This is a genomic window from Collinsella sp. SGI.180 (genome assembly GCF_050313455.1).
Lineage (GTDB): Bacteria > Actinomycetota > Coriobacteriia > Coriobacteriales > Coriobacteriaceae > Collinsella.
Genome location: NZ_JBNPLL010000017.1, coordinates 1 through 49,683 on the forward strand (window position 1 = coordinate 1; position 49,683 = coordinate 49,683).

General features: G+C 60.8%; 41 protein-coding genes. 19 read left to right on the top strand and 22 right to left on the bottom strand.

The window, feature by feature from the left end:
* Positions 1 to 975: hypothetical protein (locus tag ACQRAP_RS07005; RefSeq protein ID WP_427795235.1), on the bottom strand; the 975-nt coding region annotated here is incomplete at its 3' end.
* Positions 976 to 1,217: 242 nt separating this feature from the next.
* Here ACQRAP_RS07005 and ACQRAP_RS07010 point away from each other — a divergent pair.
* Together ACQRAP_RS07010 and ACQRAP_RS07015 are read left to right on the top strand one after the other, a co-directional pair.
* Complete coding sequence (locus tag ACQRAP_RS07010) at positions 1,218 to 1,940, top strand: LytR/AlgR family response regulator transcription factor (RefSeq protein ID WP_427727330.1); 723 nt, start codon at positions 1,218 to 1,220, stop codon at positions 1,938 to 1,940.
* Entirely contained in the window at positions 1,940 to 3,217 is a 1,278-nt protein-coding gene (locus ACQRAP_RS07015) for a sensor histidine kinase (protein ID WP_427727327.1), read from the top strand. Before ACQRAP_RS07010 ends, ACQRAP_RS07015 begins: the two co-directional genes overlap by 1 nt.
* A 60-nt stretch (positions 3,218 to 3,277) precedes the next feature.
* Here the strand turns inward: ACQRAP_RS07015 and ACQRAP_RS07020 are convergent, their stop codons facing one another.
* Positions 3,278 to 3,853 carry a hypothetical protein gene (locus tag ACQRAP_RS07020; protein WP_427719297.1) on the bottom strand — a complete coding sequence of 192 codons (576 nt, stop codon included), beginning with the start codon at positions 3,851 to 3,853 and terminating at the stop codon, positions 3,278 to 3,280.
* Positions 3,854 to 3,989: 136 nt separating this feature from the next.
* Here ACQRAP_RS07020 and trxA point away from each other — a divergent pair, with 136 nt between their 5' ends.
* The 8 genes from trxA (at position 3,990) to ACQRAP_RS07060 (ending at position 11,613) form a co-directional block, all read left to right on the top strand.
* On the top strand, positions 3,990 to 4,310 hold the full coding sequence (trxA, locus tag ACQRAP_RS07025; protein ID WP_154518161.1) for a thioredoxin: 321 nt from the start codon (positions 3,990 to 3,992) through the stop codon (positions 4,308 to 4,310).
* Between the two features lie 220 nt (positions 4,311 to 4,530).
* Complete coding sequence (locus ACQRAP_RS07030; protein ID WP_006235225.1) at positions 4,531 to 4,779, top strand: hypothetical protein; 249 nt, start codon at positions 4,531 to 4,533, stop codon at positions 4,777 to 4,779.
* Position 4,780: 1 nt separating this feature from the next.
* Positions 4,781 to 5,287 carry a nickel-responsive transcriptional regulator NikR gene (gene nikR, locus ACQRAP_RS07035; protein WP_427795236.1) on the top strand — a complete coding sequence of 169 codons (507 nt, stop codon included), beginning with the start codon at positions 4,781 to 4,783 and terminating at the stop codon, positions 5,285 to 5,287.
* Positions 5,288 to 5,404: 117 nt separating this feature from the next.
* Positions 5,405 to 8,062, top strand: coding sequence for a carbamoyltransferase HypF (gene hypF, locus ACQRAP_RS07040; protein WP_427795237.1), 2,658 nt, complete (start codon positions 5,405 to 5,407; stop codon positions 8,060 to 8,062).
* A 134-nt stretch (positions 8,063 to 8,196) separates the two neighbouring features.
* The gene (locus ACQRAP_RS07045; RefSeq protein WP_427727316.1) at positions 8,197 to 8,457 is read left to right on the top strand and encodes a HypC/HybG/HupF family hydrogenase formation chaperone; all 261 of its coding nucleotides are present in this window, start codon (positions 8,197 to 8,199) and stop codon (positions 8,455 to 8,457) included.
* A complete protein-coding gene (gene hypD / locus ACQRAP_RS07050) occupies positions 8,457 to 9,572 on the top strand; it encodes a hydrogenase formation protein HypD (RefSeq protein ID WP_427795238.1) in 1,116 nt (371 codons plus the stop codon). The genes ACQRAP_RS07045 and hypD overlap by 1 nt, the downstream gene beginning before the upstream one ends.
* Positions 9,573 to 9,785: 213 nt before the next feature.
* Positions 9,786 to 10,820, top strand: a complete 1,035-nt coding sequence (gene hypE / locus ACQRAP_RS07055; RefSeq protein ID WP_427795239.1) for a hydrogenase expression/formation protein HypE — start codon at positions 9,786 to 9,788, stop codon at positions 10,818 to 10,820.
* Positions 10,821 to 10,944: 124 nt separating this feature from the next.
* Positions 10,945 to 11,613: an HAD family hydrolase gene (locus tag ACQRAP_RS07060; RefSeq protein WP_427795240.1), complete on the top strand. Its 669-nt coding sequence runs from the start codon at positions 10,945 to 10,947 to the stop codon at positions 11,611 to 11,613.
* Positions 11,614 to 11,760: 147 nt separating this feature from the next.
* On the opposite strand, the gene ACQRAP_RS07065 is transcribed toward ACQRAP_RS07060, so the two are convergent.
* From ACQRAP_RS07065 to ACQRAP_RS07080, 4 genes are all read right to left on the bottom strand, one after another.
* Positions 11,761 to 12,318 carry a hypothetical protein gene (locus ACQRAP_RS07065; RefSeq protein ID WP_427795241.1) on the bottom strand — a complete coding sequence of 186 codons (558 nt, stop codon included), beginning with the start codon at positions 12,316 to 12,318 and terminating at the stop codon, positions 11,761 to 11,763.
* Positions 12,319 to 12,551: 233 nt separating this feature from the next.
* A complete protein-coding gene (locus ACQRAP_RS07070) occupies positions 12,552 to 13,088 on the bottom strand; it encodes a PTS sugar transporter subunit IIA (RefSeq protein WP_427719835.1) in 537 nt (178 codons plus the stop codon).
* Between the two features lie 263 nt (positions 13,089 to 13,351).
* Positions 13,352 to 14,800: a glycoside hydrolase family 1 protein gene (locus ACQRAP_RS07075; protein ID WP_427747645.1), complete on the bottom strand. Its 1,449-nt coding sequence runs from the start codon at positions 14,798 to 14,800 to the stop codon at positions 13,352 to 13,354.
* Positions 14,801 to 14,972: 172 nt separating this feature from the next.
* Positions 14,973 to 15,980 (bottom strand): AraC family transcriptional regulator, encoded by a 1,008-nt coding sequence (locus ACQRAP_RS07080; protein WP_427795242.1) that lies wholly within the window; start codon positions 15,978 to 15,980, stop codon positions 14,973 to 14,975.
* Positions 15,981 to 16,096: 116 nt separating this feature from the next.
* Here ACQRAP_RS07080 and ACQRAP_RS07085 point away from each other — a divergent pair, with 116 nt between their 5' ends.
* Complete coding sequence (locus tag ACQRAP_RS07085; RefSeq protein ID WP_427795243.1) at positions 16,097 to 18,667, top strand: hypothetical protein; 2,571 nt, start codon at positions 16,097 to 16,099, stop codon at positions 18,665 to 18,667.
* Positions 18,668 to 18,709: 42 nt separating this feature from the next.
* Positions 18,710 to 19,564 carry a MurR/RpiR family transcriptional regulator gene (locus ACQRAP_RS07090; protein ID WP_427719831.1) on the top strand — a complete coding sequence of 285 codons (855 nt, stop codon included), beginning with the start codon at positions 18,710 to 18,712 and terminating at the stop codon, positions 19,562 to 19,564.
* Between the two features lie 264 nt (positions 19,565 to 19,828).
* On the opposite strand, the gene pyrE is transcribed toward ACQRAP_RS07090, so the two are convergent.
* The 4 genes from pyrE to ACQRAP_RS07110 all read right to left on the bottom strand — a co-directional run bounded on the left by pyrE (position 19,829) and on the right by ACQRAP_RS07110 (position 25,446).
* Positions 19,829 to 20,512: an orotate phosphoribosyltransferase gene (gene pyrE / locus ACQRAP_RS07095; protein WP_006236284.1), complete on the bottom strand. Its 684-nt coding sequence runs from the start codon at positions 20,510 to 20,512 to the stop codon at positions 19,829 to 19,831.
* 121 nt (positions 20,513 to 20,633) lie between these two features.
* Positions 20,634 to 22,178, bottom strand: coding sequence for a LuxR C-terminal-related transcriptional regulator (locus ACQRAP_RS07100; RefSeq protein ID WP_427795244.1), 1,545 nt, complete (start codon positions 22,176 to 22,178; stop codon positions 20,634 to 20,636).
* Positions 22,179 to 22,493: 315 nt separating this feature from the next.
* Positions 22,494 to 23,807, bottom strand: a complete 1,314-nt coding sequence (locus ACQRAP_RS07105; protein WP_427795245.1) for a DUF4038 domain-containing protein — start codon at positions 23,805 to 23,807, stop codon at positions 22,494 to 22,496.
* A 211-nt stretch (positions 23,808 to 24,018) separates the two neighbouring features.
* A complete protein-coding gene (locus ACQRAP_RS07110) occupies positions 24,019 to 25,446 on the bottom strand; it encodes a PTS transporter subunit EIIC (protein WP_418825681.1) in 1,428 nt (475 codons plus the stop codon).
* Positions 25,447 to 25,936: 490 nt separating this feature from the next.
* Here ACQRAP_RS07110 and ACQRAP_RS07115 point away from each other — a divergent pair, with 490 nt between their 5' ends.
* The 6 genes from ACQRAP_RS07115 to ACQRAP_RS07140 all read left to right on the top strand — a co-directional run bounded on the left by ACQRAP_RS07115 (position 25,937) and on the right by ACQRAP_RS07140 (position 33,355).
* Positions 25,937 to 27,274, top strand: coding sequence for a prolyl oligopeptidase family serine peptidase (locus ACQRAP_RS07115; protein ID WP_427747640.1), 1,338 nt, complete (start codon positions 25,937 to 25,939; stop codon positions 27,272 to 27,274).
* A gap of 78 nt (positions 27,275 to 27,352) precedes the next feature.
* Positions 27,353 to 28,864: a nucleoside hydrolase-like domain-containing protein gene (locus ACQRAP_RS07120; RefSeq protein WP_427795246.1), complete on the top strand. Its 1,512-nt coding sequence runs from the start codon at positions 27,353 to 27,355 to the stop codon at positions 28,862 to 28,864.
* A gap of 192 nt (positions 28,865 to 29,056) precedes the next feature.
* Positions 29,057 to 29,794, top strand: coding sequence for a DUF4428 domain-containing protein (locus tag ACQRAP_RS07125; RefSeq protein WP_427747638.1), 738 nt, complete (start codon positions 29,057 to 29,059; stop codon positions 29,792 to 29,794).
* Positions 29,795 to 29,818: 24 nt separating this feature from the next.
* Positions 29,819 to 31,141 (top strand): hypothetical protein, encoded by a 1,323-nt coding sequence (locus tag ACQRAP_RS07130; RefSeq protein WP_427747637.1) that lies wholly within the window; start codon positions 29,819 to 29,821, stop codon positions 31,139 to 31,141.
* Between the two features lie 48 nt (positions 31,142 to 31,189).
* Positions 31,190 to 32,431: an SPFH domain-containing protein gene (locus ACQRAP_RS07135; protein WP_427795247.1), complete on the top strand. Its 1,242-nt coding sequence runs from the start codon at positions 31,190 to 31,192 to the stop codon at positions 32,429 to 32,431.
* 81 nt (positions 32,432 to 32,512) lie between these two features.
* Positions 32,513 to 33,355 carry a hypothetical protein gene (locus ACQRAP_RS07140; RefSeq protein ID WP_427795248.1) on the top strand — a complete coding sequence of 281 codons (843 nt, stop codon included), beginning with the start codon at positions 32,513 to 32,515 and terminating at the stop codon, positions 33,353 to 33,355.
* Positions 33,356 to 33,547: 192 nt separating this feature from the next.
* Here the strand turns inward: ACQRAP_RS07140 and ACQRAP_RS07145 are convergent, their stop codons facing one another.
* From ACQRAP_RS07145 to ACQRAP_RS07160, 4 genes are all read right to left on the bottom strand, one after another.
* A complete protein-coding gene (locus ACQRAP_RS07145) occupies positions 33,548 to 34,171 on the bottom strand; it encodes a response regulator transcription factor (protein WP_418825693.1) in 624 nt (207 codons plus the stop codon).
* On the bottom strand, positions 34,168 to 35,667 hold the full coding sequence (locus tag ACQRAP_RS07150) for a sensor histidine kinase (protein ID WP_427727288.1): 1,500 nt from the start codon (positions 35,665 to 35,667) through the stop codon (positions 34,168 to 34,170). Before ACQRAP_RS07150 ends, ACQRAP_RS07145 begins: the two co-directional genes overlap by 4 nt.
* Positions 35,664 to 37,547 (bottom strand): histidine kinase N-terminal 7TM domain-containing protein, encoded by a 1,884-nt coding sequence (locus ACQRAP_RS07155; RefSeq protein WP_427795249.1) that lies wholly within the window; start codon positions 37,545 to 37,547, stop codon positions 35,664 to 35,666. The genes ACQRAP_RS07150 and ACQRAP_RS07155 overlap by 4 nt, the downstream gene beginning before the upstream one ends.
* Before the next feature lie 141 nt (positions 37,548 to 37,688).
* On the bottom strand, positions 37,689 to 39,119 hold the full coding sequence (locus ACQRAP_RS07160; RefSeq protein ID WP_427727282.1) for a 6-phospho-beta-glucosidase: 1,431 nt from the start codon (positions 39,117 to 39,119) through the stop codon (positions 37,689 to 37,691).
* 406 nt (positions 39,120 to 39,525) lie between these two features.
* Between ACQRAP_RS07160 and ACQRAP_RS07165 the strand changes: the two genes are divergently transcribed.
* Positions 39,526 to 40,632, top strand: coding sequence for an ATP-binding protein (locus ACQRAP_RS07165; protein ID WP_427795250.1), 1,107 nt, complete (start codon positions 39,526 to 39,528; stop codon positions 40,630 to 40,632).
* 195 nt (positions 40,633 to 40,827) lie between these two features.
* On the opposite strand, the gene ACQRAP_RS07170 is transcribed toward ACQRAP_RS07165, so the two are convergent.
* The 8 genes from ACQRAP_RS07170 to ACQRAP_RS07205 form a co-directional block, all read right to left on the bottom strand.
* Complete coding sequence (locus tag ACQRAP_RS07170; RefSeq protein WP_427747629.1) at positions 40,828 to 41,472, bottom strand: DUF4867 family protein; 645 nt, start codon at positions 41,470 to 41,472, stop codon at positions 40,828 to 40,830.
* Positions 41,473 to 41,616: 144 nt separating this feature from the next.
* Entirely contained in the window at positions 41,617 to 42,105 is a 489-nt protein-coding gene (locus ACQRAP_RS07175) for an S-ribosylhomocysteine lyase (protein WP_118652431.1), read from the bottom strand.
* A gap of 150 nt (positions 42,106 to 42,255) precedes the next feature.
* Positions 42,256 to 43,746 carry an FGGY family carbohydrate kinase gene (locus ACQRAP_RS07180; protein WP_427747628.1) on the bottom strand — a complete coding sequence of 497 codons (1,491 nt, stop codon included), beginning with the start codon at positions 43,744 to 43,746 and terminating at the stop codon, positions 42,256 to 42,258.
* Positions 43,747 to 43,916: 170 nt separating this feature from the next.
* Positions 43,917 to 44,855 (bottom strand): transketolase family protein, encoded by a 939-nt coding sequence (locus tag ACQRAP_RS07185; RefSeq protein WP_427747627.1) that lies wholly within the window; start codon positions 44,853 to 44,855, stop codon positions 43,917 to 43,919.
* Positions 44,848 to 45,684: a transketolase gene (locus ACQRAP_RS07190; RefSeq protein WP_427718096.1), complete on the bottom strand. Its 837-nt coding sequence runs from the start codon at positions 45,682 to 45,684 to the stop codon at positions 44,848 to 44,850. Before ACQRAP_RS07190 ends, ACQRAP_RS07185 begins: the two co-directional genes overlap by 8 nt.
* A 2-nt stretch (positions 45,685 to 45,686) precedes the next feature.
* Positions 45,687 to 47,087, bottom strand: a complete 1,401-nt coding sequence (locus tag ACQRAP_RS07195; protein ID WP_427747626.1) for an L-fucose/L-arabinose isomerase family protein — start codon at positions 47,085 to 47,087, stop codon at positions 45,687 to 45,689.
* A 255-nt stretch (positions 47,088 to 47,342) separates the two neighbouring features.
* Positions 47,343 to 48,353: a LacI family DNA-binding transcriptional regulator gene (locus ACQRAP_RS07200; protein ID WP_055252157.1), complete on the bottom strand. Its 1,011-nt coding sequence runs from the start codon at positions 48,351 to 48,353 to the stop codon at positions 47,343 to 47,345.
* Between the two features lie 167 nt (positions 48,354 to 48,520).
* On the bottom strand, positions 48,521 to 49,435 hold the full coding sequence (locus tag ACQRAP_RS07205; protein WP_427747625.1) for an ROK family protein: 915 nt from the start codon (positions 49,433 to 49,435) through the stop codon (positions 48,521 to 48,523).
* Positions 49,436 to 49,683: the final 248 nt, after the last annotated feature.

Consider the following 49,683-nt stretch of genomic DNA (forward strand, 5'->3'; position numbering starts at 1 on the left):
GTTATTTGTTGAACGGATACTGCAGTTATTCAGGGCGACTATGGCATTTTTGACGCCAATATTGCCCGCATGCACATGACCGCTCTCAACCTTCATCTCGTCGCATGCAATCATTCCCTGACTGTTGTTTTCGAACGTGCAGCCGTTCAACGTAACTTTTGGAGTCTTCGACCGCCCGACCACGCTCAAGGCGCCGACGCAGTCATCACTATTATTCTTAAACGTGCAGTTGACAAACGTTGCATCCACCGCGACCTGGCTGCCTCTGATAGTTACAGGCGCCGGCGAGGCTTCGTAAATTTCATTACCCTGGTCAACCTTGAATGCGCTGTTCTTGCAGCATTTCCAACCGCTGACACTCACGTTCGTGAAGCTGGCCGTCTCCCCCGCACCCATGGTTCCATAGAGCGTGATTGCCCGATCGGTATCTTTGTTCTCGGTCCTTGAAACAAGCTTGAGGTTTTTCACGGAAAGGTTGAGGCTCTTGCCCGTATTCGGTTTATCGACACCTCCACGCGCTTCGTAATCATTGCTATCGCTCAAAAACGTTTTTCCATCGCAGCGTACCTCGGTCGAGACATCCGAATCACCGATGAACTCGACATAACCGCCCTTGAGCACAAAGAGCGGGTGTTGCGAATATGTAAGGTCACGCTCGACGGTCAGCGGACCGCCCAGAGACGAGCTGTCGGTGAAATATAGGCGGGTCGGATTCTCCTTGGTGCCGCCCTCGACCTCATAGTGGTCGATATCAACCGTGCCGGCAAACCAATAGTCTTTGCCGCCGGAAAGTTGGATTACATCACTTTCGCCATACGAAAGCTCGCTTTTCAGGTGTTTCGGTTTGATCGCGGCGGACGGATACGCCTCGGCTACCGTAGGCGTGGCGAGCGTCGTCACCGCGCCCCCAAGCGCCAGCGCTGCAGCCAGCACGCAAGCAGCAAGTCTGCGCATCCCCATCTTCTTCTCCCTCATCACGGCTCCCCTTACCCCTATGCTTTCGCAATGTTCGCTATCGCTTGGCGCCGGCGGTCGGCCTGACTCCCCGTCCGACCGCCGGCATCGATTGACATGTGTATCCATGAAGTATTGTGCGGCCGTCAAAACTGACGCCCCGCCGCTCGGCGCGAGTTGCGCACCGTGGGGCGCAAACGGGGTGTTCCTCCGCGGGCGGCGCGCACCCAATGTGGCAAAATCGAACTACTAAGGGGGCCCGAATGCTCAAGATCATCGCCTGCGACGACGACGTCGCTTTTCTAGATAGACTGCACCGGATGATCGACCGCTGGTCGACCGAGACGGGCACGGCGGTCGACGTTGCACTCGTCACGCGCGGCGAGGACCTGCTGGCCCGCCATGCCGCATCGCGCGCCGACATCATTCTGCTCGACATGATCATGCCGCTCGTCAACGGCATGGACACCGCGCGGGAGTTGCGCCAATCCGATACAGCCGTGCGACTGGTGTTCCTCACCTCATCGCCCGAGTTCGCGCTGGAGTCCTATGAGGTCCGCGCCTTCGACTACCTGCTCAAGCCCGTAACGTACGAACGTCTGGCGCAACTGCTCGACGAGCTTTCGAGCATGCGACCTGACGCGACCGATGAGCTCGTGACCAAAACGTCCTTTGGATACCATGCCCTGCGCCTGTCCGATATCGAATACGCCGAGGCCCGCAACAAGCACGTGGTATTCCACCTGCGCGACGGGCGCGACATCGAAGCGCTCGAGCCGTTCCGCAACATCGAGGACCAGCTGGCCAAAAACGCGAACTTCTTTAAATGTCACCGTAGCTACCAGGTCAACCTGCGCAATATCGACCACTTCAACCGCACGGATATCGTCATGCGCTCGGGCGCTTGCATCCCGCTGGCGCGCAGTTGCAAGCAGGGTTTCCAGGATGCCTACTTTGCGGCACGGTTCGAGAGCGGGAGGCGCTAATGCTCCCCGCGGCCGAGATGGTACTTTGGGCAATCCATCACGCAACGACCCTGCTTTTTGGCGTTTTTGCCTCGGCGGCGCTCTGCGGTATCGAGATCAACCGGCGTCATGCGCTTGAGCTGGTGATGGTCGGCGCCGTAACCGGATGCGCATTCGGCCTCGCCAATGCCGTCGGCGGCGAGCTTTTCGCCCGTCAGGTATATCCGCTCGTCGTGCATCTGCCGCTCGTCATCTACCTGTGCGCGCGCTATCGCCTGAGCCCGCTGCTCGTTATGCTGGGCGTCACCAGTGCTTATCTGAGCTGCCAGTTCAGCAACTGGATGGGCATCGCCGCGCTCGCCGCCACCGACTCGCAAATCGCGTACTACGCGGCACGCATTATCACCACGGCCGTCGTCTTTGCAATCCTGCTGCATTGGGCCAGCGACATCGGTCCGCGCCTGGCGGTTAAAACCCCCACCGAGCTCGAGATTCTGCTCATCCTGCCGCTCGTCTATTACATCTTTGACTACGCCACCAACGTCTACACCACGCTCTTCCACTCGGGCTCCGTGGTGACGGTTGAGTTTTTGGCGTTTGCGCTTTGCGCGTTCTACCTCATGTTTCTTACTGTGTATCTGCGCGAATACGAGGCAAAGGAAATCGCCGAGCGCGAGCGCTGGATGCTCGCGACCCGCGATAGCGCAGCCATCAAGGAGCTCGAGGCCTGGCGCCAATCTGGACGGGAGCTTTCGGTTCTCCGCCACGACATGCGGCACTTCCTGCGCGGCCTTGCAGCTTTGATCGAGGAGGGCCGCATCGACGAGGCGCTCGAGCGCATCGACGAGCTCTGCGAGACAAACGACCGCACCGCTGTGCGCCGCTACTGCGCCAACGACACGGTCAATATCGTGCTTTCGTCATTTAGCTCCGATATCAACCGAAACGGCATCAGCGCCGATTTGCGCGCCGCCGTGCCCGAGAGCGTCCATGTAGCCGACGTCGATCTGTTTAGCGTACTCTCAAACGCCCTGGACAACGCCATCGTCGCCGCAAGCGCCGCTCCCCAGGGCAAGCGATTTATCGATCTGGACCTGCGTTGCGAGGACGGACAACTGCTACTTTTGGTCTCCAACACGTTTGGGCGCCCGCCGCGCATGGTCGACGGCATGCCCGTGGCCGAGCACACCGGACACGGCTTTGGAACCAGGAGCATTAAGCTTGCCGTCGAGCGCATGAACGGCAACTGCCAGTTTCGCATTCACGGCGATCGATTTGAGTTTCGCGCAGTGATGTAAGGGCGCGACAAGTCGGCGCCGCGCTCGACCCATCAGGACCGCCTTGCCGGCGCCAGTCCGCTACAGCGGCGCGGCGGCCGGGGTCAGCTGCTTGATGTAGGCCCACATGCGCTGCTTGGCGGCCTTGTCGGTCAGCGCGGCCTCAAAGCCGTCGAGCGCGAGTACGCGACGACCCTGCACGTGGGCGACCAAGCCGGGCTTGAGCATGGCGGTATCAAAGTCGTCGATCGCCACGAGCATGTCTGCGTAGGTCTCGCGCATGGTATCGGCCGCGCGATCGTCCAACAGCAGGACCGCCTCGGGGTCCAAGGCCTCGAGCGCCTCGCGGAACAGCTCGCACGGCAGGTCCTCGCCTGCCGCAACCGCCCCGTCGCCCGCGCCGGCAACACTTGCCAGCACGCAGAAATCCTCGGGCGCGTAACCGATGGCGCCGAGCGCCTTACGCAACGCGGCGCCGTCTGGACCGGCAGCCAGCTCGCCACCCGCACGCTCGGCATCGTCTAAATCACCTTTTACCAGCACAATCGGCGAGCACGCGTTACCCGCGATACGCACGCCGCGACCCGCGAGCGATGCGAGCTCCTGCTCGGCCGCCTGGGCGATGGCTTCTTTTTTCTGGCTTTGTGACGTGGGCATGCGCTCTCCAATCGTTTGCATGCCCACCATTATATAAAAGAGCCGCCCGCGAGTGGTTGCATTGCGGGCCGTTGGGTATAAGCACGGTCGTACTGAGTTTTACGCGGCCGAGCCGCGTCGCACTATGGAGGTCACTATGGCTGACATTAAGCAGATTACCCCCGAGAATTTCGATTCCGTCGTTAACGGCAGCCTTCCCGTGCTGGTTGATTTTTGGGCACCGTGGTGCGGTCCCTGCCGTTCGCTCTCGCCCATTGTTGACGAAGTGGCCGACGAGCTGGCCGGCAAGATTACCGTCGCCAAATGCAACGTCGACGACAATCAGGACCTGGCCATGAAGTTTGGCGTTATGAGCATCCCCACGCTGGTTGTCTTTAAGAACGGCGAGGAAATCGACCGCTCCGTCGGTGCGCTGCCCAAGGCCAGGCTGCAGGCGCTGCTTGAGAAGCACCTGTAATACGCCGGTCATGTGTTGCCGTCCATGAGTGGTTTTGTGCCGCTCGCCGGAGAGCCGGGTGTTGCGCCCGCGACCACGGATAGTATGGTAATCACAAACAGCCCCCAGTGAACGGGTGCGGGTCAGACGGACTCGCACCCGTTTTCTTATGCGGCGATGCGTAAAGCGGGCGTAGTAGAATCTGAACCACTGATTAGACCCGTACAAAAGGAGATTTCCCATGCATGACGTCGGAATGAACATGAGCCAGCTTGCCATGAGCGTCAAGCAGGTCGACGACACCATTGAGCTCGCCCACGAGTGGAGCCATCAGCTGCTGCATGCGACCGAGAACTTTGACATGGAGCGCATTGGCGCCAAGCTCGAGGCCGCCATGGCGGCGCTCCACGAGGCGCACGACGCACTCGAGGGCTACGAGGAGGCCATCGAGGCCGACCATAACTCCGTTGGCTCCGTAAAGCTGGTGTAGCGTGGCCGAGCACGAGCACGCCTGCGAGCACGAGCATCCGCACGGGCCGACCGGCGACGTGGGCTGCCGTTGCAGCGGCTCCGCCTCCGAGCTGGTCCGTTTTTCGGTCACCGCGCCCGACGACCTGTTGCGCCGCTTTGACGAGCAAATCGCGCGCCGCGGCGACGTTGCCAACCGCTCCGAGGCCGTGCGCGACCTGATTCGCGCCTCCATTGCCAAGGAGCAGATGCGAACGCCCGACGAGCAGGTCATCGGGTCGCTCACCATGATCTATGACCACCATACCGGCGATCTGACGCGCCGTCTGGACGAGGTGCAGCACGACTACACCGACGAGATTGTCTCGACCATGCACGTGCATCTGGACCACCACAACTGCCTGGAAATTCTGGCGCTTAAGGGTCGCGGCGAGCGTGTCTACGAGCTGGCTGACCGTCTGCTGGGCCTGCGCGGCGTTAAGCACGGCGAGCTCACCTGCGCCGCCACCGAGCAGAGCCTGGGGCTGTAGCGGGATTTCCCGCAGCGCACCTGCCAAAAAGGGACAGGTTTGTTTTGGCAGGTTTAACGTTTTACCGACCAAAATAAACCTGTCCCTTTTTGGCAGGTCTCGATGAAGGAAGGTCGCATGCGGCATGTGCATATTCATGTGACGGGCATTGTGCAGGGCGTTGGCATGCGGCCATTTGTGTATCGCGAGGCCATGGCGCACGGCATTTGCGGCTGGGTGCTTAACGCGGGCGATGGCGTGCATATCGAGGCGCACGCCCTAAGCGAGGCGCTCGACGAATTTGTCGCCGCGCTTTCCGAGCATGCGCCTGCGGCAGCTCGTGTGGAGCATGTCGAGGTTATGGACCTAGCGCCCGGCGACTGGGACGCCGCCAACGAGCGGGGCTTTCGCATTGTGGCATCGCAGGATCAAACCGCCCACACGACGCTCGTCTCGCCCGACATCGCCACGTGCGACGACTGCCTACACGAGCTGTTCGACCCCGCCGACCGACGCTTTCACTATCCCTTTATCAACTGCACCAACTGCGGACCGCGCTTTACCATCATCCGGTCGCTGCCCTATGACCGAGCGGCCACCTCGATGGATTGCTTTCCCATGTGCCCCACCTGTGCCGCAGAGTATGGCGACCCGCTTGACCGGCGGTTTCACGCGCAGCCCGATGCCTGCTTTGATTGCGGGCCGCACATTACGTGGCGCGAGGCCGGCGACGCCGCCGCGTCGCTGACCGTCGGCACTACGCGCAAGACCAGCGACGCCATTATCGACCGCTGTGTTGAGCTGCTGGCCAACGGCGGTATCGTCGCCATCAAGGGTCTGGGCGGATTTCACTTGGCATGCGACGCCTCCAACGAGAAGACGGTAGCCGAGCTTCGCCGCCGCAAACGCCGCAGCAACAAGCCGCTTGCCGTTATGGTGCGCGGCCTTGCCGATACTGAACGCCTGTGCCATGTCAACGACGTTGAGCGCGGCCTGCTGGCCGGCAGCATTCGCCCCATCGTGCTGCTGCGCCGACGTGCCGTTTGCGAGAGCGGCGGCTCCCCCAACGCGCTCGCGCCGTCCGTCGCGCACAACCTTCCTGAGCTTGGCGTTATGCTCCCCTATACACCGCTTCAGCATCTGTTGCTTGCCGCGGCAGAAGCTCGCGGCATGCACGCGCTCGTCATGACCAGCGGAAACCTGAGCGAGGAACCTATCGAGACCGATGATACCCTTGCCTGGGAGCACCTTGTTGCCGCCGGCATCGCTGACGCGCTACTTGGCAACGACCGTGCGATTCTCTCGCGCTACGATGATTCCGTGGTGCGCGTGGTCGGTGGGGTCGCCATGCCCGTTCGCCGCGCTCGCGGATATGCACCCCAGCCGCTGCCGTTGCCGGCGCTCGACGGCGCTCCGTCCTGCGTGCTCGCCTGCGGGCCACAACAAAAGGCCACGATTGCGCTCACGCGTGAAGGGACGAACGGCGAGGCAACCTGTTTTGTGTCGCAGTATATCGGCGATGTTGAAAACGGCGGGGCCTTCGATGCCTGGAACGCCGCGCGCACGCGCTTGGAAGATCTCTTTGACTTGGCGCCCGCCGCCTTGGCCTGCGATCTACACCCCAGCTATCTATCGAGCCAGTGGGCGCGCGAGCAGGCGCGAAAATGCAATCTGCCGCTCGTCGAGGTGCAGCACCATCATGCGCACATCGCGAGCGTAATGGCAGAGGCGATTGCCGCGGGCCAGCTTACAACCGACGCGCGCGTCCTTGGCATCGCCTTTGACGGCACCGGCGCCGGCACCGATGGGACCATTTGGGGCGGCGAGTTTCTTGTTGCCAGCCTTGGCGGCTTTGAGCGCGCCGCGCATTTGCGCACCTGGACGCTCCCCGGCGGGGCGGCCTCCGTGTGCGACGCCCGCCGCAACGCCTTTGCCCTGCTCAGTGAGCTCGGCCTGCTTGAACATCCGGGGGCCGAGCGGCTCTTGGACGGCCTGGACGAGCAAACACGCAGCGTGACGGCAACGATGATCGAGCGGAACATCAACAGCCCACGCACGAGCAGTATGGGGCGTCTCTTTGACGCCGCCGCTGCAGTTTTGGGCATTTGCGAGCAGGCAACCTACGAAGGCGAGCCCGCCATCGAACTCGAAGCCGCCGCCTGGCGCGCGCTCGGCAGCAAAATTACCCATGTTCCCGGCGATAAAGACGGCTGTTCCGCATCTGACCCATTGCGACTGGACAGTTTGTTCAGATTTGTATTAAAAACAGACCCTCTAACCAACGGTTTTGGCTCAGATTACCCCGAAGAGGGCTCTCCAGGCACCTCATTTGCGGTTAATTCGCCCGCCGGATACCCCAAATCAACCCATTCGGGGTCCTCGCAGACGATTTATACCACCCATTACCACTCTAAAAAGTACAAATCTGAACTAACTGTCCAAGCTACCTCGAGCAGGTCTCTCGTCCTGAGCCCCAGCTCACTTTTTGCGGCGCTTTTGGAGGGAACCAGAGCCAGTGTGCCCGCCGACAGGCTCGCACTCGACTTCCATGTCGCCGTCGCGCGCTCCTCGGCACGCATCGCCAGCGAGATCTGCGCGTGCGAGGGCATCGACACCGTCGCGCTCTCGGGCGGCGTGTTCATGAACCGACTTCTGCTCCAGCTCCTCACCCGCGAGCTCAAAAGCGCAGGTCTTACTGTCCTTATCCCCCATACCGTGCCCGTCAATGACGGCTGCATCGCCTACGGTCAGGCGGCGGTCGCAAGCGCTCGTCTTGCGCAGATCGCATCGCAGTAGCTCGCTCTCGCACACCGCTGTGCCCAGCCGTCTCACAGGCGTAACGCGTTTGCCCGCGAACCCCGCGAGCGCTACCATCAACTGATGGATTATCGAGCGCCTATCCAGCGCAAAGCGTATAAAAGGGGAACAATATGTGCCTTGCCGTCCCCGGTAAAGTAGTCAAACGCGACGACGGCCTCAAGGCCACCGTCGACATGATGGGCGTCGAGCGTCCGGTGTCGCTGCGACTCGTGCCGACGGCGCAGGTTGGCGACTATATTCTCGTGCACGCCGGCTTTGGCATCCAGATCGTCGACGAGCAGGAAGCGCAAGAAACGCTCGAGCTCGTTAACGCCATGACCGAACTGGCCGAAGAAGACCAACTGGCCAGCAATCCGGCCGAGGCATACTAGTGGCGGCCGGACAGCCGGTGCGCTCCGGTATCGACTTTTCGGCATTTCGCGACCCCAAGCTGGCTCGCGAGCTCATCGAACGCATTCGCGGTCTTGTCGGCGACCGCACCATCAACCTTATGGAAGTCTGCGGCACGCACACCGTGAGCATCGGCCGCTATGGCTTTCGCTCCATTATGCCGGCCGGGCTCAAGCTGCTGAGCGGCCCGGGCTGCCCCGTCTGCGTTACCGCCAACCGTGACATCGACCACGCGATCGCGCTCGCCAACATAGACGGCGCCATCATCACCACCTTTGGCGACATGATGCGCGTGCCCGGATCGTCCACCTCGCTCGCTGCGCAAAAGGCGGCAGGGCGCGATATCCGCATCGTCTACTCCCCGCTCGATGCGCTCGACATTGCCGAGCAAAACCCCGATCGTCCGGTCATTTTTATGGGCGTGGGCTTTGAGACTACAACGCCCACCATCGCCGCTGCCATCTTGGAGGCCGAGGCGCGCGGGCTTTTGAACTTTTCGGTCTATTGCGCCCACAAGACCACGCCGCCGGCGTTGCGCGCCATCGCCAACGATCCCGAGACCGCCATCGACGGCTTTATCTTGCCGGGCCACGTCGCCACTATCACGGGCTTGGCGCCCTTTAGCTTTTTGGTCGACGAGTTCGATACCCCGGGCGTGGTCACGGGATTTGAACCGGTCGATATCCTGCAAGGCATCTGCATGCTGGTCCAGATGGCTGTCGAGGGCAGGCCCGCGATCGACAACGCCTACCGCCGTGGCGTCAACGCAGACGGCAACCCCGTGGCGCGACAGCTGGTCGAGCAGGTGTTTGAGCCATGCGACACCACATGGCGCGGGCTGGGGCCAATTGCCAACTCGGGCCTTTCCATCCGCCCTGAGTTCTCGCGCTTTGATGCCCGTACCCGCTTTGACGTGCCCGTTGAGGCGACGGTCGAGCCGCGTGGGTGCCGCTGCGGCGACGTGCTGCGCGGGGCCATCACGCCGAGCGGCTGCCCGCTCTTTGGCCGCACCTGCACGCCCGAGCACCCCGTCGGCCCGTGCATGGTGAGCTCCGAAGGCAGCTGCGCGGCGTACTACCGCTATCGCGACTATTAGGTTCCGCCGTTCTAACGAGCGGCGGACTGGTCGACGCTGCGCGCCATTCAGGCGAGCGATTTGCCTTTCAATCGTCGGCTGCGGGCAAAAGCCCAGCAGCCTCCTCTTTCAAGGCAACTCACTTCGTCTGAATGGCGCTCGCTGGCTTTTACTTAACATCGATTCTGCCATGTCCGATTTTTATCAATTCCGTCCTCGATTGGAGTTTTGGATATGTCCCATAGCATCACCGATAGCACCGTCCTTTTGGGCCATGGCTCCGGCGGTCAGATGATGAAACGCATCATCGATGAGGTCTTTTTGGATGCCTTTGGGACGCCCGAGTTGCTCGAAGGCAACGACGCCGGCGTCGCCGCGCTGCCCGCGAGCGGGCGCATCGCCATGTCGACCGACAGCTTTGTAGTCTCGCCGCAGTTCTTCCCCGGTGGCAACATCGGCCGTCTCGCCGTGTGCGGAACCGTCAACGATGTCGCGACCTCGGGCGCCAACGTGCGCTACCTATCGTGCGGCTTTATCCTCGAAGAGGGCTATCCCATGGATAAGCTCCGCCAGATTGTGCAGACCATGGCCGAGACGGCGCGCGAGGCGGGCGTAGCGATCATCACCGGCGACACCAAAGTTGTTGAGCGCGGCGGGGCCGACGGCGTCTACATCAATACCGCCGGCGTGGGCGAAGTGCCTGCGGATGTGGCGCTCAGCGGTGCAAACTGCCAGCCTGGCGATGTCATCCTGGTGTCGGGCACACTCGGCGACCACGGCATCGCCATCATGAGCCAGCGCGAGGGCCTGGCGTTTTCGAGCACGATCGAAAGCGATGCCGCGCCGCTCAACCACCTGATTGCCGACGTTTTGGCCGCAGCGCCCGGCACGCGTTGCTTTCGCGACCCCACGCGCGGTGGACTGGCGTCCACGCTCAACGAGTTTGCCCAGGCCAGCGGTGTTGCCATGGAGATCGACGAGGATGCCGTGCCCGTGCGCCCCGACGTGCAGGCGGCATGTGAGATGCTCGGCTACGATGTGCTGCAGGTGGCAAACGAGGGCAAGATGGTCGCCGTGGTGCCGGCCGAGCAAGGCGATGCGGCTCTAGCCGCCATGCGCGCCGCCCGCTACGGCGAGAATGCCGCCATCATCGGCCGCGTGCTGCCGCTTGGATCGGACGCCCGTCCCTCCGTGCGCGTGCGCACCGGCTGGGGCTCTACCCGCATCCTCGACATGCTCGTGGGAGAGCAGCTGCCGAGAATTTGCTAGGGCGGAATCGCACGGTCGGCGCGATGTCACCTGATATCCCTGGAGATGTTCAGATTCCAAGCACACCCAACGCGTAAGCCCAGTATTATGGGGTGCGTTTTGAAACCCAATGACGGGAGCTTTCATGGCAGCAGCTTTTTCCCATGTGATCTTCGATCTGGACGGCACCATCCTCAACACGCTCGAGGACCTGGCAGCCGCCGGCAACCATACCTGCGAGGCGCACGGCTGGCCCACGTTTGCCGTTGACGAGTACCGATACAAGGTGGGAAACGGCATGCTCAAGCTGGTTGAGCGCTTTATGCCCGCCGAGTACGCGGGCGACGGCCGTATGTTTGAGCAGACGCTTGCCGAGTTTAGGGCTTATTACGGCGAGCACAAGGAGGACCACACCGCCCCCTATGCCGGCACGATCGAGATGCTCGACCGCTTGCGTGCCGCGGGTGTGCAGCTTGCCGTGCTCACTAACAAGGACCACGTCTCGGCGGCCCCGCTTATCGAGAAGTATTTTGGTACCGAGCGCTTTGCGCTGGTACAGGGCCGTGTCGATGCGTTTCCGCCTAAGCCCGAGGCACCCGTCACGCTGCATGTGATGGAAGAGCTGGGCGCCGACCCGGCGACCACGCTCTATGTGGGCGATTCCAATGTCGATATCCTGACCGGCCACAACGCCGGTCTTAAGAGCGCAGGCGTCAGCTGGGGCTTCCGCGGCCGCGCAGAGCTGGAAGCCGCCGGCGCCGACTACGTGGTGGACACCCAGGACGAACTTGCAGCGCTGGTGCTGGGCGAGTAGCGAGCGGGCACCAGAGCGAACAAATTGGCATGAAAAGAGGACGGCATAGACCTTCTGGTCATGCCGTCCTCTTTGAATGACAAGTTGTCGCTCTGGTGCCCACGCAGCGTCGAGCAGTTGCGGCGTTTGGTAAAACGCCGCAACGAACTAGTTCATCATCGCATTCATCATCTCGGTGGTTGCGGAATCGTCGGCAGACCACTCGTTATCCTCGTTGGCGGAATACTTAAAGGTGACCTTGGTGTCCTTGGTCTTAGCGGCCTTGGTCACGTCGACCATCACCTGGCCGGCCATCTTGTACAGCTCGTCCTCGGAAGGCATCGTATCGAGTGCGGCGATCTTCTCCTGATACTGGGTGGCGAAATCTTCGACGATCTTGTTCATGGACTTGCAGGTGATGGTGACCTCGGCGGTCGCGGTGCCCTTGTCCTCATCGACCGTCACATCACCGATCTTGTAATCAAAACCCTCGAGATAGCTCTTGGCATACTCCTTGGGATCGATGCCCAGCTGCTCAAACTCGTCGCCCGAAGCCTCTTCCAGGCCGGAGAGGAAATCATCGCCGCCGTTCTTGATCTCGTCAAACTGACTCGTAAGGTCGTTGGTGATGAGCTCCTCCACCGAAGGCCCTCCGCAGCCGGAAAGCAAAACCACGCACGCGACCAGGGCAGCCATCAGGGGCGCAAGCAGCAGCTTCTTTTTCATGACATTCCTCCAAACAAGCGGCGCTGCGTTTCCCGCGCAGCGCACGTCGTAACAGTAGGTCCATATTAGCGGCTCCGTTCAACCCCCTACGTCGCAAAAGCGTGGGCGGCTCAATTTGACGAGTGAATGGCCCATAAAGCAAGCCCCCTGCAATAAAATGCGCCTGCTCGGCCTATTAAAAAAGGGTGGCCGGATAACCCGACCACCCTTGTGCATCTTCTGGATGCCGCAGACTACTTGCGGACGACCTTAACGATGGCGTCACCGGCGGCGACGGCAGACTCGGCCTCGACGGCGAGCTCGACATCGGCAAACTCGGCGGTGTTGGACACGGCCACGACGACGCAGTCCTTGTAACCGGCGGCAGCGATCTTGGCGCGGTCGATCTTGAGCAAGGGCTGGCCGGCCTTCACGACGTCGTCGGCCTTGACGAAGCCCTCGAAGCCGTCGCCATTCATGTTGACGGTATCGACGCCAACGTGCACCAGAACCTCGATGCCGCTATCGGACTGCAGGCCCACGGCGTGACCCATGGTGACGGTCACCTTGCCGTCGCAGGGAGCGTAGACCAGGTCGTCCTCGGGCCACACGGCGCAGCCCTTGCCCAAAACCTCGCCAGCAAAGACGGGATCGGGCACGTCGGCCATCTTGATGACCTTGCCCTTGACGGGCGAACACAGCACGTCGGCGCCGGCAGAAGCAGAAATGGAGGCCGGAGCAGCGGCAGCCACGGGCTCAGCCTTCTTCTTGAACATATCAAACAGACCCATACGTTTTCTCCTCTTGATTAAGCGCAACGTTATGCGCATACCTATGGTGATTATAGTGCCAAATGGCCAAAATGCTAAGGCGAGGGCCCAAATCACAAGCCCTTCCAAGCCCTTCCAAAACCTTTTCCCATGGGCACTCATATTGTCGATTAAGCCTCGATAAGCCCCGGGTGAACAAAAGCGTTCCAGATGCCGTCGTCATCGACGTCGGTGGTCACGTAGCCGGCGGCCGTTCCGGCGTTCGGCGGAACGCCGGAGCTCAATTATTCCAAGCCCTCGGTGCCGTTGGACTTGATGATCTTCTGGTATGCGAAGAAGCTGTCCTTGCGGCGGCGCTCGTAGGTACCGGTGCCGTCGTCGTACTTATCGACGTGGATGAAGCCGTAGCGCTTGCGCATCTCGCCAGTGCCGGCGGAAACCAGGTCGATGGGACCCCACCAGGTGTAGGCAATCAGGTCAACGCCATCGGCAATGGCCTCGCCCATGGCCTTGATGTGGCTCTGCAGGTAGGCGATGCGATACGGGTCATGGATGGAGCCGTCCTCCTCGACCTCGTCGTAGGCGCCCATGCCGTTCTCGACCACCATCAGCGGAATCTCGTAGCGGGCGTAAATCTCGTTGAGGGCGATGCGCAGGCCCAGCGGATCGATCTGCCAGCCCCAGTCGGTGGACTCCAGATAGGGATTCTTACCGCCAAAGGTCATGTTGCCCTCGGTCATCTCGTGATCCTTGTGGGTGCCCACGGTGCCGGACATGTAGTAGCTAAAGGTGTAGAAATCAACCTTGCCGTCGGCGATATCCTGCAGGTCGCCATCCTCCATCACGAGCTCGACATCGTTCTCGGCCCAGAAGCGCTTGGCATAGAACGGGTACTTGCCGCGCACCTGCACGTCGGAGCAGTACCAGTTCATGGTATTCATCTCCTGCTGCGTGGCGAACACGTCGGCCGGATCGCACGTGGCGGCATAGGAAAGGATGAAGCAGTCCATGTTGCCCATCTTAAACTGCGGGTAATGCTCATGGGCATAGCGCACGACGCGGCCGCTGGCGACAAACTGGTGATGCAACGCCTGCATACGAGCCTGCGGCGTGGTGTGGACCGCCGACGCCGGACCCTCAAAGCCCTGAATCATGCTGGTCTCAAAGAGGTTGCCCATGTCCTGAGTACCGCAGTTGATCTCGTTGAAGGTGAGCCAGAACTTGACCTTGTCCTGATAGCGGTCGAAGACGGTCTGGCAGTACTTCTCAAAGAAGCCGATGAGCTCGCGGCTCGCCCAGCCGTTGTATTTCTCGACCAGGTGATAGGGCATCTCGTAGTGCGAGAGGGTCACGAGCGGCTCGATATTGTGGGCGCGCAGGCAGTCGAAGACGCGGTCGTAGAAGGCGAGGCCGGCCTCGTTGGGCTCAGCGTCGTCGCCGTTGGGGAAGATACGGCTCCAGGAGATGGACATGCGGAACATATTGAAGCCCATCTCGGCGAACAGCGCGATGTCCTCCTCGTAGTGGTGGTAGAAATCGATACCGTCATGATTGGGGTAGAAGCGGTTGGGGTCGATGTCGGTCGTAATCTGACGCGGCTCCTTGTAGCTGCCGCCCAAGAAATGGTCGTCGACGGAAGGGCCGCGGCCGTCCACGTTCCAAGCGCCCTCAAACTGGTTGGCGGCGGTGGCGCCACCCCAATAGAAACCCTCGGGGAACTTGATGTTTGCCATGAGCATCTCCTTTGCATCGCGGATCGATGAGCTGAGTATCGCCCACGCGCGGGACGGGCAGAAGCGGGCGCACCAAACCCGATACTTCTTTTCGCCCTTGCGCCCCGTCACCGCCCCGCCCCTGACACTTCCTGATACCTGCCAAAAAGGGACAGGTTTATTTTGGCAGGTTTTATCTGGGCAAACGCCGGCGGTAGACGGCCGGCGTGCAGCCATAGCGCTCGGCAAACTTTTTGTAGAAGAAGCTCATGTTGGCGTAGCCGGCCTCGCGCGCCGCGGTTTCGGCAGTGGCGCCGGCGTCGAGCAATGTTGCCGCGCGTGCCAGGCGGCTCTCCTGCACGAGCTGCATAAACGTGCGGCCCGTCTGCCGTTTGAGCAGCGCGCTTGCGTAGTTGGGACTCAGATGCAGGTGGCGAGCTACGTCATCGAGCGTACAATCGCAGGCATGGCGCTCGATGTAGCTCACGGCGGCCGCGACCTGCGCCGAAGGCAGCGTGGGCATGTCCGCCTGCAGCAGCGATGTCTCATAGCTTTGCATAAGTTCGACCAGCAGCAACTCAAACAGCCTCGACACGATCTGGGGACTCGCCGCCGTCGGCTCCAGAAGTTCGCACAGCATCTCCTGCATATATCGGCGCACGCGGCGGCTGTTGCCCGTGCGGAAATGCACATGACCGCGGTGGTCGGTTTCGTCATTGAGGGCATTAATAAGGAACTGCGAGACGGCGCTTGACGGCGACAGGCTCTGCTCTAGGCTGCGGTGCAACATCACCCGCGAGATGACGATGCTCAGCATAATGTCATGCTCGCCGAGCTCGCCTACGGCATGCGGACAGGCCGCGTCGAGCAAGAGCACCTCGTTTTGGGCAAGCGTGAGCCGTGCGCCGTTGACGACCTGCGGCGCATGCCCGCGATAGACATAGCTGATTTCGACATAATTGTGCACATGCTCCGGCACGGGGTTAAAGCGCGAGTTGCGCACGATTGACAGGCCCTCAGGCATGCCTTCTTGGTGCAGGGCTCGCGTCGGGTCACCGATTTCATGGATATGTTTTTCACCGATATTCTGCTGATGACCCGAGCTGAACGCATCGTTCCAGTCATAGCGGGTGCCTGCGCAGTAAGCGTGCTCGCTGTCGGTCAGCTTGAGCAAAAGATTGTCCAAACGTGCGATATCCATATCGCCACCATCATTGATTTGGTCATATTCTGCCGTGGTTTTGATATTAGCAGGAGTGTGCGCGCGACGTACTCTGACTTCAATCGATTTAAAAGGTTTGTTTTAGAGGAGTGGATATGGCGGCATACGACAACCATGTGCTTCCGTTCTTGTGGCTCAAGGGCGAGGCGCGCGAGACGATTACCGAATACTTAGAGCAGATTGCCGGGGCGGACATCCACGAGGTCTGCCTCGAATCGCGCACGCATCCCGAGTTTTGTCGCGACGGCTGGTGGTCCGACCTGCGTTTTATCATTGGCGAGTGCAAGCGCCTGGACTTGAAGATCTGGCTGCTCGATGATGCCCACTTTCCCACGGGCTACGCCAACGGCGCGCTTGCAGGCGAGGATGTAGACCCCGCGCTCAAAAAGACCGTGCTTAAGCATCACACGGTAACGGTCGTCGGTCCCCAGCCGTCCACGACCATTAAGCTCGGCAATCTTATGGATCCCACGGAGCGCTTTGTGGGCACGGCGACTTTCGACGCCGCCGGTGCACCGCTCGACCTTGAGCTCGCCGTTGAACAGACCGAGGATGGCACTCCCGTCCGCCTGCGCTTTGACGCTCCTGCCGGCATCACCACCCTCGAGCTCTACGTCACCAGCCAAAAGACCGGCTTTCGCGATGAGTACATCAACATGGTCGACGCCGATTCGTGCCGTATGCTCATCAACGCCGTCTACGAACCCACGTTTGAGCATCTGGGCGACGAGTTCGGCAAGACCATTCTGGGCTTCTTTACCGATGAACCGGGCTTTATGAACGAGAAGGGTGCGACCCTCGAAGACGCTTCCACCAGCAGCTTTATTGGACGCGGCGATATGGCACTGCCCTGGTCGGATGAACTTGCCCGCCGCTTGCACGAGGAGTTGAGCGCGAGCTGGCTTGCCGAGCTCCGCGGCCTTTGGACGCGCGACCCCGCCGGCGCTCGGGTCCGCCACACTTACATGGACATCGCCACGCAACTCTACCGCGCGTGCTTTGACGAGCAGATTGGTGACTGGTGCCGCAAGCGCGGCGTCATGCACATCGGACATGTGATTGAGGACAAGAGTTGCCACACGCGCCTGGGCCAGGGAGCCGGACACTACTTCCGCGCGGTCGCCGGGCAGGATATGGCGGGCATCGACGTTGTCATCAACCAGCTTGCCCCCAGCGTCGACCACGGACGTTACAGCTACTTCCACGGCGCGTGGAACATGGAGTTCTTTACCTACGCGCTCGCCAAGTTGGGCTCTTCGGCCGCACGCCTCGACCCCAAAAAGCAGGGGCGCTGCATGGCCGAGGTCTTTGGCGCCTTCGGCTGGCACGAGGGCTTGCGCGAGATGAAATGGATCGCCGACCACATGCTCGTCCGCGGTATTAACTGGTTTACACCGCACGCGTTTAGCATGGCGCCCTTCCCCGATTGGGACTGCCCGCCGCACTTTTACGCACACGGCAACAATCCGCAATGGCCGCACTTTGGCCAGCTCATGAGCTATATGAACCGTACGGCAACGCTGCTTTCAGGAGGCTATGCCATGCGCCCCGTTGCCATCCTGTACCATGCCGATGCCGAATGGGCCGGCAACGCCATGCCTATCGAGCGCGTGGCGGCAGAGCTCACGCGCGCGCAGATCGACTTTGATTTTGTGCCCGCCGAGGCTTTTGAGGATGAGAACCGTTACGAGGTTTCGATTGCCGACGGATTACTTACCGTAAACGATTGTCGTTACCAGGCGTTTGTTATGCCAGGAGCTTCATTTATTGGCGCTGCGACGGCGGAGGCAATGAGACGCATGGCGGATGCAGGCGTTATGGTGCTTGCCGTCGACGAGGTGCCCGGCACATTCTACGATACCGATGGCGCGGTCGAGCTGGGAGGGCTCGTCGCAACGCCGCTCGCCGATGTCGCCCGCGCGCTTGCAAGCGCGGGACTACAGACCGTTGTGCCTGACACACCGCAGCCTTGGCTACGCGCACTTCGCTACGAGCGGGTGGGCGAGACCTACGTTATGCTCGTCAACGAACACCCACGCGAGCGCATCGACTGCACGGTTGCACTTGCGACAGGCGAGCGCCTTTGCGGCACGCGGCTCGACCTGCTAAACGGCGCCGGGCCCGTTGCGTTTGACGGTGCGTTGGAGCTCGCACCCTTCGAGAGCTGCATCGTTGTTTTGGAAACGAGCAGCGAGAATGCGCCTGGAGACGGCGCAATCGACGCTGACACGTCGCTCGGCCTGCGCATCGAAGGCCCATGGACCGTCGCCCTCTCTCCTGCCGGCAGCAATGGTGCCTTTGGTGAATCACAAAAGCTCAAGCACCTGTGCGACCTTACAGCCGATCTGTTCACCGGCACCTGCGGTACCTACCGATATCATGCGTCGTTTGAGCTGGCCAACGATTGCGTCGACGCCACAATCGACCTGGGAGACGTCTACGAAACCGCGACGCTCACGCTCGATGGACGCCCGCTCGGCACACGCATCTGCCCGCCCTATCGTTTTGCCGCCGGCGCACTTTCCGCCGGTGCGCATGAGCTCACGATCGACGTCATCAACACGCTCGACCATGCGATCCCCGACATTTTCGCCCTCACCGAGCCCGTCGCCCCCAGCGGCATCCTCGGCCCCGTTACCCTTTGCGGGCAAAACCTGCCAAAATAAACCTGTCCCTTTTTGGCAGGTTTGGCGAGTGTGGGAGTTCGTATGGATATCAAACGCAAGATCACCGAGGCGCAGGGTCTCACCCCCACCGAGCAACAGCTCGGCATTGCAGCCCTTGCCATCGGTCAGGACATCCGCGGGCTTTCTATTAAGGAATTTGCCGCGCGCACCAACGTTTCGGTCGCGAGCGTGCATCGTTTTTGCAAAAAGCTCGGCCTCGAGGGCTTTAAGGATCTCAAGGTCGAGCTTATTCGCTTGGCAACCGAGGCGGGAAACCGCCGCGACGTGGACATCAACTTTCCCTTTGATGCTACGTCCAGCCCTGCGCAGGTTATGGAGCGCATGGAGGGGCTTTACCAGACCACGCTGGCCGAAACGCAGGAGCTGCTCGACCCCACGCAGCTCGACCACGCCGCCAAGCTCATCGCGAACGCCCGACAGGTCGACATCTACACGGGCTCGCACAACCTCTATCCAGCGGGAATGTTCCGCGACCGCCTGCTCTCCGCCGGTAAAAGCGCGACGTGCCACAACGGTGTCGAGGCCCAGGTGCGAACGGCGCTCGCCTCGGATCCCGACCATGCGGCAATCGTCATCTCCTACAGCGGCCTTGCCCCCAACCTCAAGGACATCTTGCCGATCCTCAGCAGTCGGCATGTCCCGGTCATCGTCATCGGCACGCCTTATTGCGCTCGCATTCACCCCGGCTTTGCCGCCTACCTTACGGTGAGTGACCACGAGAGCATGACGCATCGCATCACGCAGTTCGCCAGCCACATCGCCGTGCAATACGTGCTCGATTCGCTCTACAGCAGCTACTTCGCCAAAGACTACGCCCGCTGCTCCGAATTCCTGGAGCGTTCGTTCCCCTATACTCGCCTGCCCGGGCTTAAGTAGTCGTTTAAGAACGTCCCCAATGACTACTCTGGCAACGGCAGCGAGCGGGCCGCATCCGGAGCAAGACAGCGCCGCAAGTAGAGGACGGACAGCGAGCGACGTCCAGGGCGAACAAGTTGGCATGAAAAAGGCGAGGCATTGACCTTCTGGTCATGCCTCGCCTTTTGAATGACAAATTGTCGCTCTGGGCAGCGCGCAGCGTCGGTGGGTCCGCCGTTCGGCAGAACGGCGGAACCGATAGGGTTGGTAAACCCACGTAACTACCTACTCCCGAGCTCCGTACTGCTCGTAGTAGGCGTCGATGGCGGTCTTAAGTTCGTCATCGATGACGACCTTGCCATCGATCTCGTGGTTGTAGAGGGTCTCGACGACCTCGGCCATGGAGACGATGCTCGCGACGGGGAAACCGTACTTTGCCTCGATCTCCTTCTGAGCGGTGGTCACGCCACCCTTGCCGACCTCCATGCGGTTGAGAGACACGATCAGGCCCTTGATTTCGACGTCGGCGGCAGCCTTAACCTTGGGATAGGTCTCGTCGATGGACTTGCCGCTGGTGGTAACGTCCTCGACCATGACCACACGGTCGCCGTCCTGGGGCTCATAACCCAGCAGGTTGCCCTTATCGGCACCGTGATCCTTGGCCTCCTTGCGGTCGCAGCAGTACTTGACCTCCTTGCCGTACAGCTCGTGGTAGGCAATTGCGGTCACGACGGCCAGCGGAATACCCTTGTAGGCCGGTCCAAACAGCACATCAAAGTCGTCGCCAAAGTTATCGTGGATGGCCTGGGCGTAATACTCGCCCAGCTTCTTGAGCTGATAGCCTGTCACGTAAGCGCCGGCGTTCATAAAAAACGGGGACTGACGGCCGCTCTTGAGCGTAAAGCTGCCGAACTTAAGAACGTCGGACTCAACCATAAACTTGATGAACTCTTGCTTGTAAGCCTCCATGCGGGCTCCTCTCGTAATCGCGTACGTGCCCTCCAGTTTAGCGCAGGCGAAGCGTCGATGCGGGTGCGCTTTGGAGCCACATCCCCCCGTTAGAGTAAGGAACTGGGCGGCGCCTCATACGCTAGTCCTTGGGTGCCCAGGACCAGAAGAAGTTGATCAGGGCCACACGCGAGGCGGTACCGGTCTTTTTGTTGATCGAGGAAATGTGACGATAGAGCGTGGAGCGCGAAAGGAAAAGCGTTGCGGCAATGTCCTGAACGCTCTGGTCCGAAACGACCAGGGCCTCAAGAATATCGCGCTCGCGCTCTGTAAGCCCAAAGGTGGCGACGAAGGCGTCGAGGCGCTCATCAGGCGTGAGCTCCGCTGCCTCCACGAGCGCGGGGTCGGAACATGCGGGCGCAAGATCTCCACCAAGATTGTCGGCAGCAAGCGCCAGCCCGTCCTGCATCACGGCATCATCGGTTCGTTGCCCCAACTGTCCCAGCAGCGTAATCGCAATACCCACAAACATCACGAGTGCCGCGCCGACTGCAGCCAGCACGTTTTGACTCGAGATAATCGCCACCGCCGGCGCCGTCACGAGCATCGAGCACACGTTATTGACGACGCGACCCATGCACGGCCAAAAATATGACCAGCGCGCATAGAGCGAGATAGCGGCGAATTTTGTGGTAAAGAACACCACAAAGAAGCCCGAGCCCAGATAAAAGATGATCGTGGCAGCAAGCTCGTTACCGCCATTGCCATCGATGATGAGCACAAAGAACGAAAGCGTGGACAGCATGGCGACACATGTCATGCCGATATTCATATACGAACGGCCATGCAGGTCAAATAGGGCGCCGGCAGCCAACGAGCTCGCAACAAGCAGCAGGCGCGGCCAATCGCCCAAATCAACGGCTCCGGTAGCATGCAAGGTCGTGAGGCCCGCGTTAAGAGCGGCGAATACGCCGGAAAGATACGCCGTCGCCACGGTCAGGCGAACTACGGCGCGGCGGAATGCCGCCTTTGCCTCGGGATCGTCATGCCACTTGGCGCCATATTCCAAAGCATCTACCGAAAGCCCGGCAGCACTGGGTTCAAAGTTTGGATCGGACTCGTCGCGCAGCTTGGCGCGTCGGACCCCATGAAGTAACGCCACCTGCGCGATCGCACAAACAACCAGAACAGCCTGCTGAGGAATGCCGGCAGGCATCACCATGTGGTTGAGAACCTGCACCAGAACGCCCATGGCGTAAGAAAGTGCGGCGGCGCGCGCCAAGCAGGGCGTCCGCGCAAAGCGCCGCGCAAAGTTTGCATGGGCAGTCGATCCGCAGTAGCCCAGCGCGCAGCACGCCACCAAACCGCCGGCGATTACCACCTCAGTCCGAACCGCCATAATCAACAGCAGGAATGCCGCCACCAGCAAAACACCCGTAACGTCACTCGTTGCATCGATGGCATGGGGACGGCGATAGTACAGAACGGGACGTACAAGAAAGCCAATCACACTCGCGCCGAGGACAAGGCTCTCATAAATAACGACCTCGTTCGGAGACACGAACTCGGCCATGCGCACATCAAAGAGATACTCGCACGCCAAAAACGTGAAGAAGAACAGAGCCAGGCATATAATCTCCTGAATGCCCCGACGCAGACATGCGGTTGTGTCTCCCGTGCCTCTCATGGTTAACCCCCAGCCGCTCAATTGTCTGGAAATCTATTTTAATGCAGAACCAGTCTCAATATCGAAGCCAGGCTCGAAATGCCGCTCATTTCGAGCCCACCGTCCACATCACGCCGCGATTTTGAGCCGCATGGACCAGAAGGGACACGCGAGACCTCTAGCTCGGCTAGGAGCGTCTCCAACTACCACTCATTTAAGTACGTCCCCAATGAGTGCGACGGAATGGCTCCCTTGGCAGCTTAAAGCTGTCATGCACGAACCATTCCGTCGCAACCTCATGAAAGGGACTGGATTGTAAATGTTGGAGAAGAGCCGTTAGCGCCCGGGAGCCAAGATCACCAGTGCGTCGTGCTCAAAGGGATGCTGAGCCACGCGCACGGTACCGTCACCGTTGTCGCGAACGGGCAGCTTGGCGATGCGCTTGTCCTCCATGTCAAGGACCGTCGCCGTCCAGCCGCACGCGCCGTCGAGCTTAAACTTGAGCGCCGTAGTGCGCGGCAGGTACGTGACGACGTGATCGCCAACGCGCGCCACACGAATGGCCTCGCGCGCGTCATCGAGCAGCTCCTGCGCCGGAACCACGGCAAGTGCGTCGTCGCCAGCCGTAGCGCCCAGACCGGCAAGCACATGCTCGATCGCGCCAAAGTCCCAAACGCCCGCAAACTGCAGGCACTCCTGCCAGCGGAACGGCATGTCGAAGCCCTCGCCCAGCACCGAGCCCTGGCTCTTGCTGGTCTGCCAGTTCCAAACGCCGTGCGCGCCATAGGTCACACCCGCGCTCGCACCGGCAAGGATCGACGACCACACGCTCGCGCGGCAGTCCTGCGCGGTGAAGCGCCAGTACACGTTGCGTGACGCGCCCATCTGCTCGTAACAGGGCTCGGAGTTGACCATCGGCTTTTTGGGGTAGTTGGCGATAAAGTCCTGCGGCAAGTGCCAGGCCTCGGGCTGGCCCTCGTAGTTGTGGCCGGGCTGGAACATGTAAAAGTCCAGACGGTCCAGGTACTGTGCCGGAATGGTGCGGTTGCCGCGGTTGATATGCATAGTGCGCAACGCCTCGGGCGCGCGTTTGACGACTTCGTCGAGAGCATCCTCGTAGTAGGCGATCGCCTCGTCGCTGGTAAAGTCGGTATCGCCCGTCACCACGTAGACGGGGTCGAACTCGCCCAGGTTCTCGACGACGCGGGCAACGTGGGCACGGACCTCCTCGCGCGGCATAACCTCGGCACCGCAACGCTCGGCGATCTTAGCGCCCCAGGTACCGGGCACGTAGTTGCACCACATGAGCACGAGCGCCGGACGAATGCCGTGCTCGACGGCAGCGCGGCACATGGCGGCGGCGCGATCCCAATACGCCTGGTTGGGTTGAGACCAATCAAAGCGCACGCCATCCTCGCTGGCATAGGGCCAAATGCCCAGATCGGGGCAGCAGCGATCCCACTGCGGCAGCGTGTTAATCTGCAGCACGTTCATGCCCTGCTCGGCGCGGCGGGTCAGATAGTAGTCCCAGTCGGCCTCGGGGATGCTGGTAAACGCACTCCAGCACGTATCGGCAAACCAAAAGAACGGCTTGCCCTCGCACAAAAAACCGTCCTGACGACCGTTGACGGTCAGTTTTCCCAAACTCATCTGCATGTCCTTTCGCTCGATAAAGGAATTGCGAACCGGCAGAAGCTTTCGCGGTAACCCCTGATGCGAAAGCCCCCGCCGTTTAACAAACCCCTGCGGGCGGACACCACTTGCCCACTCCAGTCTACCTTGCAAGAAGGGCCCCGCCGGGCTTGCGCCTGACGGGGCCCTGTCGTGTAGGTAAGGTCGTATGCGACCGAATGGCTTGGCCTTAGGCCTCCATCTCGGCGAGCTCCTCCTTGGAGAAGCCGGCGACGAAGACGACGGCAGCGGCGATGACAAAGGAGATTGCCATACCGACGATAGCCCAGACGGTGTTCATCTGGCCACCCTGCAGGTAGTTGGTGAAGACCAGGAAGTTGGAGGCACCGCCAGCGAGGTAATAGGTAACGCCCATGAGGCCGGAGAACACAGCGCCGATGGCACCGCCGATGAACATACCGAACATGGTGCGACGGAAGCGCATGAGGATACCGAAGAGTGCGGGCTCGGTGACGCCGCCGGCGATGGCGGAGATGACGTAGCCCAGGGCAAGACCCTTCTCGTCGGGGTTCTTCATCTTGAGGAAGGCACCGAAGGCGCAGCCCCAGACAGCGGCCATAGCGCAGTTGGTGGAAACGAAGACGAAGGGATCGTAGCCGGCAGCGATGATCTGAACCTGAGCGAGCAGGATGACGGGCATGTGCATACCGCAGACCACGAAGAGCTGCCAGAAGGCGCCGAGGACGGCCATGACGAGCAGGATACCGATGCCACCCATGTCAGCGAGACCGAAGAGGGCGTTAGCGATGAGGCTGCCGATCTCGTTGCCGAGCGGGGCGAGGACGATGAAGGCGATGGGGATGGTAACGATCATGGTGCAGAACGGCGTGAAGACCGTGGAGAGCACGTCGGGCATGACCTTCTTAAAGAACTTCTCGACGAAGTAGAGGACAGGCACCGAAAGGATAATCGGCAGGACGGACTGCTGATAGTTGGCAGCGGCGATCTGAATGCCGTAGACGGAGATGATTCCGCCGCCATCCTGGGTCGCGACACTCACGACGGACGGGGCCATGAGGGCGCCGCCGAGGAGCATGCCCAGAACCGGGGAGGCGCCGAGCTTCTTAGCGGCGGCATAGCCCAGGTAGATGGGGATAAAGGTGAACGTGGCCTCGTACAGGGTGGTGTAGAGGAACGTGTAGGTCGGATCGGTGTCAGAGAGAACGCCGAGCATGGTGGGACCGAGGACCGCAGCGATGGTGCGGAACAGACCGCCGGCCATGAGCAGCGGGATCAGCTGGGTCATGGAGCCCGACAGATAGTCGAGGATGATGTTCGGCAGGTTCTTGAGCTCGAACTTCTCCTTGGGAGCATCGAGGTTCTCGTCGACCGCGGCACCCTGCTTGACGCCGGACATGGCAACGAACTCGGCGAGCACCTTGGGCACGTTCTGGCCGATGATGACCTGGAGCTGGCTGCCGGCGAACTGGCAACCCAGAACACCCTTGACCTTCTTGATCTTCTCCACGTCGGCCTTGTTGTTGTCCTTGAGCGTCAGACGCAGACGCGTCATGCAGTTGGTGGCGACGGAAACATTCTCCGCACCGCCCACGAGCTCGAGGACATCGGTGGCAATCTGCTTGTTATCTACTGCCATGGGACCCCTCCCCATATCATCGTGTGCCTACTCGTTTGGGCGTAGGCACGCCTTTGGCTCGGCGACTATAACCCCTTACGGCCACCGAACCCTTGGATACGCTGTCGTAAACAATGTGTTTACTGAACGTTTACGGGCTTTAGTTTACACGGAACGTCTAATTTGTGGCAATTTTGCCGTCTGTAGTCCGGTGAACGGTAGGAAATCGGGGGTGAACGTACTTGAACGGTAAGGGATTGTCTATTTGACGCTCTGCTGCTAAATGCCTATTTACGTGGTCTTTTAATTTGGTAAACACCTCTATTCTTTGTTGACCCATCAACAAAAGCCCTGCTAAATGGTGATAAACGAATGTTTAGTAATTTGTTGAGTGTTCATTTTGACCGTTTACCGAGTTCATCTGCCTGTTCTGTAGCTCTGCATTAAACTAAACATGTTTAAGTTGTATTGCCGCTGATGTTTACCACTCGCGGCGCAGAGGAGGCAGCTCATGGAACTCAAATCGTGCACCTACGCAACCGTCACCACGCTGGGAGACTTTGGCCCCTGGATCAGCAAAGTCGTGCTCGACCTGCCGTGCACCGTTCGCGCCAACGATATCAATGCGCGCACCTTCCATATATATGTAGAGCGCCATGAACGCACGGGCGAGATCCTGATGCGCAAAGAGCGCGGCGCCGACCACGCCGCACCTTCCGTAGGCTATGTCGACGTCCTCGCCGCCTATCCGTGCGATGAGTGCGGACGCAAGCTCGCCTTTGGCACCCATGTGGCGCTCGAGATCGCCGAGCAGCGCCTGACCAAGAAGATCGAGGGCAGCGTGATGGGCTCGCGCTTGCTCGACGACCAGCTGCGCATCACGCAGCTCGCGGCCCTTCCCGGCAATGACGGTGACGATCCAACCTGCGGCCTGGTCTTTGACACCTGCCGCGGCGACATCTGTCCCGCGCTCAAGGGCTGGAGCAATGCCACGCAAAAGACCGCCGTCAACGGCATCGCGCTCGAGTACGGCTTCTTTGAGCCCAGCTTTAAGGCCGAGGACTCCGCCTGCTTCAACCCCTTCGCGCCCGAAACGATAGTCGTGCCCCAGAAGGCCCCGCTCGTGGTGTACCTGCACGGCGCTGGCGAGGGCAAGGGCGCTACGCAAGGCGAGGGCGCCACGCGCGCTTATATCGGCAACCGCGTGACGGCCATCAGCCAGGCGCAGATCCAACGCTACTTTGGCGGCTTTGCCTGGGTTCTCGTGCCGCAGTCGCCCACGTTTTGGATGGACAACGGCACTGAGCAGCTCGGCCACTCCAACCAGAGCATCTACTCCCCCGTCATTAAGGCGCTCATCGACGAGTTTGTCGCCGAGCATGCCGACCGCATCGACACCGACCGCATCGTGGTCGCTGGCCTTTCCAACGGCGGCTTTATGACGCTGCGCCTGTGCGCCGACTACCCCGATTTCTTCGCCGCCGGCCTTCCCTGCTGTGCCCCGTGGTACAACGCCACGGACGAGGACGTAGCCGCGCTCGCCAAGACGCCGCTGTGGTTTACGCACTCCAAGGGCGACGAGCTCGTGTCGCCGCAGCAGACCGTGCTGCCGCTCACGGCACGCCTGCGTGACGCCGGAGCCAACGTGCACCTTACCTACTTTAGCCATGTCGAGGACCTGACCGGTCGCTATCGCGAGGCCGACGGCTCGCCCAAGAAGACGTTCAACCACGGCGTGTGGATCCACCAATTCAACGACCTGTGTTATCAAGACTTCGACGGGGGCAGCGTACTCATCGACGGCGAGCCGGTGGGCTGCTGGGAGTGGTCGGCCAGGGTCAAACGGTAATCCGTCCCGGCGCGGGGACCGGGTCCCGTCTTGCCTTGCGCGTAACTGGCTGAATTGATTTTGATTGGAGCTGCTCCTATGTCCCAAGAGTTAACTCGGGTGATTGTTACTACCGATATGGAAGTCGACGATATGAACTCGCTCGTTCATTTGGCTCTGTATCTTAATGTGCTTGATGTTCAGGCTGTGGTGTATACGGCTTCGCAGTATCACTTTCTTGGGGATGGGGTTCATACGCTGGGCGAGGTGAATTCGCATTGGCGGACCAAAGGGCGTCGCTCTTATGAGTGGGATGTTGTGCCTCATGAACCCGATCCGCTGGCCGGCGAGCTTCGTGAGTATCGTCCGTTTCCCGATCATTGGATTGAGAGTCTCTGGAGTAATGAATACGCCCAGGCTTGGCCGCAGTTGCAGGCGAATGCGGGCGCTGCCGGTGAGCCGCCGTTTCCCACGCCCGCCCAGATGATCGAGCGCACCTTTGTGGGAAATGTTGCCTTTGAGGGTGATGTGACTGAGGAAACTGAGGGATCTCGCGTAATTGCGCAGGCAATCTTGGATGATGATCCGCGTACGTTATGGTTGCTCAGCTGGGGTGGCATGAACACCATCGTTCGCGCCCTCATGAGTATTGCCGAGCGTTATCGCGCCACGCCCGAATGGCCTGCCGTGCAGCAGCGGGTCTATCAGAAGGTGCGCGTGATGGGCGTTGCCGATGGCGTGGGGCAGGACAACTCATGGCTCGACCATGGACGCGAGCTCTTTCCCGAGCTCATCTTTTGGTGTGTGCCCTATATGTATGGCGGCTATGTCGATGCCAAGATGGCTCAACCCGATACGCTGCCGCTGTTTAAGGCACCTTGGCCTGAGCAGAATCTCACGCAGGGCAACGGCCCCCTCATGGCACGCTACATGCTCTATGGCGACGGCAAGGTCTACGAAAATGAGCCCGAGCGCTTTCAGTTTGGCAAGCATGCCCGTCTGGATTGGGGTCTAGAAGGCATGCCCGCGATGCAGTTTGAGCGCGGCGACTTTATGGCCGAAGGCGACAGCATGACCTATATTCCGCTGCTGCCGTTTGGCCTGCGCGGTATCGACGACCGCGGCTTCGACACACTGCTCGGCCGCATGTTTCTTGATGGACATCCCGATACGGACGCACCCGCCGGTTTTGCCGCCATCGGCACGCCCGTAGACGGCAACCCCAATCCCTACCTGCGCGCCTATCAGGAAGACTTTGCCGCCCGCGCGCAATGGTGCGCCCATGATCCGGCAGCCTGCTCGCATCCGGCATATGTTGTCGAGGTCACGGCCGACCGCAGCGCTACAGCCGGCGAGCGCGTCACCCTTGCAGCGACCGTCGTCGACCCCGACGACAAGGGCTTTGATGCACATTGGGATGTCGCCGTGGACCCGTCGAGCTATGCAGGCACGCAGGATCTTTCGCTGTGGCAGGAATGCACGGTGAGCACCGCTTTTATCGTGCCCGCCGACGCGCAGCCCGGCGACCGCTTCGTGCTCACCCTTACCGTGCAGGCGCGCGCCGAGCGCCCCTGCAGCCGCTACGCCCAGGTTGCCGTGACCGTGGCATAGCAGGGACGGCGCCCACATTCGGCATGGAGCATCCCCAACTGCTACTCATTTAAGTACGTCCCCAATGAGTGGCCGAAAATGGGCCATGTGTCCCAGTTGTGGAGACTCCTTGAGCCGTCTGGGTATCGTGAAAGATCGCGCGCTCACCCATCATCAAAAGTGACACACGCTACCTGTTGATGGGAGGCAGCCATGGGCTTCTTTGACAAGATGTTCGAGAAAAAAGAGTGCGCGATTTGCGGTACCGAACTGGGGCTTTTGGGAAAGACCAAAATCAACGAAGGCTACCTGTGCAAAGAGTGCGCAGGCAAGCTCTCCCCCTTCTTTAGTGGTTGGCGCTCCAGCACCGCGGACGATATCCGCGAGCAACTCGCCTACCGCGAGGCCAACGCCGAGCGCCTGGCCTCGTTCAACCCCACGCGCACGCTCTCTGCCGGGCGCACCAACATCATGCTCGATGAGGACGCGGGCCTGCTGATCATCACTTCGCAGAGCCGCTGGCGCGACGCCAATCCCGACATCATCGAGTTCTCACAGGTACTCGGCTGCGATATGGATATCGACGAGCATCGCACCGAGATCTATCGCGAGACCAAGGACGGCGAGCGCAAGAGCTACAACCCGCCGCGCTACGACCTTGATTACGACTTTAACCTGACCATTCACGTCAACACGCCGTACTTTACCGAGATCAACCTGCGCGTGAACGACTCCACCATCGATCAGCGCGGGTCCATCGAGTACCGCGAGGCCAAGCGCCAGGCAACCGAGGTCCGCGATGCACTGGTGCAGCTTCGTCAGGAAACGCGCGACAGCGTCGTGGCCGCCAAGGCCCCCAAGACCGCGGTCACCTGCCCCTTCTGCGGTGCAACCACCATTCCCGATGCCAGTGGACGCTGCGAATACTGCGGCGGCGCCATCGGCGCATAGCCTCCGGCACGGAAAGGACCGATCATGGCCTTCGAGAGTGTCAACTATCAGTGCCCCGCGTGTGGCGGCCCCCTTCACTTTGCCAGTGCCGAACAAAAGCTTGTCTGCGACTACTGCGATTCGCGTTTTGAAGTCGAAGAAGTCGAGGCCCTCTATCGCGAGCGCCAGGACAAGGCAGATGCCAAAGCCGATGCCGCAGCCGCGGCTCGCAAACCTGCTGTCGACGATGCCGTGCAGGATCTGGCCCAAAACGCCGGCTACATCTGCTCGTCGTGCGGCGCCGAGCTGGTCTCGGACGGCACCGTCGCCGTTACCACCTGCCCATACTGCGGCAACTCCGCCGTGGCGCCCGGCCAGCTCTCGGGCGACTTCTCACCCGACCTGGTGATTCCGTTTAAGCTCGGGCGCGATGATGTTATGGCAGCACTCAAAGAGCACTACAAGGGCAAAATCCTGCTGCCCAAGAGCTTTGTCACCGGCAACCACATCGACGAGGTCCAAGGCGTTTACGTGCCGTTTTGGCTCTACGGCGCCCGCGTGGACGGCGAAGTGCACTTTGATGCGACCAACGAGACCGTGACCGAGGAATCCGACCGCACCGTCACGACCACCGACCACTACGACGCCTACCGTAAGGGCAAAATCTCGTTTGAGCGCGTGCCCGTCGACGGATCGTCCAAGATGCCCGACGGCCATATGGACGCCATCGAGCCGTTTGACTACGACGCGCTGCGCCCGTTCTCGGTCGCGTATATGCCCGGCTACATCGCCAACCGCTACGATGAGGATTGCGAGACCTGCAAGGCGCGCGCCGAGCGTCGTATGGAAGAAAGTACGATTTCGGCCCTGCGCGAGACCGTCGTCGACGAATATGACGATGCCACGGTCGAAAGCAAGCAGCTCGACTACACCTGGGAAGACAGCAACTACGCTCTGTTCCCCGTGTGGATGCTTTCCACCTCGTGGAACGGCAAGAGCTACCTGTTTGCCATGAACGGCCAAACCGGCCGCATGGTCGGCGAGCTTCCCTGCTCCAAGCCCAAGCTCGCCATCGCCTCGGTGCTGTTCTTTGTGATCGGGTTTGTCCTCTCCCAGATTCTCTTTATGGGCGAGAACGCCTTCAATCCGGACTACCTCACCTTTGATATCGAGGGCATCCTCATCAACATCGTCGCACCGCTGATCATCGTAATCATCGGAGACGTGCTGCTGGTAGGCCAGCTCAAGACGGCCAACGAGGCCACCCACGCCGATTGCTACTGCGGCGAGCTCGACTTGACCGAGAAGCACGACACCTTCAGCCACACCGAGACCACCGTTGTCATGAAGGACAACAAGGACGATTAGCCATTCTGGCCAATACCACCCGGCCTTTGACGAGAAAGGAAGATCACCATGGGACTCTTGAAAGCTGGATTGGGTGCTGCCGGCGGCGTCATGGCCGACCAGTGGAAGGAATATATCTATTGCGAATCGATGCCCGCTGACGTCTTGGCCTGCAAGGGCAGCAAGCGCACCGGCGGCCGCAGCTCCAACACGCGCGGCGAGGACAACGTCATCTCCAACGGCTCCGTCATCGCCGTCAACGACGGCCAGGGCATGCTCGTGGTGCAAAACGGCAAGATCATCGAGGTCGCGCTGGAGCCCGGCGAGTTTGTCTTTGACACCGGCAGCGAGCCGAGCGTCTTTAGCGGCAACCTGGGCGACTCCATCAAGGAGACGTTCGCCAATATCGGCAGCCGTTTTACCTTTGGCGGCGACGCGGGCAAGGACCAGCGCGTCTACTTCATCAACACCAAGGAGATCATCGGCAACAAGTACGGCACCGCCTCGCCTGTGCCCTTCCGCGTGGTCGATAACAACATTGGCCTGGATGTCGACATCTCCGTTCGCTGCAACGGCGAGTATTCGTACCGCATCACCAACCCGCTGCTGTTCTACACCAACGTGTGCGGCAACGTGACCGATAGCTACACGCGCGATAAGATCGACAGCCAGCTTAAGTCCGAGCTGCTCACCGCTCTGCAACCCGCCTTTGCCAAGATCTCGGAGATGGGCATCCGCTACAGCGCTATCCCCGGCCACACCACCGAGCTCGCCCGCGCGCTCAACGAGGTTCTCTCCGCCGACTGGCGCGACCTGCGCGGCGTCGAGATCGTGAGCTTTGGCGTCAACTCCATCGCCGCCTCGCAAGAAGACGAGCAAATGATCAAGGACCTGCAGAAGGCCGCAGTCATGCGCGATCCCACCATGGCAGCCGCCAACATCGCCAGCGCCCAGAGCGATGCGATGCGCGCGGCAGCCGCCAACCCCAACGGCGCGATGGCCGGCTTTATGGGCATGGGCATGGCGGGCGGCATGGGCGGCATGAACGCCAGCCAGCTGTTCGCCGCCGGCCAGGCGCAGCAGCAGGCTGCCTCACAGCCGGCTCCGGCACCCGCCCCCGCACCAGCTCCTGCCGCTGCCCCCGCGGCCGGCACGTGGACCTGCAGTTGCGGTGCCACCAACACCGGCAAGTTCTGCCCCGAATGCGGCAGTCCCGCCCCCGCCCCGGCACCGACCAAGTGGTTCTGCCCCAACTGCGGCAGCGAAAACGGCGGCAAGTTCTGCAGCAACTGTGGAACGCCCAGGCCCTAGCCCCTCTACCTGGTAATTGGCAGGGAGGTCCGCCACCCCCGCATTTGCTTCTATGGGTTTCGTTCGATAAAGGAGGACACCATGAAGACAACGTTCAAAAAGTCCGTACTCGCATTCCTGACATGCGTCCTGGCGCTCGCCTTTGCCCTGACGGGCTGCAGCGGCGGCGGCAAGGACCCCAAGGCCAACTTCGTCGGCAGCTGGGAACTCTCGGGTGGAACCCTGGAGGGCGAAGAGCTCACCAATGAGTACATGGATATGCTCAAGGAGTGGGGCCTCAACTGTATCCTGATCCTCGACGAAGACGGCACGGGCGTCCTCGACATGTTCCTTGAGGTCGCCGACCTGAAATGGGAGGCCAAGGACGCCACCACTGCAACCATCACCGCCGACGGCGATTCGCAGGACATGAAACTCAAGGACGGCAAGCTCGTCCTCGAGGTGGAAGGCGACAAGCTTATCTTTACGAAGTCCGACAAGGATCTGTCCGGTACGGTAAAAAAGGATCGCGAGGCGGCCGAGAAGGAAGAGGAGATCGATGAGGCCGTCGAAGACGACGACGTCCAGAGCGTCGAAATCTCCCCCGCCGTCACCGTCGCCGATGACGATCTGTGCACCATCACCATCACCGAGAAGTTCAAGGACGAATGGGGCGACATCGGCTTTGTCGTCAACATCACCAACAAGAGCGACAAGGACCTGACCTTCTACGCTCCCTCCGGCAAGACCAACGTCAACGGCACCATGAAGGAACCCTGGTTCTCGGCTAACCTGATGCCCGGCACCAACGCCACCGAGGAATTCACATTCTCGAGCGGCGAGCTTGACAGCCTTGACGACCTGGTCAACACGACCATCGGCATCGACGCCTATCTGACCGATTCCTACGAGGACGTCGCCTCCTATACCGCAACCATCGCGTAGCGGCACGTAACATCAGCCGCGGATTGGCGGACACATCCGCGCACTTGCCAGGCGGGGCCGCAGGAGTTGATTCTGCGGCCCCGTCGTTTTTATGCCGACAGCACAGCCGCACAAGCAGGCCGACCGTCGTTTTCTGATGCAAAACGGCGGGCGGCCTATCTTTACGGCGCCGGAACACGGCGAGCGCGTCGATTACGGGCGCTCCATGTTGGGGACGATGCTGCCCTCCGTTACCGCGCGCACGGCAAGACGCATGATGTTGTCGTAGCCGGTCTTGCTCAGAATCTCCGAGATGCGACGCTTGATGGTACCCTCACTCATAAACAGCTCGGCCGCGATCTCGCGGCGGCTTTTGCCCTCGCAGGCAAGGCGCAAAATCGACAGCTCGACATCGTCGAGTGCCGCCGTGCCCGAAAAAATGCTTTCGGGCGGCTTGGGAAACGTGCAATAGCCCGCCAGCGTGGAGCGCATCACGGCGAACAGCTCGTCGATACCGACGTTCTTGTACACAAAGCTATCGACGCCCGCCTCGCGAGCCTGATCGACAAAGGTGATCTCGGGCATGCCTGTCATGATGATGACGCGGCACTCGGGCAGCTGCTCCTTGATGCGCGCCGCCGCCACGATGCCGTTTGAATCGTGTTCGGTGCACACGTCCATCAGTATCATGTCCGGGCGCTCCTTGAGCGCGACACCCAAGGCCTCGGAGGCATCGGCGATCGCGGCGACGACGGTCATATCGGGCTGGTCGCCAACGGAGCGCGCCAGGCTTTCGCGCAGAATGGCCTGATCTTCGACAATTAACACGCGGATCATGAACTTCTCCTTTGGACCGTGGCGTTGGGGCTCAGCGGGATGGACACCGCAAGCGTAAAGGGCTGGGCGGCGTGGACTTCCAGGCCGCCGCCCAAATCTTGCGCGACATGCCTCATACCTGGGATACCCGTTCCCTCGCGATACGATACGGAGGCCGGGGACCCGTCGTTAGAAATCGTCATGCGCGCGACGGCGCTAGCATTCGTCCCCTCCTGCCACAGGCGCACGTGGACCCGATGCGCCTGCGCATGCCTGGTGGCATTGGTCGAGGCCTCGCGGATAATCTGCAAAAATGCGGCGGCGACACGCGCGTCCTCAGGCAGCGCACCCTCAACATCGATCTGCACACTCACCAAGCCAAAGGCGTGGACGATATCGCTCAGCTGCTCTGCAGGCTCGCTGGCACCGCCACTGCGCAAATCGGCGGCGATTGAGCGCAGCAACGGGTCAATCTGCTCGAGCGACTCATCATCCAGACGTCCCTCCTCCAAATAGCGATGAAGAATGGACAGGCGCTGGCCGATCACATCGTGAACGCGGGCCCGCATACGTAGGTAGGCCGCATTGTCGGCAACCTTTTTGGCTTCTTCGATCTGGGCCTGGAGCTCTTGGCCAGCACGCTCAAGCAGGTGGTTGGCTTGCGCCAGACGGTCGTAGGCGTGTGCGTATTCCGTCACGTCCAGGCCAACGACGCGCTCGAACGGACGGCTCGAGACCGTAACGGAGTCACGCACGAACAGACGAATCTCGGAAGGAGAGATCTCGACCACGGCGCGATCCCTACCAAAGCGATCAAGGTCGATATGGGCGCGATTAGCGCTGCTTTCGGGCATTTGCATGCTCAGTTTGCGCAGGTCGTTCCATGTGCTGCTCATGTCGCCCAGGTCGGTGGGCATATGGAGCTCTACGAGGTTTTTGCGCATGCAGCGGTTCATGAGCAGCGGACGGCCCCTCGGGTCTAGATACAGGATGCCCACGGGAATCACGTTGATGGTCTCGATCGTCGAGAACATGGTGATATCCTCTTGGCGGTTACGGACGTCCATCAAGAGCGCCGCGATGGAACGGAACAGGAAGAACGCTCCCTCTGCGATAAGGACAACGGTCCACGCCGAGCCCATGGCAAAAACCACCGGTGGTGTAACGGCGACAACAAGCAACAGCTCGACCAGCATGACGGGACGACGATAGTGCACCATAAGTACCACGCCATAGGCAAAGATTGCGGCATTGAGCCACAACGCTCCGCCCATTGCCCTGGCGCAAACGTCAAGCGGCGCCACCAGATACGAGCCAGACGACGTGAACAAGATGAGCGCCGAAATCATCAGGTGAAGCACAAGACTCGCCTCGTAGGCGCAAATCACCTTACGGTTATAGGACGAGCGGCGCGATGCGATGAGCGGGACGTGGATCGTCTGCAGACACGCAGCCAGGGCAAAGACAACATCGAGCGCAACGATTTGGGGAAGTATGAGCGAAATCTGCATCGTCACTCACCCGCCCTCGGCATCAAGACGATCATGCGCAGCTGACCGGACTCGCCCTCAAGGCGGTATGCCACGTTGCGCCCTTGCAAAGCGCTTTCGAGCTCTTGCGCAGCGGGCGTCTGCGAAAGATCTTCATCATCGTTGGAAAAAAGTGTGGCGCGCAGCTCGACGCTGCATCGGTCATGGTCGCCCAAGTGATACATAAGTGCCGGATGATCGGTGGCGTAGGCAAAAAACGCAAAGTCATACACGCAGTCGTACAGCGCGCTTACCGTACTGGCGTGCATCGGGCGCCGTATGGCAATAATCGAGGCGCAATCGACATCGATCGTGCGCAGGTCGCTTGCGAGCTCGTTGGCAATGAGCTGAATGCGGTCGCGGTCAAAACCGCTCTCCCCGTGCCGTGCCAACGTGAGCGACCCCTTCCGTTTGCAATAGGCAACGAGCATCTTGGCGCGCTGCAGCATGCGGTAACGCTCGCGCGAAGATTCCTCGTCAGTCAACGGCGGCAGCGAGCTCAACAAGTCGTACATCTCTTCGAGCGCGCGGGCAAGCGCCTGGTCCACGTCTTGGACTAGCAAGGTCTCGGCCTCTTGATCTGCCAAATGTGTCTTAAGGTCGTAGTCGGCGGCAAGCAGCTCGTTTTGGCGTTGCAGCTCCATGCGACGATGTGCCAGTTCGCGATTGAGCTCGTTGAGCTCCGATACGTCTTGGGCAAGCAGGGCCGATCCCCCCAGCAGCGGAAAAGCACGATACATCACATCGGGATCGGACGCCACGGTAAAGGCATGGGCGCGGGCGTGCTCCTGGTTCCGCAACTCCTCGCGCACGCCTACCGGCATTGGCTTTGACACCGGCGTGGCATAGACCTCCTGCAGGTCGCGCGTTAGAACTTTGAGGTCAAGCGGCAAGGTGTCGAAGATGCCGGCGATATCGTGGTACGACGGAATGACACCGCAATCGAGACAGATTTCCATCGCCACCACGCACAGGATGCAATAGACGAGCGAAAAGTTGAGCCTCCATGCCCAGGGCACGCGCAGAGCATATGAGATGCCAAAGAATGCGCCGCCCAGCAGCACGAGCGCCGCCATGCCCGAGAAACGTTGGATGCGAAAGGACGAGGACCGACCAACCAGGATAAAAAAGGCCACGAAGTTAAAGGCCGTCCACACGAGGAAGGCGAAATAACCCCGGCCGTACGTGTAATCGTTGCTCCAGGTGTCGCTTGTACGGTCAAAGCGGAAGACCTGCTGGTGAAAATCGTTGGTGAGCACAAATCCGATAAGCAGGATGGCCACAATCCACAGCGCAGCACGGTAGCGGCGACCCAGGCGGCGTTGCTCCAGGCCCGCAAGGCGCAGGCCGCAGAGCTGGTAGAGCAGCGGAATGAGCGTCATGGGCACGTAGTACAGGTACCACAGCAAGGTGGCATAGAACGGCGTGAACGACTTGTACTTGAGAATGACCTCGATCATCCACAGGGCACAGATGGTGGCGATGGCAACAAGGCGGCGGCGCAACACATAGTCCAAACAACGCAGATAGACCAACACGCCCCAAATCGAAAATACAATTGCGGCGACAAGCAGCGGGAGAGGGCTCGAATGGGTGAGCCCATCCACGACCTCTTCGGACACCTCGCTATAGGCGGGCACGGCGTTAGAAAGTTTGGGGTCGAAGGCGAACAGCACCGGCAAGATCGCCAAAAGCATGAGGAACAGCGCGGTGATGGCGCCGGCGATAGCAAAGACGCGGTGACGGTACACCTGATGCGTTATGCCAACAAGGAATCGCGGCATGGCGAAGAGCCTGCCGCCCCTGGGATCCGCAACCGGAGCGGTCCGGGCGGCCGCGTGGCCGATATGTCGCTCGCGGGTACTCATAGTCCCTTTAGTGTACCGACAGGCGGGCCCAAAAGCGGGCCGCATGTCCCAAAATCCGCAGACGGCAAGGCGCCCGGCGAGCAATAACTACTCGCCGGGCGCCTTGGTTAGAAGGCTATGAAGTTGAGTATCTCAGCTTCCTTAGGACAGGTCCTCACCATTAGAAGCAATAACCTTCTTGTACCAGTCGAAGCTCTTCTTTTTGGAACGCTTGAGGGTACCGTTGCCGGCGTCGTCACGGTCCACATAGATAAAGCCGTAGCGCTTGGACATCTCTCCCGTGCCGGCAGACACCAGGTCGATCGGGCCCCAGGTGGTGTAGCCCAGCAGGTCAACGCCGTCCTCGGTCACCGCATCGCGCATCGCGGCGATATGCTGGCGCAGGTAGTCGATACGGTAGTCGTCGTTGATAGAGCCATCCTCCTCGACAACATCCTTGGCGCCCAGACCGTTCTCGACCACAAACAGCGGCTTCTGATAACGGTCGTACAGGTCGTTGAGGGTGATGCGGAAGCCCAGCGGATCGATGGCCCAGCCCCACTGGCTCTCCTGCAAGTAGGGGTTCTTGGCGCCGGCGAAGGCGTTACCCTGGGTGCGCTCGACATCGGGGTTATCGGCACCGGCAGAGCAGCGGGTGCTGTAATAGCTAAAGCTGATGAAGTCGACGGTGTTAGCGGCCAGGATCTCGCGGTCCTCGTCCGTCATGCCCACATCGATGCCTAGACGCTCGAGCTTCTTGACGGCATATGCCGGGTAGTAGCCGCGGCTCTGGACGTCGACGAAGAAGTAGTTGTCCTGGTTATCGAGCTGCGCCTGGCGCACGTCGCCCGGACGGCAGCTGTAGGGGTAGTAGCTACCCGCGGCGAGCATGCAGCCGATCTTGATCTCGGGGTCGATCTCGTGGGCGATCTTGGTTGCCCAAGCGCTGGCGACGAGCTCGTTGTGAGCGGCCAGGTACTCGACGGCCTTCTTGTTCTCGCCCTCCTCAAAGACCAGACCGGCACCCATAAACGGCAGGTGCAAGATCATATTGATCTCGTTGAAGGTGAGCCAGTACTTCACCAGCCCCTTGTAGCGGGTAAAGATCGTGGTCGCGAGGTTCTTGTAGAAGTCGATGAGCTTGCGGTTGCGCCAGCCGCCGTACTCCTTGATGAGGTGAATCGGGCAATCGAAGTGTGTGATGGTCACGAGCGGTTCGATGCCGTGCGCCTGACACTCGCGGAATACGTCCTCGTAGAAGGCCAGGCCAGCCTCGTTGGGCTCGGTCTCGTCGCCGTTGGGGAAGATGCGGGTCCAAGCCAGGCTCATACGGAAGGTCTTAAAGCCCATCTCGGCAAAGAGAGCGATGTCCTCTTTGTAGTGGTGATAGAAATCGATGCCGGTCTGCGCGGGATAGTAATAGCCGTCCTCGAAGTCGAGCATTTTACGCTGGCCGGAGACCACCGCATAGCGCTCGGGGCCGTGCGGAGCCACGTCCACGTTGGCCAGGCCGCGGCCGTCCACGTCGTAGGCACCCTCGCACTGGTTGGCAGCCGTTGCGCCGCCCCACAGGAAGTCATTACGGAAAGCCATGTATCAATCCTTTCGCACGCTGTTGTCATGGGCTCAGTATCCCTGCAAACAACGCGTCGCTCAACGGCAACGGCGCAGGTCGACACTTCTTTTCGCTCCCGCATATCGGCAGACGGTGCGCTCCTGACACTTTTTGATACCTCGCGTGCACGAAAAAGCACCCGCCCACACGCCGCGAACGTCAAGTGAGTAGACTTTTTGGCAAAACTCAACCAGACCCGCCTTTGACGCCATCAAAACCGCAGGTAGCTTACCTGGCATGTTCCGGCGTGGTCAGACTAAGCCAAAAAGTCTACTCGCTTGCAAAAAAGGGCGCCTCCACAACAGCGAAGGCGCCCTCGGGTGGCAGACCATTTGACTGAATAGGAAAGAAAGGAAAAAATAGGAAAAAAAGGAAAGGAGACTTATGACTGAAACCATCTTCTCCCCCTCATTTGGAAATCGCCCGTCCTATCTGGTGGGACGCGGGAGCGTGATTTCGACATTCATCTCCGGCCTTGAGCAGGAGCCGGGCAATCGAGACCGAGCCATACTCATGCTCGGCCAGCGAGGCAGCGGCAAAACGGTTCTGTTGTGGGAACTTGCCGATCGCGCCCGCAAGCTCGGCTTTGTTGTCGCCACGCCCACCGTAGCCTCCGAGGATATGCTCGAGCGCATTGTTGAGAAAATCCAGGAAGCGGGCGAGCCTTACGCCAACAAGCATCGTCTCCCCAAACTTACAGGTGGCAGTTTGAGCGTCTTCGGTTTCTCAGCCGGCCTCGAGTTTACGCGCGACGTACAGGAAACTAAGAGTTTCCAGTTCAAACTCACGCAGTTGGCACGCAAGTTAACCGAGCAGGGACACGGCATCCTCATCCTCATCGACGAGCTCCAGGCAAATTCACCCGAGATCAGACAGCTCGTCACCGCCTATCAAGAGCTGGTCGGCGAGGGACTCAACGTCGCGCTCGTCATGGCGGGCCTCCCGGGAGCAGTCTCCGCGACACTCAACGACCGCGTACTGACATTTCTCAACCGCGCACGCAAAGTCACGCTCGAACCGCTTTCAGTCGGAGATGTCGATGCCTATTATCAGCGGGCTTTCGAAGAGCTCGACCTTGATATTCCAGGCGATCTTCGCCTCCGTGCCGCTCGTGCAACCCAAGGATCGCCCTATATGCTGCAGCTCATCGGCTACAACATCGCCAATCGCTGCCAGGCAGGAGAATACGTAACGCCAGAGCAAGTCGACGGAGCTATCGAAGCGTCAAAGGCCGATTTCGAAAACGATGTTTGTGAAACGACGCTCGCCGCGCTATCGGACCAAGACGTCGCGTTTCTCGACGCAATGACTGATGACAAAGACGGCGTGTCGCGCATTTCTGATGTTGCGAAGCGCATGTCAGTCACACCCGACTATGCGCAAAAGTATCGCCGGCGCCTCATCGACGCCGGCGTTATCGAGCAGGCGCGCCGCGGCTACGTGCGCTTCGCCGTCCCCTATATGGCCGATTACCTGCGCAGCCAGCTCTAGGCAACCACCGCAAAGGGGACAGGCACCTTTGTGGTGGGTTGGGCCCGCTTGTCTCGATCTGTAACAGTTAGGCCGTCAAAACCGGGCTTGGCGTTACAGATTGAGATTGTTCGGGCGGCCCCCGTGGTTCGTCTTGATCTGTAACAGATAGAGACGATTTAGCGCGCCAACTGTTACAGATTGAGACGGAAGACCCTAGTCACAGGCGATGTCGAGGTTTTTGCCGATGAGACCTACGTAGCCGCCTTCGGCTGCCTTGGGGCTGTCAGCATGGCAGAGAACCCACTTGTCGGCCTTCCAGTAGCAGTAGCTGTCGCCGGCAGCAGGCATATCGGCTGCAGCCTCGGGACGCGGACCGTTGGTGCCGGCGGGCAGCGCAACCATCACCTGGAAGCCACCGTCGTCGACCATGCACGGCGTGTAGTGCAACGTGGTGGCGTAGACCTCGACGAGCGTGCCGGCGGGCGCGCGGAACGCCTTGACCTGCGCGGTGTCGAGCTTGCCGTCGACAATCTGCTCACGCTTGGCGAGCAGCAGAATAAAGTCGCGAGCACCCAGGTTGAACTCGCTCGCGCGGTGATACTCCAAGCAGTTGAGCTTCGTGTTGTGGCCGTTGCACCAGCCCAGCTGGAACGGACGGCCGCCATACATGAGCAGGCCGAGCGCATCGGCGCCCTCGACCTGCTCCAGCTCAGGCGCGGAGGCCACGTACTTGCTGCCCTCGGGGATGGGCGTTGCGGAGAGCGCCTCGACGAGCGGGGCGGTCAGGCTGGACGGGACGTCATCCCACACGCGGCCATAGGGTTTGAATTCGGGGTCGGTAACAGAGTAGATATGCATGTTCGCTCCTGTTCGTTTGTGTGATATTACGAACATTCTAGAACAATCACGCGCGGTTTTAAACGTCCGCCATGTCCGCTCAACAAAAAGGCACCCCCGCATAAGCGAAGGCGCCCAGTGAACTCATTTTGAGCGACGAAACCTTTACGCCTGCTGATAGTGCAGGTGTGCCTCATCGATATCGATCAGATCGCGGTCGAGATAGCGACGCGCGAGCCAATTTGCCATAGGGAGATTCTGGTCCAGGTAGTTACCGCACTCTTCGGGAGCGGCACCGGGGACATCGCCCTCGAAGCCAGCAACAAACTCGAACAACTCGCGCACGAGCGGCAAGATCTCCTCACTCGTCACCTCGCCAAACACAACCAGGTAAAAGCCCGTGCGGCAGCCCATAGGGCCAAAGTAGACAATACGGCTCGACCACTCGGCATGGTTGCGAAGGAACGTCGCGCCCAGATGCTCGATGGTGTGGCACTCGGCCGTGTTCATAACCGGTTCTTTGTTGGGCGTGGTCAAGCGCAGGTCAAAGGTGGTGACGGCGGCACCGGTCGCCGGATCGCGGTCGACGCGGCTCACATACACGCCGGGCTCAAGCAGCAGATGGTCAACGGAAAAACTCGCGATGCGCTCCATGGCAGATCCTCTCGGTAGTCAATTTGGGACAGGGCTCTTTTAGCTGGTTCGAATGGTCGCACCAATCATACCAGTCAAAAAAGCCCCGTCCCAAATGAGCTGCCCGAGACGGGGATCAATGAGTTTTTAATCCCGTCCCAAAAAATCATGCTAGGCAGTGTATGCAATTGTTGATTTGACAGCGTGGCGCCAGCCGGCGATCTTTTTGGCGCGTTCGTCAGTGGGCATCGACGGCTCCACGATGCCGCGGGCGCCGTAGACATCGACGACATCGCGCGTGTACATGCCCAGCGCGATGCCGCAGGCCCAGGCCGCACCCAGGCCGCTCATCTCGTCGTTGCTCGCGATGCGGATGGGCGAGCCAACCAAGTCGCTCTCAAACTGCATCAGGTACGCGTCGCGCGTGGGACCGCCGTCAACACGAAGCTCGGCCAACGTTGCACCCGAATCCTCAACCATCGCATCGATCACGTCAAAGATCTGATAGGCGATCGACTCGTCGGCGGCCTTCACGAACTCCGCGCGACCCGTGGTGCGCGTCATGCCAAAGACGCAGCCCTCGGCGTCACTCGCCCAGTGCGGCGCGCCCAAACCGGTAAACGCCGGCACAAAGTAGACGCGGCTCGCCGGATTGGCGGCGTAGCACAGGTCGGTGACCTCCTCGGGGTTGTTGATGAGTTCCAGATCGTCGCGCAGCCAGGTCTTGACGGCGCCGGCGTAGCTCACGTTGCCCTCGAGTACATACTCGGTCACGCCATCCATACGCCACGCAAGCGAGCTCGAAAGCCCGTGCGAGCTGGCGACAAACTCGTTGCCGACGTTCATCATGACCGAGCTACCGGTGCCATAGGTCGCTTTGGCCATGCCGCGGCTGTGGCAACCCTGCGCAAACAGGGCCGCATGGCTGTCGCCCAGCACGCCGTGTACCGGCACGGGTGCGGGCAAAAAGCCATCCAGGTCCGTTGTGCCAAACAGACCGTCGGAATCGGTCACCTGCGGCAGGCAGGCCGGATCGATGCCAAAGGCCTCGCACACCGGCTCGCTCCAGCAGCCACGGCGCAGGTCGAAGAGCTGCGTGCGGCTGGCATTGGACCAGTCACAGCGAAACTCCGCGCCGCCCGTGAGCGTCCAGACCACCCAGGCATCGATGGTGCCCAGACACAGCTCACCCGACGCCGCGGCCTCGGCAGCCGCCGGAACGTTCGCGAGAATCCAAGCCATCTTGCCCGCCGGATAGTAGGGCGAGAGCACCAGGCCCGTTGTGTCACGCACCAGCTCTGCCACGCCTTCGCGCGCCGCAAGCTCGTCACACAGCTCGCGGGCGCGGGCACACTGCCACACCACGGCGTCGCACAGCGGCTCGCCCGTCGTGCGGTTCCAGGCAACGGTGGTCTCGCGCTGGTTGGAGATGCCAATACCAGCAATGTCGGCCGGATTGACCCCGGTCTCCTCCACCACGGCACGCGCCACGGCCAACACGTTGGCGGCGATCTCGACCGGATCATGGCTCACCCAGCCGGCATCATTGACAATCTGGCGATGCGAGCGGTCGGCACGATGAATCAGATGGCCGCCCTCGTCCACCAGCAGCGCCTTCGTGCCCTGCGTGGATTGATCGATTCCGATGATGTATTTGCTCATGTACTCTCCCATTCCTTCCGCCAAATCAAAGACGACTGGCGGACAAGGAGCGAGCGGCCGTCAAGTGCCGCAGATTGCCGTGAAAGAAGAGCGCCGCGTACTTTGCGTACGCAAGCGACGGTTTGAACGGCAAGGTGCGGTGCTTGGCGGCCGCGCAGCGTCTGTATCTACTAGTTGCCGAGGAACTCGGCGACGGTCTGCGCGATTCCGGCACCCGTCAGGCCGTAGTGTGTGAAGACCTCGGGGCTCGTGCCGGTGATGACCGGTGCGTCGGGCAGGGAGAGGCACTTGACCGGACGCGGGCAATGCTCGCCCACCACCTGCGCGACCATAGAACCCAGGCCGCCGAAGGGGCTGTGCTCCTCGACCGTCACGACGGCGCGCGTGGCACCGGCAGCCTCAATCACGGCCTCGGCGTCAAGCGGCTTGACGCAATACATGTCGAGCACCGTTGCCGAGATGCCCTGCTCGGCCAGCAGGTCGGCAGCGTCCACGGCATGGCGGACCATCTCGCCGGTGGCGACGAGCGTCACATCGGTGCCGCGACGCACCCAGGTGGCGCGATCCATCTGGAACGGGCACTCGTCCTCGGTGTACACGTCCTCGACCGGGTTGCGGCCCACGCGAATGTAGGCCGGCTTGTTGTCGGCGACCAGGGCCCGCACGAGCTCGGCGGTCTGGAAGCGGTCGCTCGGCAGATACACGCGCATGTTGGGAATCGCACTCATGGCGGCGATATCCTGCGCGGAGTGATGGCTCATGCCCAAGGCGCCATAGGACACGCCGCCCGAGATGCCGATGAGCTTGACGTTGGTGTTGGAGTACGAGACGTCGACCTTGCACTGCTCATACGAGCGCGTGGTCACAAAGGACGCCGGCGAGGCGGCCCAGGCCTTCTTGCCGCACGAAGCCATGCCGGCGGCGATGCTCACCAGGTCCTGCTCGGCAATGCCGACCTCGACGGACTGTTGGGGATACTGATCAAAGAACGGCATGAGCGATGCGGAGCCGCGGGAGTCGGAGCATAGGACGACGATGTCCTTATCGGTCTTCGCGGCCTCGAGCAGCGTGTCGCAGATAACCTTGCGATTGGCGATCTTGTTAGCCATTGACGGCCTCCTTATGGGCAGCGAAATCGGCGATGATCTGGGCATATTCCTCATCGTTGGGCAGGTGATGGTGCCAGGCGGCCTTGTCCTCCATGACGGGCGAGCCATAGCCCTTCACCGTATTGAGGATGATGACCGTGGGCTTGCCGCAGGTCTCGGCCGCAAGCGTCAGCGCGGCGTCGATGGCCCGGACGTCGTTGCCCGGAATGGAGAGCACGTTCCAACCGAAGGCGGCCCAGCGCTCCTCCTGCGAGTCCTGCTTCATAACATCCTCGGTACTGCCGCTGATCTGCAGGCGGTTGCGGTCCACGAGTGCGCACAGGTTATCGAGCTGGTAGTTGCCGCCGCTCATGGCGCCCTCCCAGACCGATCCCTCGGCAAGTTCCCCGTCGCCCATGATGGTGTAGACGCGGTAGTCGCGGCCGTCCATCTTGCCGGCGAGCGCCATGCCCACGGCCACGGGCAGGCCGTGACCCAGCGAGCCCGAGTTCATCTCGATGCCCTTGAGCTTGTTGTTGGGGTGGCCGATGTAGGGGCTGCCGAACTTGGAGAAGCGGGCCTTGACGTCATCGAGGTCAAGATAGCCCTCGTGGCAGAGCACCGCGTAGTAGGCTTCCATGGCGTGGCCCTTGGAGAGCACGAAGCGGTCGCGGTTGGGATCGTCGACGGTCTCGGGCGAAATGTTGAGGTGGTTGGCGTAGAGGGTCATGAGGGCGTCGATCACCGACATGTCACCGCCGATGTGGCCGCCAGCGCCAGCCATGATGATATCGACGCAATCGCGGCGAAGGTCCCAACGCAGGGACTCAAGCTCTTCGATAGTTGCCATTTCTACTCTCCTCGCAGGTAGGCTTTAACGTCTTCTTCGATGGGGTCGTACAGGTCGGGGGCAATACCGAGGTACTTGCACGCCTCGTAGAGCACCGGCACCACGTTGGCGTGAATAGCGACGCAGTGGTGGATGTAGGGACCCTCGACGATTTTGGCCTCGAGGCGCTTGAGGTTGTCGACCTCGACCCACAGATAGGTGCCCATGCCAGCCGGGCCGTCGATGCCGCGAGCGTTGCCCAGCAGCAGCGAGTACTCGCCGTTGTCGCCGTCAAAGCGGGCAAGGGTGAGATCGCCGTGCTTGGCCTCGGCCGTCAGCGCACCGGGGTGATCGAAAGCCAGCGGGTAGGTGAGCTTGGGCTTGACGGCCGCGCAGCTGCAGGGCCAGGGGCCACAATGCTGCAGCAGCTCGCCGTTCTCATTGTCGGGATGGCGCACGGTCCAGTCGGCGAACATGCCGCGGTGACGGCCCAGGTCGGCGGCCTCGACCATCAGCGCGGTGATGGCGCCGTGGATATCGGTCTCGCATACGATAGGAATGCCCATCTCGTTGAGGATGGCGTTGGCAGCGCAGGGCATAATGCCCAGCTCGTCCTGCAGAGCGTTCCAGCACTGAATGGCGCCGGCGTTGCAACCGTACTTCTCGACCAGGCGCTTCATGGCGATGGCAAGACCGGCGACCGCGGGAACCTTATCCTCGGGGATGCAGATCTCAAAGCTGTCGTTGATGTGGGCAAGCATGGTAGCCATGGCCTGCTCGTCGGCCTGGGCGTCGCGCACGGCCTGGACAAGCTCGGTCATGGGAATGGGCGAAAGCTGGATGTTGAACTTCTCGAGCAGCTCGCCCTCGTTGCACATGGTCGACCAGAAGTCGAACGGACGGGTGGCCATCTGCAGGATGCGGGTGTGCTTGAAGGTCTTGACCACGTTGCACACGGCCAAGAAGTCCCAAACGCCGCGCTCGAACTCGGGATCGGTCAGGCGGCAGTTGGTCATGTAGGTGAAGGGAACCTGGAAGCGGCGCAATACTTTGCCGGTGGCGAACAGGCCGCACTGGCTATCGCGCAGGCGGGTGCCGTCGGGCTCGGGGCGCTCGTCGCGCGGGCCCCACAGCAGCACGGGTAGGCCGAGCTCGCGGGCAAGGCGAGCGCAAACGTACTCGGTGCCAAAGTTGGCGTGGCACAGCATAATGCCATCGACGCCCTCGGCGCGGAACTTCTTGACGATAGGCTCAATGTGGCTGTCGTCGAACAGCAGGCCCTCGTCATTGATGTCGTCGATATCCACGATGTCGACGCCGATCTCACGCAGGCGATCAGCCGTCAGGCCGCGATACTTGATTGCGTCCGGCGCGCTAAAGATACTGCGGCGCGTGGGCACAAAACCGAGCTTGATCTTGTCCATGTACGTCCTCCCCTAATCACATGTTCAGTAAACAGACGCATGTTTCGTTTTGTTCTGTTTACTAAATTTTTACTCCAGTGTTTAGAAGTTTAACGCGAAATACTCGTGGGCGGTAGAGAAATCAGCCTAAACGGTATGTAAACAAACTGAACATACAAGGGCAACAAAAAGAGGGCCCCGAAGGACCCCTTTTGGATGACGTTATTTTTCTGCCTTAGCGAGCTTTGCCGCCCTGCGGCCCGGCGTTGCCTTTGCCTAGATCTCACGCACGCTCTGACGCTCGACAAAATAGGTCGATACGGCTGTCTTGCAGGTATAGCTCTTGGGATTGCGGATGTTGCCCACCAGGCGGCGCACCGCGATCTCGCCCACCTCGTGCTTGGGAACGTGCACCGTGGTGAGCGGCGGGTTGGAGAAGGCGCCCAAAGACAGATCGTCAAAGCCGATGATCGAGACATCCTCGGGCACGCGAATACCGTGCTCGTTGAGCGCGCGCATGGCACCCACGGCGAGCACGTCGTTTTCGGCAAAGAAAGCCGTCGGCAGGTCGTCGCGCGAGACGCTGTCGAGCCATGCGCCCATGTCGCGATAGGCGCCCTCGAGCGTGGTGCCCAGCGTAACGCGCCATGTCGGGTTGGCCTCAAGGTCTGCGTCCTCAAGCGCTTGGCGATAGCCGCGCTCGCGATCCTTAAAGTTGCGGATGCGAAGGTCGCCTGCCAGATAGCCGATTTGCTTGTGACCCTTCTCGATAAGGTAATCCACGGCGCGCAGCACCGAGTCGGTGTTGGCAATGACCACGGCATCGAAGTACTGACGATCGCTCCAGCCATCGAGCACGATCAGGTGGGCGGCAGCGTTGGCAAACAGGGCGTAGTCTTCCTCGCCCAGCTCGGTACCCATCAGCACGATAGCGGCGGACGGATCGGCGATCAGGCCCTCGACCTGCGGACGCACGGCGTCCAAGTCGCTAAAGTCGAGCGAGACAAAGCTCGTGCTCATGCCGTGACGACGCGCCTGGCGCTCCACGCCCTCGATGACCGCGGGATGGAAGGTGCTCTCGTCCAGAATGGCGCCCGTCTTGCGCGCGAGCACAAACTGAATGCTCTCGAGCTGCGTCGACTGCTGATAGCCAAGCGATTGCGCGCACTCCAGGATGACCTTGGCGGTCTCTTCACTCACGCTGCGCTTGCGGTTGAGCGCGTTGGACACGGTCGCAGGCGAAAAACCGGTGATGCGGCTGATCTCGCGAACACTTGCTTTGGCCATTGTTCCCCCTAGCAACGGCCGTGGCGGAGCATCGCAACTTGATGACTCGACAACTAAACGACCGCAAATTCAATCTAAACAGAATAGTAAATGTTTATGAGCTAGTTTAGCCTGTTGTCAAGCGAAGTGGCACGACTATTCCCCCAACGGGCACATTTACTCGGTAGCTATTCGCAAAGGCGCATGGCTTCTTGCACGGCACCATACAGGTTAGCATCGTTACCGAGCTCGGCCGCCCTGACCTGCGGCGCAGGGATGCCGGCAAGAAAGCCCTCATAGCCCGCAAGAGCTGCGGGCATCTGATCGCGAAGCGCATCGATGAGCTCGGGGTGGCAAGAAATGCCGCCCGCGATCACAAACACCTCGGGGTCGAGCACCGCCTGAAGGTTTACGAGCATGGCATCGAACGTGCGCGCATAGCAGTCAAGCGCGCACTGCGCCGCCGTATCGCCGGCCTCGATCCACTCAAAAACGCGACGGCCGTCCACCGTTCCATCGGCGGGCAGACCTTTCTCGGCCACGACGAGATCGCGCAGCGCACGCCAGCCGCCTGTGCCGGCAAACATCCTGCCGCCCGACGCAGGCTGCGTCACATCGTTGCGCAGGAAGCTAAACTCGCCCGCAAAGCCATGTGCGCCGCGAAGCACGTGTCCGTTGATGACAATACCGCCGCCAATACCGGTACCGATAGCAAGCACGACGCCAATGCGGCATCCACGGAGGGCGCCCGCCGCGTACTCGCCGAGCGCACAGCATTTTCCGTCGTTGTTAACAGACACCGGCATGTCAAACCGCTCGCGCAGCAGCTTTCCCAGCGGACAGCCGTCCATGTAGGTGAGCGCGCCGCCGCGATGGATGGTGCCGTCTGCGTCATCCTCATAGATGCCGCCGGGCGCACTTACGCCCACGGCGGACACGCGGTCACGATACGGCTCGACAAGACCGGCCAAGGCCTCGACCGCTTCGTCTGCCGTAGCAAAATCAGTCGGCAGGCTTCCCCGCTCGCGAATGGAAAAATCCTCGCCCAGCACAGCCCACTTAACTGCCGTGCCGCCCACGTCAATGCCAAAATACTCTTTCATGCTGCCTCCGATTCTGCACCGATACGTCAATATCGGCAGACCATCCCGTCCATGCAAACACAGACAATTCCAGACAAGGCCAAGTATTTGGTTAACGGTCGCTTTTAGGCTGTAAACGGTGTTTAATCCGTTTACAGCAGCTAGTTCTATATATTACGCAATTATGCGCTCATTTGGGGCGGGGCTTTTAGCAACTTTTAGCTCCCCAAGTAGTTAAAAAAGCCCCGTCCCAAAATGAACTGCCTCCC

Excerpts from the sequence above, each read along its gene's own strand:
- ACQRAP_RS07010 (WP_427727330.1), top strand. The coding sequence starts at position 1,218 with ATGCTCAAGATCATCGCCTGCGACGACGACGTCGCTTTTCTAGATAGA.
- ACQRAP_RS07015 (WP_427727327.1), top strand. The coding sequence starts at position 1,940 with ATGCTCCCCGCGGCCGAGATGGTACTTTGGGCAATCCATCACGCAACG.
- ACQRAP_RS07020 (WP_427719297.1), bottom strand. The coding sequence starts at position 3,853 with ATGCCCACGTCACAAAGCCAGAAAAAAGAAGCCATCGCCCAGGCGGCC.
- trxA (WP_154518161.1), top strand. The coding sequence starts at position 3,990 with ATGGCTGACATTAAGCAGATTACCCCCGAGAATTTCGATTCCGTCGTT.
- ACQRAP_RS07030 (WP_006235225.1), top strand. The coding sequence starts at position 4,531 with ATGCATGACGTCGGAATGAACATGAGCCAGCTTGCCATGAGCGTCAAG.
- hypF (WP_427795237.1), top strand. The coding sequence starts at position 5,405 with ATGCGGCATGTGCATATTCATGTGACGGGCATTGTGCAGGGCGTTGGC.
- ACQRAP_RS07045 (WP_427727316.1), top strand. The coding sequence starts at position 8,197 with ATGTGCCTTGCCGTCCCCGGTAAAGTAGTCAAACGCGACGACGGCCTC.
- hypE (WP_427795239.1), top strand. The coding sequence starts at position 9,786 with ATGTCCCATAGCATCACCGATAGCACCGTCCTTTTGGGCCATGGCTCC.
- ACQRAP_RS07060 (WP_427795240.1), top strand. The coding sequence starts at position 10,945 with ATGGCAGCAGCTTTTTCCCATGTGATCTTCGATCTGGACGGCACCATC.
- ACQRAP_RS07065 (WP_427795241.1), bottom strand. The coding sequence starts at position 12,318 with ATGAAAAAGAAGCTGCTGCTTGCGCCCCTGATGGCTGCCCTGGTCGCG.
- ACQRAP_RS07070 (WP_427719835.1), bottom strand. The coding sequence starts at position 13,088 with ATGGGTCTGTTTGATATGTTCAAGAAGAAGGCTGAGCCCGTGGCTGCC.
- ACQRAP_RS07075 (WP_427747645.1), bottom strand. The coding sequence starts at position 14,800 with ATGGCAAACATCAAGTTCCCCGAGGGTTTCTATTGGGGTGGCGCCACC.
- ACQRAP_RS07080 (WP_427795242.1), bottom strand. The coding sequence starts at position 15,980 with ATGGATATCGCACGTTTGGACAATCTTTTGCTCAAGCTGACCGACAGC.
- ACQRAP_RS07085 (WP_427795243.1), top strand. The coding sequence starts at position 16,097 with ATGGCGGCATACGACAACCATGTGCTTCCGTTCTTGTGGCTCAAGGGC.
- ACQRAP_RS07090 (WP_427719831.1), top strand. The coding sequence starts at position 18,710 with ATGGATATCAAACGCAAGATCACCGAGGCGCAGGGTCTCACCCCCACC.
- pyrE (WP_006236284.1), bottom strand. The coding sequence starts at position 20,512 with ATGGAGGCTTACAAGCAAGAGTTCATCAAGTTTATGGTTGAGTCCGAC.
- ACQRAP_RS07100 (WP_427795244.1), bottom strand. The coding sequence starts at position 22,178 with ATGAGAGGCACGGGAGACACAACCGCATGTCTGCGTCGGGGCATTCAG.
- ACQRAP_RS07105 (WP_427795245.1), bottom strand. The coding sequence starts at position 23,807 with ATGAGTTTGGGAAAACTGACCGTCAACGGTCGTCAGGACGGTTTTTTG.
- ACQRAP_RS07110 (WP_418825681.1), bottom strand. The coding sequence starts at position 25,446 with ATGGCAGTAGATAACAAGCAGATTGCCACCGATGTCCTCGAGCTCGTG.
- ACQRAP_RS07115 (WP_427747640.1), top strand. The coding sequence starts at position 25,937 with ATGGAACTCAAATCGTGCACCTACGCAACCGTCACCACGCTGGGAGAC.
- ACQRAP_RS07120 (WP_427795246.1), top strand. The coding sequence starts at position 27,353 with ATGTCCCAAGAGTTAACTCGGGTGATTGTTACTACCGATATGGAAGTC.
- ACQRAP_RS07125 (WP_427747638.1), top strand. The coding sequence starts at position 29,057 with ATGGGCTTCTTTGACAAGATGTTCGAGAAAAAAGAGTGCGCGATTTGC.
- ACQRAP_RS07130 (WP_427747637.1), top strand. The coding sequence starts at position 29,819 with ATGGCCTTCGAGAGTGTCAACTATCAGTGCCCCGCGTGTGGCGGCCCC.
- ACQRAP_RS07135 (WP_427795247.1), top strand. The coding sequence starts at position 31,190 with ATGGGACTCTTGAAAGCTGGATTGGGTGCTGCCGGCGGCGTCATGGCC.
- ACQRAP_RS07140 (WP_427795248.1), top strand. The coding sequence starts at position 32,513 with ATGAAGACAACGTTCAAAAAGTCCGTACTCGCATTCCTGACATGCGTC.
- ACQRAP_RS07145 (WP_418825693.1), bottom strand. The coding sequence starts at position 34,171 with ATGATCCGCGTGTTAATTGTCGAAGATCAGGCCATTCTGCGCGAAAGC.
- ACQRAP_RS07155 (WP_427795249.1), bottom strand. The coding sequence starts at position 37,547 with ATGAGTACCCGCGAGCGACATATCGGCCACGCGGCCGCCCGGACCGCT.
- ACQRAP_RS07160 (WP_427727282.1), bottom strand. The coding sequence starts at position 39,119 with ATGGCTTTCCGTAATGACTTCCTGTGGGGCGGCGCAACGGCTGCCAAC.
- ACQRAP_RS07165 (WP_427795250.1), top strand. The coding sequence starts at position 39,526 with ATGACTGAAACCATCTTCTCCCCCTCATTTGGAAATCGCCCGTCCTAT.
- ACQRAP_RS07170 (WP_427747629.1), bottom strand. The coding sequence starts at position 41,472 with ATGCATATCTACTCTGTTACCGACCCCGAATTCAAACCCTATGGCCGC.
- ACQRAP_RS07175 (WP_118652431.1), bottom strand. The coding sequence starts at position 42,105 with ATGGAGCGCATCGCGAGTTTTTCCGTTGACCATCTGCTGCTTGAGCCC.
- ACQRAP_RS07180 (WP_427747628.1), bottom strand. The coding sequence starts at position 43,746 with ATGAGCAAATACATCATCGGAATCGATCAATCCACGCAGGGCACGAAG.
- ACQRAP_RS07185 (WP_427747627.1), bottom strand. The coding sequence starts at position 44,855 with ATGGCTAACAAGATCGCCAATCGCAAGGTTATCTGCGACACGCTGCTC.
- ACQRAP_RS07190 (WP_427718096.1), bottom strand. The coding sequence starts at position 45,684 with ATGGCAACTATCGAAGAGCTTGAGTCCCTGCGTTGGGACCTTCGCCGC.
- ACQRAP_RS07195 (WP_427747626.1), bottom strand. The coding sequence starts at position 47,087 with ATGGACAAGATCAAGCTCGGTTTTGTGCCCACGCGCCGCAGTATCTTT.
- ACQRAP_RS07200 (WP_055252157.1), bottom strand. The coding sequence starts at position 48,353 with ATGGCCAAAGCAAGTGTTCGCGAGATCAGCCGCATCACCGGTTTTTCG.
- ACQRAP_RS07205 (WP_427747625.1), bottom strand. The coding sequence starts at position 49,435 with ATGAAAGAGTATTTTGGCATTGACGTGGGCGGCACGGCAGTTAAGTGG.